Source organism: Hoeflea sp. IMCC20628 (assembly GCF_001011155.1).
Classification (GTDB): Bacteria; Pseudomonadota; Alphaproteobacteria; order Rhizobiales; family Rhizobiaceae; genus Hoeflea.
The window spans coordinates 1,290,477-1,347,239 of the sequence record NZ_CP011479.1; the positions used below are offsets into that span (position 1 = coordinate 1,290,477).

The 56,763-nt window shown below is 60.1% G+C and carries 49 protein-coding genes and 3 pseudogenes (2 of these 52 running past the window's edge); 24 read left to right on the forward strand and 28 right to left on the reverse strand.

What is annotated here, in order from left to right; genetic code table 11:
- A protein-coding gene (gene gndA / locus IMCC20628_RS06030; protein ID WP_047029470.1) for an NADP-dependent phosphogluconate dehydrogenase crosses the window boundary here: on the forward strand, nt 1-330 show its 3' portion. 1,083 nt of this gene lie to the left of the window's left edge; 330 of the gene's 1,413 nt are visible here — the last part of the coding sequence; the start codon falls outside the window, past its left edge; the stop codon is at nt 328-330.
- Between the two features lie 43 nt (nt 331-373).
- Here gndA and IMCC20628_RS06035 read toward each other — a convergent pair whose 3' ends face one another.
- Nucleotides 374-922 (reverse strand): MarR family transcriptional regulator, encoded by a 549-nt coding sequence (locus IMCC20628_RS06035; RefSeq protein WP_343123251.1) that lies wholly within the window; start codon nt 920-922, stop codon nt 374-376.
- A gap of 65 nt (nt 923-987) precedes the next feature.
- Here IMCC20628_RS06035 and IMCC20628_RS06040 point away from each other — a divergent pair, with 65 nt between their 5' ends.
- The gene (locus IMCC20628_RS06040; RefSeq protein WP_047029471.1) at nt 988-1,674 is read left to right on the forward strand and encodes a D-lyxose/D-mannose family sugar isomerase; all 687 of its coding nucleotides are present in this window, start codon (nt 988-990) and stop codon (nt 1,672-1,674) included.
- 430 nt (nt 1,675-2,104) lie between these two features.
- On the opposite strand, the gene IMCC20628_RS25385 is transcribed toward IMCC20628_RS06040, so the two are convergent.
- Both IMCC20628_RS25385 and IMCC20628_RS06050 read right to left on the reverse strand, forming a co-directional pair.
- Nucleotides 2,105-2,338: a helix-turn-helix transcriptional regulator gene (locus IMCC20628_RS25385; RefSeq protein WP_197078395.1), complete on the reverse strand. Its 234-nt coding sequence runs from the start codon at nt 2,336-2,338 to the stop codon at nt 2,105-2,107.
- Between the two features lie 224 nt (nt 2,339-2,562).
- The gene (locus IMCC20628_RS06050) at nt 2,563-3,591 is read right to left on the reverse strand and encodes an AraC family transcriptional regulator (RefSeq protein ID WP_047029473.1); all 1,029 of its coding nucleotides are present in this window, start codon (nt 3,589-3,591) and stop codon (nt 2,563-2,565) included.
- A 218-nt stretch (nt 3,592-3,809) separates the two neighbouring features.
- Between IMCC20628_RS06050 and IMCC20628_RS06055 the strand changes: the two genes are divergently transcribed.
- The 3 genes from IMCC20628_RS06055 to IMCC20628_RS06065 all read left to right on the forward strand — a co-directional run bounded on the left by IMCC20628_RS06055 (nt 3,810) and on the right by IMCC20628_RS06065 (nt 6,766).
- Nucleotides 3,810-4,181, forward strand: coding sequence for a hypothetical protein (locus IMCC20628_RS06055; protein WP_156174423.1), 372 nt, complete (start codon nt 3,810-3,812; stop codon nt 4,179-4,181).
- 248 nt (nt 4,182-4,429) lie between these two features.
- On the forward strand, nt 4,430-5,644 hold the full coding sequence (locus tag IMCC20628_RS06060) for an acyl-CoA dehydrogenase (protein ID WP_047029475.1): 1,215 nt from the start codon (nt 4,430-4,432) through the stop codon (nt 5,642-5,644).
- Between the two features lie 198 nt (nt 5,645-5,842).
- A complete protein-coding gene (locus tag IMCC20628_RS06065; protein WP_047029476.1) occupies nt 5,843-6,766 on the forward strand; it encodes an HD domain-containing phosphohydrolase in 924 nt (307 codons plus the stop codon).
- Nucleotides 6,767-6,790: 24 nt separating this feature from the next.
- Here the strand turns inward: IMCC20628_RS06065 and IMCC20628_RS06070 are convergent, their stop codons facing one another.
- Nucleotides 6,791-7,402: a rhodanese-like domain-containing protein gene (locus IMCC20628_RS06070; protein ID WP_047029477.1), complete on the reverse strand. Its 612-nt coding sequence runs from the start codon at nt 7,400-7,402 to the stop codon at nt 6,791-6,793.
- 258 nt (nt 7,403-7,660) lie between these two features.
- On the opposite strand from IMCC20628_RS06070, the gene IMCC20628_RS06075 reads away from it, so the two are divergent.
- Nucleotides 7,661-8,350, forward strand: a complete 690-nt coding sequence (locus IMCC20628_RS06075) for an NAD(P)H-binding protein (RefSeq protein WP_052766315.1) — start codon at nt 7,661-7,663, stop codon at nt 8,348-8,350.
- 105 nt (nt 8,351-8,455) lie between these two features.
- Here the strand turns inward: IMCC20628_RS06075 and IMCC20628_RS06080 are convergent, their stop codons facing one another.
- Nucleotides 8,456-8,992 (reverse strand): toll/interleukin-1 receptor domain-containing protein, encoded by a 537-nt coding sequence (locus IMCC20628_RS06080; protein ID WP_052766316.1) that lies wholly within the window; start codon nt 8,990-8,992, stop codon nt 8,456-8,458.
- Between the two features lie 545 nt (nt 8,993-9,537).
- On the opposite strand from IMCC20628_RS06080, the gene IMCC20628_RS06085 reads away from it, so the two are divergent.
- The 4 genes and pseudogenes from IMCC20628_RS06085 to IMCC20628_RS06100 form a co-directional block, all read left to right on the forward strand.
- Nucleotides 9,538-10,422: an HNH endonuclease gene (locus IMCC20628_RS06085; protein ID WP_047029478.1), complete on the forward strand. Its 885-nt coding sequence runs from the start codon at nt 9,538-9,540 to the stop codon at nt 10,420-10,422.
- Between the two features lie 103 nt (nt 10,423-10,525).
- Nucleotides 10,526-11,776 carry a sarcosine oxidase subunit beta family protein gene (locus tag IMCC20628_RS06090; protein WP_047029479.1) on the forward strand — a complete coding sequence of 417 codons (1,251 nt, stop codon included), beginning with the start codon at nt 10,526-10,528 and terminating at the stop codon, nt 11,774-11,776.
- Nucleotides 11,777-11,788: 12 nt separating this feature from the next.
- On the forward strand, nt 11,789-12,094 hold the full coding sequence (locus IMCC20628_RS06095; protein WP_047029480.1) for a sarcosine oxidase subunit delta: 306 nt from the start codon (nt 11,789-11,791) through the stop codon (nt 12,092-12,094).
- Nucleotides 12,091-15,024 (forward strand): annotated as a pseudogene (locus IMCC20628_RS06100) (sarcosine oxidase subunit alpha family protein); the annotation flags it as partial. The gene IMCC20628_RS06095 and the pseudogene IMCC20628_RS06100, both read left to right, overlap by 4 nt.
- 742 nt (nt 15,025-15,766) lie before the next feature.
- Here the strand turns inward: IMCC20628_RS06100 and IMCC20628_RS06105 are convergent.
- Nucleotides 15,767-16,516 carry a hypothetical protein gene (locus IMCC20628_RS06105; protein ID WP_156174425.1) on the reverse strand — a complete coding sequence of 250 codons (750 nt, stop codon included), beginning with the start codon at nt 16,514-16,516 and terminating at the stop codon, nt 15,767-15,769.
- A 14-nt stretch (nt 16,517-16,530) separates the two neighbouring features.
- The gene (locus IMCC20628_RS06110) at nt 16,531-17,541 is read right to left on the reverse strand and encodes a YHYH protein (RefSeq protein WP_052766317.1); all 1,011 of its coding nucleotides are present in this window, start codon (nt 17,539-17,541) and stop codon (nt 16,531-16,533) included.
- A gap of 132 nt (nt 17,542-17,673) precedes the next feature.
- Here IMCC20628_RS06110 and IMCC20628_RS24185 point away from each other — a divergent pair, with 132 nt between their 5' ends.
- The 3 genes from IMCC20628_RS24185 to IMCC20628_RS06125 all read left to right on the forward strand — a co-directional run bounded on the left by IMCC20628_RS24185 (nt 17,674) and on the right by IMCC20628_RS06125 (nt 20,082).
- On the forward strand, nt 17,674-18,102 hold the full coding sequence (locus IMCC20628_RS24185) for a MarR family transcriptional regulator (RefSeq protein WP_197078397.1): 429 nt from the start codon (nt 17,674-17,676) through the stop codon (nt 18,100-18,102).
- A gap of 33 nt (nt 18,103-18,135) precedes the next feature.
- The gene (locus IMCC20628_RS06120) at nt 18,136-19,308 is read left to right on the forward strand and encodes a YHYH protein (RefSeq protein ID WP_052766319.1); all 1,173 of its coding nucleotides are present in this window, start codon (nt 18,136-18,138) and stop codon (nt 19,306-19,308) included.
- A gap of 171 nt (nt 19,309-19,479) precedes the next feature.
- Entirely contained in the window at nt 19,480-20,082 is a 603-nt protein-coding gene (locus IMCC20628_RS06125) for a GNAT family N-acetyltransferase (RefSeq protein WP_047029482.1), read from the forward strand.
- A 155-nt stretch (nt 20,083-20,237) separates the two neighbouring features.
- On the opposite strand, the gene IMCC20628_RS06130 is transcribed toward IMCC20628_RS06125, so the two are convergent.
- On the reverse strand, nt 20,238-20,771 hold the full coding sequence (locus IMCC20628_RS06130; RefSeq protein WP_047029483.1) for a phasin family protein: 534 nt from the start codon (nt 20,769-20,771) through the stop codon (nt 20,238-20,240).
- A 259-nt stretch (nt 20,772-21,030) separates the two neighbouring features.
- Here IMCC20628_RS06130 and phaP point away from each other — a divergent pair, with 259 nt between their 5' ends.
- The 5 genes and pseudogenes from phaP to IMCC20628_RS06155 all read left to right on the forward strand — a co-directional run.
- Nucleotides 21,031-21,471 carry a TIGR01841 family phasin gene (gene phaP / locus IMCC20628_RS06135; protein ID WP_047029484.1) on the forward strand — a complete coding sequence of 147 codons (441 nt, stop codon included), beginning with the start codon at nt 21,031-21,033 and terminating at the stop codon, nt 21,469-21,471.
- Nucleotides 21,472-21,624: 153 nt separating this feature from the next.
- Nucleotides 21,625-22,560 carry an ornithine cyclodeaminase gene (locus IMCC20628_RS06140; RefSeq protein ID WP_047029485.1) on the forward strand — a complete coding sequence of 312 codons (936 nt, stop codon included), beginning with the start codon at nt 21,625-21,627 and terminating at the stop codon, nt 22,558-22,560.
- A gap of 203 nt (nt 22,561-22,763) precedes the next feature.
- The gene (locus tag IMCC20628_RS06145; protein WP_052766320.1) at nt 22,764-23,207 is read left to right on the forward strand and encodes an AAA family ATPase; all 444 of its coding nucleotides are present in this window, start codon (nt 22,764-22,766) and stop codon (nt 23,205-23,207) included.
- Between the two features lie 274 nt (nt 23,208-23,481).
- Entirely contained in the window at nt 23,482-24,759 is a 1,278-nt protein-coding gene (locus IMCC20628_RS06150) for an IS66 family transposase (protein WP_047029486.1), read from the forward strand.
- Between the two features lie 30 nt (nt 24,760-24,789).
- Nucleotides 24,790-25,551 (forward strand): annotated as a pseudogene (locus IMCC20628_RS06155) (transposase); the annotation flags it as partial.
- 1,653 nt (nt 25,552-27,204) lie between these two features.
- Here the strand turns inward: IMCC20628_RS06155 and IMCC20628_RS06165 are convergent.
- From IMCC20628_RS06165 to IMCC20628_RS06190, 4 genes and pseudogenes are all read right to left on the reverse strand, one after another.
- Entirely contained in the window at nt 27,205-28,482 is a 1,278-nt protein-coding gene (locus IMCC20628_RS06165) for an IS66 family transposase (protein ID WP_047029489.1), read from the reverse strand.
- 408 nt (nt 28,483-28,890) lie between these two features.
- Nucleotides 28,891-30,168, reverse strand: a complete 1,278-nt coding sequence (locus tag IMCC20628_RS06175; protein ID WP_047029491.1) for an IS66 family transposase — start codon at nt 30,166-30,168, stop codon at nt 28,891-28,893.
- Between the two features lie 408 nt (nt 30,169-30,576).
- Nucleotides 30,577-31,332: pseudogene (locus tag IMCC20628_RS06185) on the reverse strand (transposase); the annotation flags it as partial.
- 36 nt (nt 31,333-31,368) lie between these two features.
- Nucleotides 31,369-32,646 (reverse strand): IS66 family transposase, encoded by a 1,278-nt coding sequence (locus tag IMCC20628_RS06190; protein ID WP_047029493.1) that lies wholly within the window; start codon nt 32,644-32,646, stop codon nt 31,369-31,371.
- 111 nt (nt 32,647-32,757) lie between these two features.
- Here IMCC20628_RS06190 and IMCC20628_RS06195 point away from each other — a divergent pair, with 111 nt between their 5' ends.
- Entirely contained in the window at nt 32,758-33,576 is an 819-nt protein-coding gene (locus tag IMCC20628_RS06195) for an SDR family oxidoreductase (RefSeq protein ID WP_197078398.1), read from the forward strand.
- A gap of 1,107 nt (nt 33,577-34,683) precedes the next feature.
- On the opposite strand, the gene IMCC20628_RS06200 is transcribed toward IMCC20628_RS06195, so the two are convergent.
- The 7 genes from IMCC20628_RS06200 to IMCC20628_RS06230 form a co-directional block, all read right to left on the reverse strand.
- Complete coding sequence (locus IMCC20628_RS06200) at nt 34,684-35,778, reverse strand: 2Fe-2S iron-sulfur cluster-binding protein (protein WP_047029494.1); 1,095 nt, start codon at nt 35,776-35,778, stop codon at nt 34,684-34,686.
- Nucleotides 35,779-35,788: 10 nt separating this feature from the next.
- Nucleotides 35,789-36,319, reverse strand: a complete 531-nt coding sequence (paaD, locus tag IMCC20628_RS06205; protein WP_082128037.1) for a 1,2-phenylacetyl-CoA epoxidase subunit PaaD — start codon at nt 36,317-36,319, stop codon at nt 35,789-35,791.
- A 5-nt stretch (nt 36,320-36,324) separates the two neighbouring features.
- The gene (gene paaC, locus IMCC20628_RS06210; protein ID WP_047029495.1) at nt 36,325-37,101 is read right to left on the reverse strand and encodes a 1,2-phenylacetyl-CoA epoxidase subunit PaaC; all 777 of its coding nucleotides are present in this window, start codon (nt 37,099-37,101) and stop codon (nt 36,325-36,327) included.
- Nucleotides 37,101-37,388 carry a 1,2-phenylacetyl-CoA epoxidase subunit PaaB gene (gene paaB, locus IMCC20628_RS06215; RefSeq protein ID WP_047029496.1) on the reverse strand — a complete coding sequence of 96 codons (288 nt, stop codon included), beginning with the start codon at nt 37,386-37,388 and terminating at the stop codon, nt 37,101-37,103. Before paaB ends, paaC begins: the two co-directional genes overlap by 1 nt.
- The gene (gene paaA, locus IMCC20628_RS06220) at nt 37,385-38,380 is read right to left on the reverse strand and encodes a 1,2-phenylacetyl-CoA epoxidase subunit PaaA (RefSeq protein WP_047029497.1); all 996 of its coding nucleotides are present in this window, start codon (nt 38,378-38,380) and stop codon (nt 37,385-37,387) included. The genes paaB and paaA overlap by 4 nt, the downstream gene beginning before the upstream one ends.
- A gap of 96 nt (nt 38,381-38,476) precedes the next feature.
- Nucleotides 38,477-39,370, reverse strand: a complete 894-nt coding sequence (locus IMCC20628_RS06225; protein WP_052766321.1) for a PaaX family transcriptional regulator C-terminal domain-containing protein — start codon at nt 39,368-39,370, stop codon at nt 38,477-38,479.
- A 117-nt stretch (nt 39,371-39,487) separates the two neighbouring features.
- The gene (locus tag IMCC20628_RS06230; protein ID WP_052766322.1) at nt 39,488-41,092 is read right to left on the reverse strand and encodes a hypothetical protein; all 1,605 of its coding nucleotides are present in this window, start codon (nt 41,090-41,092) and stop codon (nt 39,488-39,490) included.
- 182 nt (nt 41,093-41,274) lie between these two features.
- Between IMCC20628_RS06230 and IMCC20628_RS06235 the strand changes: the two genes are divergently transcribed.
- The gene (locus IMCC20628_RS06235) at nt 41,275-41,487 is read left to right on the forward strand and encodes a hypothetical protein (RefSeq protein WP_047029498.1); all 213 of its coding nucleotides are present in this window, start codon (nt 41,275-41,277) and stop codon (nt 41,485-41,487) included.
- A gap of 57 nt (nt 41,488-41,544) precedes the next feature.
- On the opposite strand, the gene IMCC20628_RS06240 is transcribed toward IMCC20628_RS06235, so the two are convergent.
- Both IMCC20628_RS06240 and IMCC20628_RS06245 read right to left on the reverse strand, forming a co-directional pair.
- Nucleotides 41,545-42,153, reverse strand: a complete 609-nt coding sequence (locus IMCC20628_RS06240; RefSeq protein ID WP_047032314.1) for a DUF938 domain-containing protein — start codon at nt 42,151-42,153, stop codon at nt 41,545-41,547.
- A gap of 307 nt (nt 42,154-42,460) precedes the next feature.
- The gene (locus IMCC20628_RS06245) at nt 42,461-43,240 is read right to left on the reverse strand and encodes a 2OG-Fe(II) oxygenase (protein WP_047029499.1); all 780 of its coding nucleotides are present in this window, start codon (nt 43,238-43,240) and stop codon (nt 42,461-42,463) included.
- A gap of 119 nt (nt 43,241-43,359) precedes the next feature.
- Between IMCC20628_RS06245 and IMCC20628_RS06250 the strand changes: the two genes are divergently transcribed.
- The 3 genes from IMCC20628_RS06250 (at nt 43,360) to IMCC20628_RS06260 (ending at nt 46,160) form a co-directional block, all read left to right on the forward strand.
- Nucleotides 43,360-44,265, forward strand: coding sequence for a LysR family transcriptional regulator (locus IMCC20628_RS06250; protein WP_052766323.1), 906 nt, complete (start codon nt 43,360-43,362; stop codon nt 44,263-44,265).
- 110 nt (nt 44,266-44,375) lie between these two features.
- The gene (locus IMCC20628_RS06255; protein WP_047029500.1) at nt 44,376-45,632 is read left to right on the forward strand and encodes a D-amino acid dehydrogenase; all 1,257 of its coding nucleotides are present in this window, start codon (nt 44,376-44,378) and stop codon (nt 45,630-45,632) included.
- A gap of 168 nt (nt 45,633-45,800) precedes the next feature.
- Nucleotides 45,801-46,160 (forward strand): hypothetical protein, encoded by a 360-nt coding sequence (locus IMCC20628_RS06260; RefSeq protein ID WP_047029501.1) that lies wholly within the window; start codon nt 45,801-45,803, stop codon nt 46,158-46,160.
- Nucleotides 46,161-46,269: 109 nt separating this feature from the next.
- Here the strand turns inward: IMCC20628_RS06260 and IMCC20628_RS06265 are convergent, their stop codons facing one another.
- From IMCC20628_RS06265 to IMCC20628_RS06285, 5 genes are all read right to left on the reverse strand, one after another.
- Entirely contained in the window at nt 46,270-46,872 is a 603-nt protein-coding gene (locus tag IMCC20628_RS06265; RefSeq protein ID WP_197078399.1) for an SDR family oxidoreductase, read from the reverse strand.
- A gap of 21 nt (nt 46,873-46,893) precedes the next feature.
- Entirely contained in the window at nt 46,894-47,508 is a 615-nt protein-coding gene (locus tag IMCC20628_RS06270; RefSeq protein ID WP_047029502.1) for a glutathione S-transferase, read from the reverse strand.
- The gene (locus IMCC20628_RS06275) at nt 47,505-48,881 is read right to left on the reverse strand and encodes an NAD-dependent succinate-semialdehyde dehydrogenase (RefSeq protein WP_047029503.1); all 1,377 of its coding nucleotides are present in this window, start codon (nt 48,879-48,881) and stop codon (nt 47,505-47,507) included. Before IMCC20628_RS06275 ends, IMCC20628_RS06270 begins: the two co-directional genes overlap by 4 nt.
- 124 nt (nt 48,882-49,005) lie before the next feature.
- On the reverse strand, nt 49,006-49,896 hold the full coding sequence (locus IMCC20628_RS06280; RefSeq protein WP_343123252.1) for a DMT family transporter: 891 nt from the start codon (nt 49,894-49,896) through the stop codon (nt 49,006-49,008).
- A gap of 124 nt (nt 49,897-50,020) precedes the next feature.
- Entirely contained in the window at nt 50,021-51,907 is a 1,887-nt protein-coding gene (locus tag IMCC20628_RS06285; protein WP_047029504.1) for a PAS domain-containing protein, read from the reverse strand.
- 330 nt (nt 51,908-52,237) lie between these two features.
- Here IMCC20628_RS06285 and IMCC20628_RS24190 point away from each other — a divergent pair, with 330 nt between their 5' ends.
- On the forward strand, nt 52,238-53,290 hold the full coding sequence (locus IMCC20628_RS24190; RefSeq protein ID WP_052766324.1) for an alpha/beta hydrolase: 1,053 nt from the start codon (nt 52,238-52,240) through the stop codon (nt 53,288-53,290).
- Nucleotides 53,291-53,299: 9 nt separating this feature from the next.
- Here the strand turns inward: IMCC20628_RS24190 and paaZ are convergent, their stop codons facing one another.
- A complete protein-coding gene (paaZ, locus tag IMCC20628_RS06295) occupies nt 53,300-55,333 on the reverse strand; it encodes a phenylacetic acid degradation bifunctional protein PaaZ (RefSeq protein WP_047029505.1) in 2,034 nt (677 codons plus the stop codon).
- A 57-nt stretch (nt 55,334-55,390) separates the two neighbouring features.
- Nucleotides 55,391-56,763, reverse strand: partial view of an FAD-dependent oxidoreductase gene (locus tag IMCC20628_RS25770; protein ID WP_052766325.1) — the 3' portion only. Its footprint extends 691 nt past the window's final position; 1,373 of the gene's 2,064 nt are visible here — the last part of the coding sequence; its start codon lies off the right edge, out of view; its stop codon occupies nt 55,391-55,393.

Genomic DNA, 56,763 nt, shown 5'->3' on the forward strand with positions numbered 1-56,763 from the left:
TGGCGTGCCGGATGCATCATCCGGTCGCGGTTTCTTGACGAAATTGCCACCGCGTTTACCACCGACCCGGACGTTTCGAATCTGGCGCTGACACCGCCGTTCTCTGCCATGATCAATGACACCGATGGAAGCCTGCGGCGCATTGTGGCCGAAGCGGCATTGAACGGCATGCCGGTGCCGGCACTGGCCAGCGCGCTTGGCTATTTCGACACCTATCGTCGGGCGCGGGGCACCGCCAACATGATTCAGGCGCAGCGCGATTTCTTCGGCGCGCATGGGTTTGCGCGGCTCGACATGGATGGCGAATACCACGGGCCGTGGGGCGGATGACCGGCGACACCGCTGGGCAGCGCTTCGGTTGATTGCAAGCTTGTCAGGGGCGGTCGAACTTGTTCTCGATGGCGGTGATGCCTGCCTCGAGTGGGGTCGCTCCAGACTCTCCGAGCATGCCTGTAAGCCTGGCCTCATAGGTTCGGGCAAGCGCAACAAGATCACGATAACGGTTGCGGCCTTCGCGCGTCAGTTCGATGTGCTCGACCCGGCGATCAGTGTCGTCAACCTGTCGGGAGATCCATTTGCGCTGTTCCAGCGCACGGATTGCCCGGCTGACCTTGGTCTTGTGCATGGATGAGTGGGCGCCGATTTCAGTCGCGGTAATGCGGTTGAACTGGCCGATCGTAGCCAATGTTCGCCATTCCGGCCGGGTCATGCCGTGGCGTTCCCGATACAGCGCAGCGAACTGGCGGCTGACGATTTCTGCGGCGCGCGCCAACCGGTAAGGCAGGAAGCTTTCCAGCGCCAGCACGTCGTCTGCCGGTTCATCGGCGTGGTGTTTGCGATGCGGGTTCATCATTGCATCCATGATCGTTGCGTTTGTAACTGTGCCGACATAGGGCCAAACCGCCATGCATTCAATTGCCATGACCGGATCAAGGCTCTAAATCTCGAGCCAATCTTTATTAAACCGGCTTCGGCCCGGAGGACGCCATGGAACGCAGCCAGATCAACGAGATCCTCGAGGAAAGTAACGCCTTCATCCGATCCTTTGGATATGTGATGCCGCCCTTCGCCTATTGGAGCCCGCAAGAGATGCGCGCCCGCACGGCAACGGATGCCGGCAGTATCCGCGAGAACCGGCTGGGTTGGGACATTACCGATTACGGGCAGGGAAATTTCGAGGATCTGGGCCTGTTCCTGTTTACCGTGCGCAACGGCTCCGCCGCTGATCTGGAACAGGGCAGGGGCATGTTGTACGCCGAGAAAATCATGATCTCGCGCAAGGATCAGATCTCGCCGATGCACCGGCACAACTTCAAGGCCGAGGACATCATCAATCGCGGTGGCGGCAAGCTGGTGCTGGAGCTGTTCGGCTCGACCCCGGATGGATCGGTCGATCCCGATGCGGCGGTCTCGGTGCACACCGATGGCGTGGTCCGGACATTGGCCGCCGGTGGTTTGCTCAAACTTGATCCGGGCGAGAGTGTCACGCTGCTGCCGGGCGTCTGGCATGCGTTCTGGGGTGAAGGCAGTGATGTGCTGATCGGCGAGGTTTCGACCGTCAATGACGATCTGACCGACAATGTCTTCCGCGAGCCAATTGGCCGGTTCTCGACAATCATCGAGGATGAGAAGCCGAAGCATCTTCTGGTGTCGGATTACGACAGCTGGCTTTGATGCATGTCACGTTCAAATGGATTCATTTGAACGATAACGAACATGCAACAATTCAAAGAGTTGCAGCGCTGTAGGTCATTTCAGGGTCGGACAATGATGTCTTGTGTGTCGACGTCAGCCGGAACCCCGCATGGCTCCGGCTGACGTCTAGGAAAAACTGCGCCTCAAGCCCGGTCCCCGCCCCGAGGAGGCTGGGCTGCAGTTCTTCGTCCGGACGGCAGGGTCTGAGTCTGTCCTAAACACAGGTTGCTGCCAAGCCAGGAATGTCTTGTGTACGGTGGCGTTCAAATGGATCACTCGAACGCAAGTAGTCAGCCTAATGCATGTCGCGTTCGAATGTATTCAGCGGAAAGATAATGTATATTCATCAATTCAAGGAGTTACAGCGTGCTTTGCGCATCCAGTCGGATGCGCGTCAACGTAGGCGGCTTTAGCTCTGCTGCATTTCGAGAAGTCCCAGTCTGGCCGCTTTGGCCAATCCGGCCATGCGGTTGGGAACGCGCAGTTTCATCATGATGACGGAGAGAACCGATTTCACCTCACCGGCCGTCAGTTCCATCTCTTTACCGATCTGAATATCGGTGTGACCTTCTGCACAACGGCGCAGGCAATTCATCTCTGTTCGCGTCAATGGGTGAAACCCTCTCTCTTTTCCGAGATCCATTATTATTAAGCCCCTTTTTCGGATCGCTCGGTCCTCATTTTGGAGCGAGAAAATGCGGCGAGCTGAAGCCCGCCACGAATACCACCAGTTGTGTTTCATAATGCTGGGAAGCTTATGCACTGAGTTGCGCACGACCGCATTCACGCGGCGCGCCAATAAAGCGACACTAAATCAGTTTTCTTGATTTATATTGATGGAGTGCCGGCGACCGTCCGGCCCAGCGGTCACGCAGATTTGCTTTGATCTTGACGATACTGGCTGGGAGTCATGTCAAACCAGCGGATTGCCGATCGGGTAAAGGCGGCGGGTGCTGAAAATCCGAGTTTGTAACCAATGCTTGAGAGGGAGTGTGTCGTCTCCAGAAGCAGACGCCTGGCCATTTCCCTGCGGCATTCATCAATGATCGACTGCATGCTGGTTCCGGCGTCGGTCAGTCGCCGCTGCAAGGTGCGCGAGCTCATGCCGAGTCTCTCGGATTCGCTGGCCAGAGTGGGGGTGTTGAAGGACAGATTTTCCGCCACGTGAAGCCGGATGGCGACCAGGGGATCGCTGACATCGGAGCGACGAAGTGGTATCGCATCCATCTGCTGGCTCATCATGGCAAACAGCTTGGGGTCAGCATCGGGATTGATCCGCTCAAGAAACTCCGCGGGCAGGATCATGGCATTTATAGGTGCGTTGAAACTCACGTTCTGAGTTAGTAACTGTTTGTGTAAACTTGTATTTATCGGTTTCTTGCGCTCAAGTTCCAGCCGCACCTTGTTGATGTCGTCCCCAAGCAAAGCGCGCAGATGAATGAATGTTTGAGCAGCGCCGAGATCAACATATTGGTCGCGGCGAAGTATCAGCGGTGAGTAAGTCCATTCAAAATGGGCAGAACGGGCGCTGACTTCCAGAGTGCAGATGCGGGTTTCACTAATCTTCTGCATGTTGCGGCCAAAGAACATCAGGAATTCGCGCACCGTAGCCGCGTTCATCAGTCCGTATCCGAACGGCCCGGACGAGCCTTTTTCGAAGGATGAGATCGATTTCAACCCGAAGGTGTCATCGCCCGAGATCAGGGCCAGGGCCTCCAGATAACGGCACATCCGGTCCAGGCTTATCCGTTCATTGATGAGCGTGAAGCGGTCGGGATCGAGGCCGCAAGCCCGGGCTATCGGATCAACCTCCATCCCGAGATTTGCAGCATAACGGCTGATCCCGGAGGCGAGACCGGCAGCAACTTCAATCTGGTCAGCAAGCGTCGTAATCATTCAGTTGGCGTCCAGGGTTAAAGAATTGGCATGTAAAGTAAACGTCAAAGAGATGTAGTTGTCGAGTTCAAAGCTATCCTAGATACGAGATAGGCAACCAATTGGATCCGTTTTCCGTGAACCACCACATTTCGTCCGCAGGATTTGAGTTGCCGCACAGCGCGCCTCAGCGCATCCGTGACTTTCATGCACTTTGGCACCGTGTGGCGGATGGTGATTTGCCGCAGTCCACGGACTTCGATGTGGTGGAGTTGAGTCGCGACTATCCGCTGCTGATTCGCGTCCGCCTTGAAGGGCCGAAAAACACTCTGGTGTTGCATGACATTTCCGCCACCGACCGCTGGCCGTTCAAGACACCGGTCAAGGGCAAGCCCTTGGCGGACTTTGTTCCCGAGCATAGCAAGAAGCGGGTCCTCGGTGCCTTTGAGGAGACATTGGCAAGCGGAATTCCCAATTACTATGAGACAACATCGTGGTTGCATGGCGGGAAAATTGTCAGCCTGGCGCGGCTGGTGGCGCCATTGGCAGCTGGCGAGGGGCGGGAACTGATCGCGCTTTGGGACTTGATGGAGCCGGCAGTCGCTGGCTGAGCAAGTGCTACAGGGCCACGTGGCGGGCTGAAAAATATTTTAAGCCTATAGTATCTCGGAAAATCCGTGATAAAGAGAGCGCAAGGCGGCCTCGCGCCGCACGTGCGTGTCGCGTTCGCACGGATTTTTCTGACCGCGACAGGCACTGGTTCGCCATGATGCTGCGTCGTTTGCGCATTCGATTGAATGTGGCGCTCGCTGCAGACAAAGGGTAATGCTACCTTTCTGGATCAAACTGGAGTTTTGCGATGTCCGTGTCCCCCGCCGTTTCGACCAAGTCCTCGAAATCCTCGTTTCAATGGGACGACCCGTTCCTGATCACTGATCAATTGACCGAAGAAGAGCGAATGATCGCCGATGCGGCAGCCGCATTTGCAGCCGACAAGCTCGCCCCGCGGGTGACCGACGCCTATCTCAACGAGACCACTGATCGCGACATCTTTTCCGAAATGGGTGCAGCCGGACTGCTCGGCGTCACCGTTCCGGAACAATATGGCGGCGCGGAAGCCGGCTACGTGTCCTACGGGCTGGTGGCGCGCGAAGTCGAGCGGGTCGATTCAGGCTACCGTTCGATGATGAGCGTGCAGTCGTCGCTGGTGATGTACCCGATCCAGGCTTACGGCAGCGAGGAGCAGCGGATGAAATATCTGCCGAAACTCGCAAGCGGCGAATGGGTTGGCTGTTTCGGCCTGACCGAGCCGGATGCCGGTTCCGATCCCGGCGGCATGAAAACCCGCGCCAAGAAGGTTGACGGCGGCTATGTGCTCAATGGCGCCAAAATGTGGATCTCGAATTCGCCGATCGCCGATGTGTTCGTGGTCTGGGCCAAGTCCGAAGCGCATGACAACGAGATCCGCGGCTTTGTGCTGGAAAAGGGCATGAAGGGCCTCTCGGCGCCGAAGATCGGCGGCAAGCTTTCGCTTCGCGCCTCGATCACCGGTGAAATCGTCATGGAAAATGTCGAAGTCAGCGAAGATGCGATCCTGCCGAATGTCTCGGGCCTCAAGGGTCCATTCGGCTGTCTCAACCGGGCGCGCTACGGCATTTCCTGGGGCGTTATGGGCGCGGCCGAGGATTGCTGGCACCGGGCGCGGCAATATGGTCTTGACCGGCACCAGTTCGGCAAGCCGCTGGCCGGCACGCAGCTGTTCCAGAAGAAGCTCGCCGACATGCAGACCGAAATCGCACTCGGCCTGCAGGGCTCGCTTCGCGTAGGCCGGCTGATGGACGAGGGCCGCTTTGCGCCGGAGATGATCTCGATCATGAAGCGCAACAATTGCGGCAAGGCGCTCGATATCGCGCGGATGTCGCGCGACATGCATGGCGGCAACGGCATCCAGGCCGAGTATCACGTCATGCGCCATGCGCAGAACCTTGAAACCGTCAACACCTATGAGGGCACGCATGATGTGCATGCGCTGATCCTGGGCCGGGCGCAGACCGGCATTCAGGCGTTTTTCTGAGGGCTTTGTTGCCACCACGATGATTTTCAAGGCGGGCCATTCGGTCCGCCTTTTTCGTGTGCAGCTCATCCGATCGGACTGCCAGAAAAACGGCGCGGTTGAGGAAAAACGTCGTCCGGAAAAATTTACGCTTTCGCAATCACATCTATTTATATTCCAATTCCATAATGTATTTGATTGCCACTCTCAGGTCCTCTGATGCTCACACGCATTCCCAAGGCTGACATAGAAAAAGGCATGTTCGTCGAGGCGGTTGAGTGCTCCGAGACGATGTTCGGCAAGCGCCGCTTCGTGCTCGAATCCGACAGCGATATGAGCGCCATTCTGACTTGCCCGGCGGCGTTCGTGTTGATCAACACCGCATTCGGCGCTGACCGCTTGAAAGCCAGGTCTGCACTCAAGACCCGCACCAGGGCGCCGCTTTCGCCTGCCGAAGCGCAGGTGGAAGCCGCCGCGATCGTCGGGCGTTCGGTCAGGGTTCTCAAGTCAGAGCTGATCACCATGGTGACCGGTGGCGACTTCGATATGGCCGGGATCGCACCGGTGGTGGATGAAATCACCCAGGCAGACCCGACGACGTCGTCTTTGTTTTTCCAGGTGACCCGGCTCAAGCACAAGGACGAAACCACCTTCCAGCATTCGCTGGCCGTCGGCATCCTGATGGGCAAACTCGGTGAAGCGCTGGATCTGGACACTGGCACCATCGAGATGCTGATCCTTTCCGGCCTGCTGCACGATGTCGGCAAGTTGACGATTTCAAAGGATATCCTGCAAAAACAGGGGCCGCTGACACCGGTGGAACGCAAGCTGATCCAGTCCCATCCGCGACGCGGCCACCAGATCCTGCAAAAACATGCCGGCATCCCCGCCGAGGTGTTGGAAATCTGCCTGCATCATCATGAAGCTCTTGACGGCAGCGGCTATCCATCCCGGCTGTCAGGACCGCAAATCGGGCCTCTGGTGCGGATTTCGACCGTCTGTGATGTCTTTGACGCGCTGACATCGGCGCGCCCTTACAAGCGGGGCTGGACCGTAGCCGATGCGCTGACCTGGATGTACGAGCGGAATACTATTTTCGACAGGAAACTTGTCCTGCGGCTCGGCGCCCTGATCGACTCCTGACATTCCTGGCGCTGAAGGCGAGCCTTACAGCCCGCCTTCGACCGTGGTCAGGCCGAGGATCTTCCAGGCCTGCATGCCGCCGCGATAGTAAAAGATGCGATCGGCAGGATAGGTTTCGCGCAGCATGGCGCGGATGGCGGTGGGGGACTGGCCGCACCACAGGCCGTTGCAGTAAAGCGCCACATTCCTGGCATTCGTGCAGTCCCAGGCACCGCTGCTACCCACGCAACCGAGTTCATCCAGACGGCCGGCGATTTCGGTGTAGGGAATGTTGAGCGCGCCCGGAATGGTTTCCTCGGCATGCCAGTCGACCGTGCGGGCGTCGACCACTGTTGCCGTCTCGTCAGCCAGCATGTCGAGCAGTTCCAGCTCACCAATGGCGACGACGCCCTCGGCGACCTGTGCCGGCTGGATGCAGAACGGCGGACAGGCGCGCGAGGTCTTGGCAAAATAGCCGCTGATTTCGTGCTCGGTGTCCTGAATGCGCTCGATGGTCACCGGGCCGTCAGGAGTCTGAACCTCGACACTGGCGATGTCGGGGCGGATATTGACCTCCTTCTTGTCGTCTGCGGCAAAGGCAGTATTTGAGCCAAGCAGCAGACATAAAGCTGAGATGAGAGCAATCATGCGGGGCATTGGTTTCTCCTCACTGGCCCGGTTGTCTCGCGAGCAAGCCTGCGCGGGGGCCGGGTAAAATATTCAGATACGCCTATGTAATGGTCTGACTTCCGTCGGGTCAATGCCGGGATTTGCGCATGCGGCAGCTCCGCGCGCAACGTCAGGCTCTTTGCGGCAGTGGTCTTGGCAGGGTGCAGCAAGCAAAGTACTGACTGTTCAAGACCAGTTGCCGGGCGACGGTGAATGGCTCAACCCGAAAATCGACAGGAGTGCAAAATGGCGGATGACAGCCAGGTGGTGATGATCGGGGCAACCGGCGCCGTGGGTGGCGAGGTGGTCAAGGCGCTGATCGGCATGAACAGCGTTGCCGGCATCACCTTGCTCGGACGCAAGCGCTATGAGGGACCGGACGACGCCAGGATCAGCCAGCATGTGGTTGATGTCTCCGACGCTGAGAGCTACCGGCATCTGTTGCCGGGTCACAGCCATGCGATCTGCACGCTTGGTGTCGGCCAGCCATCAAAGGCAGAGCGGGCGCAATTTCTCAGGATCGACCGCGATCTGCCGCTGGCGTTCGGTGGCGCCTGCCGCGATGCCGGGGTCGGGCATTTCGAATTGCTGAGTTCGGTCGGCGCCGATTCCGCCTCGAAATCCTTCTATCTGCGCAGCAAGGGCGAACTGGAAGACGGGCTTTCCGCACTTGGTTTTGCGCGGCTGAGCCTGTTTCACCCGAGCATGATCCTGACGCCCACCAACCGCTACGGGGTGAGCCAGGCGCTGACGCTGGCGGTCTGGCCCTGGCTCACACCGCTGCTTGCCGGGCCAATGCGCAAGCTGCGCGGCGTCAAAGTGGCGCGGCTGGGGCAGGCCATTGCGCTCAATCTCGACCGCACCGCGCTTGCGCGCACGGGAGCTGCCAGCGAGATGCTCGAATGGGATGATTTCAACCGGATTGTTGAAGGTTAGGCGACAGTCCTGGCTTGGTGACGGGGCAGGGCTGCTGTTGGGGTTTTGGCAAAGATTTCCCTCACCCACCAAGGAAGAGGCAGACTGCCAGCGCTTGCCGAGCCCCTAGCCAACAGGTCCCGGCTTGCCCGGCTTCAGTCTCTGCAGGAGCGGCCCGCGCCGGGTGACGGGATCGAAAACGCCGTAGCCGCCCTGCGCCGCCACACTGATGTGCCGGTACAGATCCATAAACTCCCTGCCATGCAGTTTTCCGTCGCTGTCATAGGTCGGAATGATCAGGATGCGGTCGACAGGCTTGACCGCGTCGGCGTAGCCCATCTCCCAGCCGCACCAGCGACTGGCGGACGCATTTGCAGTGGCGAGGTAGACAAACCAGTCAAGCCGCTTGATCCGCTCCCTGGAGTTCTGGGCGGTCAGCGGATTGGGCGTTGGCTGCATCGACGAGCCTTCCCAGTCGATATAGACCATCCAGCCTTCCGATTGCAGGAAGCCCTGGAGTCCCTTGGCCAGATTGGCATCCTTGCGGCTGTGGCACAGGAACGCCGTCTGCTTTCCGCCGCGCAACGCATCGTTGACAATTTTCCCCGATTTTTCGAAATCCGCACTTGCCGTGAAAGCACGGATCAATGTTTCCTGGATCATCGCCGGTTTTCCTCGGGGCCGGTTCGAGGGGGCCGACTTGCAATCTGGTCCTGGCTTTGTCTCATCACGAAGCTTCCTGCGCGTTGGTCCGGTGGTCAGGCGGGAAAGCTGCTGCGGGGTGCGGTCCACCGCGGTCCTTGTCCTGACTGTTGCCTTTGGACTGCATTTTTGCACGGCAGGTTTACGGGGACGTTAAGGCGGGGTTTTGGTGGGTTATCCGTTAATCTCTGTTTGGAGGGTTGGACATCGCAACCGCTGCGGTCAACGCGCGATTCTTGACCAACTGCGTTGAGCCAATCTCCCTCTTGCGGGGGAGATGTCGGCATCGCCGACAGAGGGGGACGTGTTTCGGCCTGGTTTGATGGGGCGGTGTGTGGCGCGGTTTGCCCCCCTCTGTCACTTCGTGACATCTCCTCTGCAAGGGGGAGATTGGGGGCATGTACCACTTCGGATTCCAAAAAGCAGATACTATTAAAAGCTTGTTATTTTCCAAAGCTTTGTCAAAGATGCAACATGACAAGATGTGGCGTTTTGGATAAATTCTTATGGCGGCGGCAGTTTTCTATCACAAGGCGGACAGTGCCTATGACGACCTGCCGTCTCTCTATTATCATTTTCCCAAGCAATATCTTTCGCGTGTAGAGCAAGTCATTGGACAGTCGATTGTCTATTACGGTCCCTTGGGCAGCCAAAAGGGGCGGTTCTATTGGGCGACGGCAATTGTCACGGGTGTCCGCCAAGATCCCTTGAGACCTGACCATTTCTATGCAGATCTAGACAAGTACATCGATTTTGATCGATTGGTTGGCTACCAGGAAAATGGCGGCTTTGAGCGCAAATTGATCCTCGCGGATGGCAAGGTAAGCGGAGGACGCGCTGTTCAAGCGGTTCGTGTGATCAGTGATGAAGAATATGATTCTATCCTGAATGCGGGAATGAGTGAGCAGAGCCCTTGGCCAGAACGCTATGATCTGCCCGTTGGCATTGACGATGGATTTGACGACCAGCCGCAAGTCCCCTTGGAACGTCCGTTCATTGAACAACTGGTTAATCGTCGTTTCCGCGATGTCAAATTTCGCCAGCATGTTCGCATTGCCTATGATCGCCGCTGCGCCTTCACTGGATTGCGGTTGATCAATGGCAAAGGCCGCCCGGAAGTGGAAGCGGCGCATATTATGCCGGTTGAAAAGAACGGGCCCGACTCAGTGCAAAATGGAATTGCGCTTTCAGGGACAGTGCACTGGATGTTTGATCGCGGACTGCTGTCGATGGAGGATGATTTCACCATTTTGAAATCCCGTCAGCTTAACCATGATGTTTCGCATCTGCTAAGGCCGGATATGAAAGCGATTGTGCCTGACAATCCTCGATTGCGGCCGCATCCCTATTATCTCGATTGGCATCGAACCAATTGTTTCAAGGCCGCCTGACTGCACACCCCGCAAACAATCCCGTCTTCCGACGCTCCGCACCATTGACTCAACGCCTCCTCGGGCTTTCCTATGCGGATGATTTCGGGGCAGGGCGTAGCGCATGAAATATTCCGCATATTCGATTTTCAAGCAGGCGCTTTCGGGCAACAAAAACTGGCAGCCGGCGTGGCGGGAGCCGGAGCCGAAAAGCCATTATGATGTGATTATTGTCGGCGGCGGCGGGCATGGGTTGGCGACGGCGCATTATCTGGCGAAAAATCACGGCATCACCAATGTGGCGGTGGTCGAGAAGGGTTATCTCGGGTCGGGCAATGTCGGGCGCAACACCACCATTGTGCGGGCCAATTATCTGCTTGAGGGCAATGAGCCGTTTTTCGCACATTCGCTCAAGCTGTGGGAGGGGCTCGAGCAGGAGCTGAATTTCAACGCGATGATGTCGCAGCGCGGGGTGATCAATCTCTATCACTCCGACGGCCAGCGCGACGCCTATGCGCGGCGCGGCAATGCGATGCGGCTGGCAGGCGAGGATGCGGAGCTTTTGGGGCGCGAAGAGGTGCGCGAGATGGTGCCGTATCTGGATTTCGACAATGCGCGGTTCCCGATCCACGGCGGGTTGTTGCAGCAGCGCGGTGGCACGGCGCGGCATGACGGCGTGGCCTGGGGTTACGCGCGCGCCGCCGACAGCCGCGGCGTGGATCTGATCCAGAATTGTGAGGTGACCGGCATTCGCCGCGAGGGCGGACGGGTGGTTGGCGTAGAAACCTCGCGCGGTTTTATCGGCTGCAACAAGCTGGGATTGGCTGCGGCGGGCAATTCGGGCCGGGTAGCGGAAATGGCCGGGATGCGGCTGCCGATCGAGAGCCAGGTTCTGCAGGCGTTCGTGTCTGAAGGTATCAAGCCATTCATCGACCAGGTGGTGACCTTTGGCGCGGCGCTGTTTTACATGTCGCAGTCGGACAAGGGCGGGCTGGTGTTTGGCGGCAGTCTGGATCTGTACAATTCCTACGCTCAGCGCGGCAATCTGGCGACGGTGGAAAGCGTGATGGAGGCGGCCTGCGCCATGGTGCCCGCCGTGAGCCGCGTGAAAGTGCTGCGTGCCTGGGGCGGGGTGATGGATATGTCGATGGATGGCTCGCCGATCATCGACAAGACGCCGGTCGACGACCTCTATCTCAATTGCGGCTGGTGCTATGGCGGCTTCAAGGCAACGCCGGCCTCGGGCTGGTGCTTTGCCCATCTGCTGGCAACCGGCGAGACGCATGAGCTAGCCAAAGCGTTCCGACTCGACCGGTTTTCGCGCGGTTACCAGATTGATGAAACCGGGCACGGCGCCCAGGCAAACCTGCACTAGGGGGCGGAACCAATGGCCAGTCTGATCACCTGTCCCCATTGCGGGGTTCGTCCGAAAGAGGAATTCACCATTCGCGGTGACGCCAAGCCGATGCGGCCCGCGCCAGAGGCGAAGTTTGCCGCCTGGGATGAGTTCGTGCATTTGCGCGACAATGTGCGCGGCGTGATGGCCGAGCACTGGCAGCATTCGGGTGGTTGCCGGCGCTGGCTGGTGGTGGAGCGGGATACGTTTACCCATGATGTGCATGGGGTGACGGATGCAGCGGAATTTACCCGGGCGCGTGTGGCGAACGCCACCAAGGGGAGGGCGAAATCATGAGCTTTTCCCGGTTTGACAATGGCGGGCTGATCGACCGCTCCGAACGCATCGGATTCAGCTTCGATGGAAAACAGCTTGAGGGCTTTGCCGGCGATACGCTGGCCTCGGGACTGCTCGCCAACGGCATCAGCCTGATGGGGCGGTCGTTCAAATATCACCGGCCGCGCGGGTTGTTGAGCGGCGGGGCGTCGGAACCCAATGCGCTGGTGACGCTGGGCGATGGCGCGACGCGGGAGCCGAATCTGCGCGCTTCGATGGTGACGTTGCGTGACGGGCTGGTGGCGGAAAGCCAGAACCGCTGGCCGTCGCTGGGCTTTGACGTCGGCGCAGTCAACCAGACTCTGTCGCCGTTTCTCGGCGCCGGCTTTTACTACAAGACCTTCATGTGGCCGGCCGCACTTTGGGAAAAGCTCTATGAGCCGCTGATCCGCAGGGCGGCGGGATTGGGCCGCGCCAGTCATGCGCCGGACGCGCAAGAGTACGAGAAGCGCTGGGCGCATTGCGACCTGCTGGTGATTGGTTCCGGGCCCACCGGGCTGATGGCGGCGCTGGCGGCGGCGCGATCAGGGGCGCGGGTGGTGCTGTGTGACGAGAATGCGGGCTTTGGCGGGCGGCTGCTCAAGGACCGGGTCGAAATCGGCGATGCCGACGGGCCGGGTTTTGTCGCGGGCGTGATCGCGGAACTGGCAGGCAATGCGAATGTGCGGCTGCTGAGCAACACCACGGTGTTCGGCGCCTATGACAGCGGCGTCTATGGCGCAGTCGAGCGGCGCGATGGCGTAGGTTCAGGACCGGCACAGCGGGTCTGGCGGATCGTGGCCAAGCGCGCCGTGCTGGCTGCTGGCGCCGAAGAGCGGCCGCTGGTGTTTGGCGGCAATGACCGCCCCGGCGTGATGACGGCCTCGAGCTTGCGCGGGCTGGTCAATGGCCAGGCAATCCGGCCGGGCGATCATGTGGCGGTGTTTGCCACCGGCGGGTCCGGCCACGAGACAGCGCGGGATCTTTTGGCGCGCGGCCTTGAGGTAACGCTTGTTGATGTGCGGGCGGATGTTCCCGCTGCCGAGCTTGCAGCGTCGCAAGGTGCGCGGTTGCTCAACGGTCACGTGGTGGCGGATGCGCTGGGCGGCAAGGTTGTTTCGGGCGTTGAGGTGATCGACCGGACGTCGGGCAAGCGGCAGAAAATCAAGGCAAATGCACTGGCGATGTCGGGCGGCTGGAACCCGGTGGTGGGGCTCGCGTGTCATCGCGGCGACAAGCCGGTGTGGGACGAGGGTACAGGCATGTTCCTGCCGCCAGCTGAACGGGACGGTTTGAGCGCTGCGGGCAGTGCGGCGGGGGGTCTCGATCTGGCCGGATGCCTCAAGAGTGGCGCCGAAGCCGGGGCGCGGGCTGCATCCGATCTGGGCTTCAAGCCACGCAAGGCAGATGTGCCGGCGGTGCGAGAAGCCTGTGGCGGGTCAACCGGTTTCACGACGCTGTGGCATGTGGCGGAAGCCAAAGGCAAAGCCTTTGTCGATTTCCAGAACGATGTCACCGTGTCCGACCTGGGGCTGGCAGTGCGTGAGGGTTATGGTCATGTCGAGCTCGCCAAGCGCTACACCACCACCGGCATGGCCACCGACCAGGGCAAGCTGTCGAACGTCAACGCCATCGGCATTCTGGCGGAAAGCCGGGGGCTGACGCCGGATCAGGTCGGGACGACGACATTCCGACCGTTTTATACACCTGTGAGCATCGGGGCATTAGCGGGCGAGCTCAGAGGCGCACACTATCGCCCGGTGCGGCGCTCTCCGCTGCACGGCTGGGCCGAGAAACAGGGTGCTGTGTTTATCGAGGCCGGTGCCTGGATGCGGGCGTCGCATTTTCCGCGTGACGGCGAGGCGGGATGGAAACAGGCCTGCGACCGCGAGACATTGGCCGTGCGTGCGAGTGTGGGTATTTCCGATGCCTCGACACTGGGCAAGATCGATCTGTCGGGCAAGGATGCTGCGAAGTTCCTCGACCTGATCTACACCGGCAAGATGTCGACGCTGGCGATCGGCAAGGCGCGTTACGGCCTGATGCTGCGCGAAGACGGGTTGTTGATGGATGACGGCACGGTGAGCCGCTTGGGCGAGAGCCATTATCTCATCACCACCACGACGGCAGCGGCCGGCGAAGTCATGGCGCATCTGGAGTTCTGTGCCCAGGCGCTGTGGCCGGAACTCGATGTGCGGCTGACTTCGGTCACCGACCAATGGGCGCAGATCACCGTTGCCGGGCCGCTCTCACGCTATGTGCTGGCGCGGATCGTCGATGCGGACCTCAGCGAAGAGGCGATGCCGTTTCTGGCGGTGCGCGAAGTGAAGCTGCATTCGGGGCTGGCCGCGCGGCTGTTCCGGATTTCGTTTTCGGGCGAACTGGCGTTCGAGCTGGCGGTGCCGGCGCGCCAGGGTGAGGCAGTGGCTGATGCGATTGTCGAAGCAGGCAAACCGTTCGGGATTACACCTTACGGGCTGGAGGCGCTGAATGTTCTCAGGATCGAGAAGGGCTTTATCACCCACGCCGAAATCGATGGCCGCACCACGCCGGGCGATCTTGGGCTCGCTAAGATGGTCAGCACCAAGAAGGATGATTTCATCGGCCGGGTGATGCTTTCGCGCGAGGGATTGCAGCGCGACGACCGCGAACAACTGGTGGGGCTGAGGCCGGTCCATCCTGCGCATCGGGTGCTGGCCGGCGGACATGTACTTGAGCCCGATACGGCGCCGACGATGGCCAATGACCAGGGACATGTGACCTCGGCCTGCTGGTCGCCGCATCTGAACTCGACCATCGCGCTGGCGATGCTCACGCGCGGCCGCGAGCGGCATGGTGAGACACTGGTGGTGTGGGACGGGCTGCGCGGCATCGAGACAGACGTGAGCGTCTGCGCGGCGGTGTTTGTCGATGCGGCAGAAGGTGATGTGGTGCGTCCGGGGCGTGCGGATCAATCGGTGCTTGCCGCGCAAGCTGTTCCGCTGGACCTGCTTGATGGCTTGTCGGCCAGCGCCTCGGACAGGGTTTGGCTTACGCAATTGCCCGATGCGCCGGTCTGTCTGGTCGCCGGGCCTGCAGGCAAGGATGCTGCGGTGCGCCGCGTAGCCAAGAAGGGTGATGGCCTGCTTCGTCCGGTCCAGCCTGGTCAGGCGCTGGCTGTCGGCAATGATGGCGAGAGTTTTGCGGATCTGGCGGTGCGTCTGGTTGCACCTGCCGGGCTGAGCCTGTGCGACCTGTCGGATGCCCGGGTGCGGTTCTCGATTTCGGGGCCAGAGGCGAGCGAGATCATCGCCACCCAGTCGGGCCTTGATACCAATGCCCCCGCGTTCAAGACCGGGGCCAGCGCGCCAACCCTGTTTGGTCATGTGCCGGTGCAGCTCACGCGCACCGCGGCCGACAGTTTCGAGATCATGGCGTTTTCGACTTATGCGCGGGATCTGGCGGAAAGCCTCACGCGGGCGATTGTTTTGGCGGACTGACCTGCGTCTTCTTTGCGCATGTTCGCAACTGGCTCCGCACACCCGTCAGCTTTTTCGGAACTCGTGACCGGTCATGTTCGGCGCTATTAAAATCAGTTCGGGTTGGTTTGTCGTCTGTATCCAGCGTTCGCAGGCAAGGCGCCACATCTGAATGGGCGTCGATCCGGCAATGATCTCAGTTGATGGCCCAGGGCGGGACCGCCAGAATCAGATGGGTCACCGCCGCATCGAAGGCGTAAAACGACCAGTGCAACCCATAGGCCCAGCGAAAGCCGTGCTTCAGGCGCAAATAGAGATAGGGAACGACAAGCCCGAACAGGGTCGCGGCAATGGTGAAGCGTGTCACATAGAGCGGTGAAAAGCCGTCGAGCGCCAGCAGCAGATGGAATCCGCCGAACATCAGTCCCATGCCGATTGCGATGGTCGTCAGGCGCAATTTCAACTCGGCGGCGGTGTAGATCAGTGACGCCACGAGAACCTGCTGGAACAGGATGTCGGCCGATTTGGGCAGGTAATACCAGCCGGACGCGAACATGAATTCCGGCGGGTCACTGGGCGCCCGCCACATTGAGACCGGCGGCAGGCTGGGCAGGATGACCGCGACGAAAATGGCAAACACCGCCATGACGGGAACCATCGCCTTGGCGTGGGCCAGGATCTTCCGGCGCACCAGGCTGCCAGCCAGAACCCGGCGGAACCAAAGCACCGCCAGTCCGGTCCATATCAGGTAATAGGCGGCAAACAGACCCGGCGCGTCGTTGTAGCCGCTCTCCAGACCGAAAGCCTCGACCAGAACGTAGTAACCGTAGCTCGAGACCGACCACAGGCCAGCCACGCTGAGCAGGGTGAGCACCAAAGTGACGGCGGGATACTCCACGCCGTCTTTTTGAAAGAAACGGAACCAGCCCGGCCGCATATTGCCCATGATCACCTCATCGTTCATGGGCGCGGCGGGCGTACCGAAGCGTCGCAAATTGCAGTGTCATCCTCGAATACGCAGCCTGCCTGGGCGGTGAGGCAGCCGAGAATCGCGTTCGAGCCCGCCGTTCCGGCGTGGTAATGATAGGCCAGCCCCTCGCTCTGATGGCCGTTGCAGCTGTCGAGATCGTCAGGGTCGGTACCTGCTGCCGTCTGGTGCGAGAGGATCTGGAAGCCATCCATCGCAATGCCGATCTGGGTGCCATGCTCTGCTGTGACGGGACCGTAGGTTGCCGGTGACTGCTGCAGGCAGTCGGTCACGGCATGATAGTGATACCCGACATGGGGGTTTACGTGGCCGCCGCAATCATCAAAAGGAGCGATGGTATGGGCGGCGAGAATCGCGTCGAGCGGCGCCGGGCCATCCAGCCTGATGCCGTTATAGGCGACGCCGGATCCGGAAAAATTCGTCGGCTGCGACTGGCTTGCGGCCTGTGGCTCAACCGGGATCACATAGGTCATGGTTGCATCCTCAGGCATGTATTCAGGCAGGCACTGGACGCAGTAATTCTGGTAGGCCGGATCGACATCCGGACGGGCGGCTGCCTGACAGGCCTGCAATGTCCCGGTGAAACGGACATTGCCGGTGTCGGGGTCATAGAGCTGCCACTTGGCGTCGCCATAGAGTTCCGCAAGATTCTTGATGAAACTTCCGTCGACATCGTGAACCTCGCCATCCTTCAGCCAGATGCCGCCAGCCTCTGCACCGTCGGCAATGTTGCTCGGGCACCAGGGGCCGGGTGTGTAGCTCTGCGGGTCAGCTTTGACCGTGATCGAGAGGCATTTTGTCTGAGCCCCTTGTGACAGCGTGCAATCGACAATTTTCGGTTCTCCAACCAGATCCGCGCTAGCAAAGAAGGCGGACGCCTGAGTGATGCTGTCGTTCGATGTCTGGGCGACGGCTGCGGTTCCGCAGACAACCAGGCCTGCGATAAGGGCGGTCTTGAGCCCAAGGGCATTGAATGATGTCATGAGTCTTCTGCGCCTTCCGTGAAGTGGTGCGGCAGCTTTTTGGCTTGCCATATGCAGATAGGTAGCATACTAACTGTTAGCATGCAAATCGAACCATACATTTTTCATCTCCTGCTTCACTCGGCGGCTCTTGTGGAAGAACGGCTTCGGCTCCGGCTGGCCGATCTGGATATTCCACCGCGTCAGGCGCGGATCCTTGATGCGCTGGGCCGGATGCAAAAGGCCTCCCAGGCAGAACTTGCACGCGAGTTTGATCTGACGCCTGCCAGCATGAGCACTATGACGGGAAGGTTGTTGCAAGCCGGCTACATCTTGCGCACGCCGCATCCCGATGAGGCCCGAAGCAATGTCTTGCAACTCTCCGACAAGGGGCGTGGCTTGCTGGCGGAGGTGCACAGGGCCTGGTCTGAAATTGACCGGATGATTGTGGACACGATGGGGCAGGAGCATGCGGCGCACCTTGCCGGGCTGACACTTGAACTGCGCGACACGCTTGGCGGGCGTGGCCCCGGCCGTGCCCGGACGCCGGACCCTGCTGGCGACCAGCAACCCCAGCGCTGACTGTAAACGCTACAAATTGGAGAAGAGAACATCATGGCAAGTTTGAACCATGCGCTGCGCGCCCTGCTGCTCGGCGGCGTATTAATGGCGCCCGGCGCGGCGATTGCCCATCCCGATCTGGCGACATTTGTTGCAGCTGCCTTTTCGAAGGAGCCGGTCACCGTCGATTGCACGCTCGAAAATGGTGTTGGCGCAAAATGCTACGAGATCACGGTCAATTATCTTCCCGAGGGGCTGAAGATCGGACCGTTCTGCCCTGCAACGCTCGATGACGCCGGTGGTATCTGGCACTGGACCGGCGAGAATGGCGGGCTCTACCGTGTCGATGCGGAATTCCTGAAGATGCTTGACGGTCTGGGCTATCGCTTCTTTGACGATGACGGGACCGTCCATGTTGTCGACAACGCCACCGAGCGGCCAACCGTGGATCACGCCTGCATCAACGTCTCGGCAGACGAGACGGTCAAGATCACCATGCGGCTGCCGGTGACCCCGGTCATGGCTGAAACCCCGACGGTGCTCGGTGTGGTAGGCAAGGTTGGCGTTGCGCTTGACGGCGTGCCGATCTTTTCCGATGCGCCCAGCATCCAGCAAACCGGCCATATGCCGGCCCTCGACACCTGTGGCGGCCATATCGATCCCGGCGGCTGGTATCATTGGCATGCGACGTCAACCGACATCGACACGGTGTTCGATCAGGCCAAGGTTGGGGCCCATTGTGCGCTAGAGCAGGACAGCAGGGCTCTCTTCGGCTATGCGTTTGATGGCTACCCTATGGTTGGCAGTACCGAAATGGACGGCACAGCTGCAGCCGGTCTTGATCAGTGCAATGGCCATGTCGGTGAAACGGCGTTGGGCGTAACCTATCACTATCACGCCTCCGAAGAGTTCCCGAACCTGCCTGGTTGCCTTGTCGGAGTTCAGGCGCAGAACAATTTTTCAACAACTGCGACAGCCGGTATTGGGGCAACACGGGCCGGTGAAGGTGGCCGCAACGAGCCGCCACGTCCAGATGACGGCGGTCCCGGTCATGTGCCTCCGGGCTTCGACGAGGCTGCAGCAAGTCTGGGTGTGACCACCGATGTGCTGATGCAGGCGCTCGGAAATCCGCAAGGCGGCCGTCCTGATCTGGCTGCGGCAGCGGAGAACCTTGGCACCACCGAGGCCAAGTTGCGTGCCGTCCTGCCGCCACCTCCGGGGCGGTAAGTCCGCGCAGGATCTTGGCTCAAAAGAAAGCCTGACCCGGGCCGCCTGGAATATGCTCGCAACATGACATACATATCCATGACGTCACATAATTGTGTCTTGATTTTGCTGCAATGCACCATTAGATGACGGTCAGGAGATTTCGGGAGGAATGACCTTTGGAAGTCGACCATGTTTTTGAAGTTTCTGTTCAAGCCGCGTGAGCCGCAATTTGCCCTTGGCGATGACGTCAAGCTGAGATATCTCGGCCCGGCGGACGCTGTGGCTTTCCGCGACCATATCCACGAACTGCATTTTGAAGATTTCCGGGATCGTTTCAACGGTCTGGTGTCGGACTTCTGGCTCGACAAATATATCGCCCGCTCGCTCAACGAGGCGCTCGTCATCGGCGCCTTTGACGACGACCATCTGGTCGCGGTTGCGGAGCTGCACACCGGCGGCAAGATCGAGCCGGGGCAGGGCGAATCGGCATTCTCCGTGGCATCGGACTGGCGCCACAAGGGGCTGGGCACGATCCTGCTCAAGGCTTTGCTGCGGGCCGCATCGGAAAATGACATCTCCACCATCATCGTCGAGACCGGTGCGCAGAACCATGCGATGAAAGCACTGGCGCGCCGGTTTGGCGCCCGGATGCAGTTTGCCGTCGATCAATCGATCGGGCGCATCAATGTCGCCGAAGGCTTGCGGCTGGCGGGCAGGCATGTGGCGAAACAGAATTATCCGGTGCCGCTGCCAGTGGGCGAAGCCCCGTCAGTTCCGACTTCGCTGATCTGAGGAACGGATTCAACTGCCTGGCAGATTGAATCCGGTGTTTCCCTCAAGTCATTCAAAACAATAGAAAATCATTCTCTCGTGCGAGCGGACAACAAAAGGCCCGGGAGGCGATCAACGCATCCCGGGCCATATTTATGTGCCGGTCCTGAAACGGATCAGGCGGCCTTGTTGCCGTGGTTCATGGCCTTGGCAGCGGCTTCGCGCGCGGTGGCTGCGGCCTGTTCCATCGATGCCTTGGCGGTCTCGGAGACATCCTTGAGGCGGTCGAAATTGGCTTTCGAGCTGTCGCGCAGAAAGTCGGCCTGGTGCTTGAGAGCGTCGGGCAGCGACTTGGCGCCAGCAACCTTCTCGACTGTCTCGAAGGCGTGGCGGACATTGGCGGCGGTCATGTCGATCAGGCTCTTGGTGAAATTGGCGTAGTGGCCGACAAACGACACCGCGGCTTTTTCCGCTTCGGCGTTCAGCTTGGCAGCGCCTTCGTGGGCTGCTTCGGTGCGGGCCTGCACGGTGGCTGCCTGCTGGGCAACGAACTCGCGGGCGGCTTCCGGAGCAACCATCTTTTCCTGCAGGTTTTCGACCGCATCCATGATCATGGTCTTGGCGTCATTGGTGGAAGCTGCGCCTGTGTGGGCGGCGCTTGTGTCGGCTGCAGTGGTCTTGGCGTTTGATGTCTTGGTGGTCTTTGTCATGTCAGTCATCCTCGAGTGTGAGCAATGTCATGCCCCGTTCATTGTGACCCGGGGCGAATTGTTGTTGTGCACTGCAACATATATTGCGCCGCAACATAAGCTTCAAGGGGCGTCGGACACTTTTTCACGGCTTTGGCGGCGCGGTGGCGATGTGGCCGGAAGGTCCTGGAAAATTGGCATTGGGACAACACGGCCGGGCCTGTATAGTCGGCCTCAGTGCAACTGGCGGCCTCCTGCCGCCGTAACCGGGAGAGTTTCCATGGCCGAGAAGAAGAACAGCACCGAAGACATGGTTTCCATGTTCATGAATTTCGGCAAGGACATGAAGCTGCCGTCGCCGGATCTGGAAGCGCTGGTCGAGCGGCACAAGAAGAACCTGCAGGCGCTGGACACGGCCGCCAAAAAGGCAGGCTCGGGGGCGACGTCGATTCTCGAGCGCCAGCGCGAAATGGTTCAGGAGGCGCTCGATGAAATCTCCGCCATGGCCGAAAATCTCAAGGGCGGCAGCGATCCGCAATCGATGATGAAGGCGCAGGCGGATTTCGCCAAGCGCTCGTTTGAAACCGCGATCAAGAACACCAGCGAGATTGCCGGCATGGCGCAGAAATCCAGCGCCGACGCCTTCAAGATGATGCAGGACAACATGCAGGAAACGCTGGAAGAAGTGCGCAAGGCGATGACCCAGCACACCAGAAAATAGGCATTTGCCGCACCAGGCCTGTTTGGGACTGGAAGCGTCCCGTTCTGCCGCAGGGCAGGACGGGATTTTTGCAGCTGATGCGCCCTTGCGACAGGGTGCGGGCGAGGGTTAGATGCGCCTGGAAACTGCTGACTGACTGATAAAGGACTAATCATGCGCATTGTTACCGGAGACGATATCCGTTCGGTCTGTTCCTGGCCATTTGCCGTGGAGGCGCTGCGCGCCGGCCACCTGATGCCGCCGGCGGACTTGCGCGATTCGCTGGTGGAAAATGCCGGCCGCAAGATGCTGGTGCGCACCGCCTGGATTCCGGGCCTTGCCTCGGGCGTCAAGGCGGTGACGATCTATCCCGACAATCCCTCGGCCGAGCCGGCGCGGCCATCGGTGCAGGGCCAGGTGCTGCTGTTTGACGAGGCGCGCGGCGATGTCGTTGCCGTGCTCGAAGGCGTTGACCTCACCGCCTGGAAGACGGCGGGGGATTCAGCGCTTGGCTCGTCGTGCCTGTCGCGGCTTGATGTGCGCACCATGCTGATGGTCGGCGCCGGCTCGATGGCGCGGCCGTTGATTGACGCGCACCGTACCGTGCGGCCAACGCTCGACCGGGTGCTGGTCTGGAACCGCAGCCAGGGCCGGGCCGAGGATCTGGTGCAATCGCTCGCCGACGACGGAATTTCCGCCGAAGTGGTAAGCGATCTGGATGCGGCAGTGGCGCGCGCCGACCTGATCTGCTCGGCCACCATGTCGACCGAGCCGCTGATCCGTGGCGCGGCGCTCAAGCCCGGCACCCATGTCGATCTGGTCGGCGCCTATACGCCGTCGATGCGCGAGGCCGACGATGCGGTGCTGACCCGCGGCCGGCTGTTTGTCGACAGCTTTGCCACCACCGTCGGCCATATCGGCGAAGTGATGATCCCGATGGCCTCCGGCGTGATAACCAAAGCCGATATCCAGGGCGATCTGCATGATCTGGTTCAGGCCAGGGCCGGACGCGGCGCGACCGACGAGATCACCATCTTCAAGAACGGCGGCGGCGCCCATCTCGACGTGATGATCGCCCACGCGGTGTATCTGGCGCTTGAGGGGCGGTGAGGGGAGGGTGGATCGACTGTTTGTGGTGTGAGGCTGGATTGGGAGGGGATCGGAATTCGGTTCGCCAGCTAAATGACAGGGCCAGCTAGCAAAACCCGGATTAACGCATACAGCCCGACGGTCCGGTGTGGATGTTATAGAGGAGGCTTGTGGGAAATTGTCTCGGTGCTTAATCTCTCCAGATATCAATTCTAGGAATCCCAATGCACATTAGCCGTTTGAAACTCAAGAATTGGCGGAACTTTAAGTCTGGCGAGATTCAGAACCTTCCTGAATCTGTCTACATTTTGGGACCTAATGCTGCGGGCAAGTCAAATCTCTTGGATGCTATACGCTTCTTGAGGGACGTGTCGAAGCATCGTGGCGGCGGACTTCAGGATGCAATCGAGCGTCGCGGTGGGGTCGGAAAAATCCGATGTTTACATGCACGAAACGACACTGAAATACTAATTGAAGCTGACGTAGTAGACGATAATGATACTCTAATTTGGAGATACGAACTTGGCTTCAACATTCCACCGAAAGGCAAGCGTGATCCGCAGGTCACGAAGGAACGAGTGACATTATTTAAGCCGGATGGAAAGTCTACCGTTCTGATAGAGAGACCAGGACAGCCCGAGATAAGTGATGAACTTCTCCTTCGCTAAACGCATATCGAGCAGATCAGTGCAAATGCGAAATTTCGCGAACTGGCAGATTTCTTTTCTGGTTCTACCTACGTCCATCTCGTTCCTCAGTTACTGAAATTCGGTGACCAAATTGGCGGGCGGGTCATAGATGATGACCCATTTGGTCAAGAATTCATGTTGAGAATCGCGCGGACTACACCGCGTACGAGAGAGGCTCGCCTGAAGCGCATAGAAACAGCGTGTAATTACCCACCCCCTTGCCATGCACCACAATGTCTGAATCCATGATGATATGGATCGGACTGATTTGCAGCAGCTGAGCAAGGACGAATTGATCGAGATGGTGCTTCGGCTCCAACGGCCTGCCAAGGATTCTCGGACGTCTTCCAAGCCGCCCTCTACGGACAAGAAAGAGAAACGCGTCAACTCACGACCGGGTGGAGCCAAGCCCGGGCATGAACCCCACAATAGGGTGCTGGCGGATTTTGCCGACATGTTTCGCGATCATGAACCGACCGCCTGCAAGAGATGCGGCCATGCGTTTTCCGGTGATGATACGATGGTGCTGGCCGGGGCCTATGACGAGATCGATATTCCTGCGATCCGTCCTCATGTCACCCGGCATCGGCGTTTTTCCTGTCATTGCCCGCAATGCGGCACGACGACAAAAGCCACCGCACCTGCCGTGGCAACCGCAACGCCGTTCGGGCCAGGCATTCACGCGCTGGCGATCTACCTCAAGAGTTTCCATGCATTGTCTTACGAACGCCTGAGCGATGTGTTCATGGATATCTTCGGCCTCCATGCGAGCGAGGGCGCGATCATGAACATGTTTGCCCGCTCCCGTCCGAGCTTCCAGGCCACAGCACAGGCCGCCAAGGCCAGCCTTCGAGCCGCCCGCGTTGTCGCCAGCGACGAAACCGGTGTGCGTATTGAGGGCACAAATGCCCAACACTGGGTTTTTCATTGCAAGGATGCCGTTGTCCACCAGCCCGATTACTCCCGTGCAGCACGGGTCGTTCACGAGACCATGGGCGGCCATGTCCCCGAGGTATGGATATCTGATCGGTATTCAGCCCAGCAATCTCACGGCCATCGACATCAAACCTGCCTTGCACATTTGGCGCGTGATACAGCCTTTGCGCTGGAACATGGCGAGGATGATCTCCCTCTTCGCTTCCAGCTTTGGTTTGGCCGTGTGTTTGATTTCGCCAGAGCCATAAGCACATTCGCTGCGTCTACCGTCGCAAGCAAGAAGCGCAAATTCGATAAACAGCTTGCCGGGCTTCTATGCGCCCCGACTTCATGCGACCTGGCCCAGAAGCTCCAGGCCAAGGTCGGGCGGGCCCGCGATCAGCTGCTGACGTTTTGCGACTATCCCGGAGAAGTCGATGTCACCAACAACACATCTGAGCGAAAGCTCCGTCCATGGGTCATTCAGCGAAAGGTGACAAACGGATATCGCGCCATGTGGGCCGCCCAAGCCGAAGCGAACATACGCACGACAGTCGATACCGCACGCCTCAAAGGCGCAAACCCCTTCCAGGTCATCGCATCCGTCCTGGCATAGGCCGGTAGAAGAACCGGAAATCACGAATTCAGGGGTGGGTAATTACTGAACATGTTTGCCCGCTCCCGTCCGAGCTTCCAGGCCACAGCACAGGCCGCCAAGGCCAGCCTTCGAGCCGCCCGCGTTGTCGCCAGCGACGAAACCGGTGTGCGCATCGAGGGCACGAATGCTCAGCACTGGGTTTTTCATTGCAAGGATGCCGTTGTCCACCAGCCCGATTACTCCCGTGCAGCACGGGTCGTTCACGAGACCATGGGCGGCCATGTCCCCGAGGTATGGATATCTGATCGGTATTCAGCCCAGCAATCTCACGGCCACCGACATCAAACCTGCCTTGCACATTTGGCGCGTGATACAGCCTTTGCGCTGGAACATGGCGAGGATGATCTCCCTCTTCGCTTCCAGCTTTGGTTTGGCCGTGTGTTTGATTTCGCCAGAGCCATAAGCACATTCGCTGCGTCTACCGTCGCAAGCAAGAAGCGCAAATTCGATAAACAGCTTGCGGGGCTTCTATGCGCCCCGACTTCATGCGACCTGGCCCAAAAGCTCCAGGCCAAGATCGGGCGGGCCCGCGATCAGCTGCTGACGTTTTGCGACTATCCCGGAGAAGTCGATGTCACCAACAACACATCTGAGCGAAAGCTCCGTCCATGGGTCATTCAGAGAAAGGTGACAAACGGATATCGCGCCATGTGGGCCACCCAAGCCGAGGCGGATGTACGCACAACCGTCGATACCGCCCGCCTTAAAGGCGCAAATCCCTTCCAGGTTATCGCATCCGTCTTGGCGTAGGCCGACATCAAGGCCCGAAATCATAAATTCAGGGGTGGGTAATTACCGTTATGGCACTAAATTCGGAGCAAGCAAAAACACTATCGCGGCCGCGCGGCAGAACAGAGTTCACTGTTTTGTCGCAAGACCCTGCCTTGTGGAACAGTCTGCCCCGGTCGAGGCGTCAAAAGCCAGCGACCCTGAACAGATGACGCCAGATGCTGATCCGGAAGCGAAAGCCTGCTACCCGCCGTCACGCGCTGCCGCAGTCTACGGCGTCATGCTCTCCACTTGCTTTGTCGTCACGCGTGCCCCTCTGGGGCGTCGCGCACGTCCCTCTCCGTCGTCATCCTCGGCCTCCGAGCCGAGGATCCATGCCGTGCCCCATCCACGAGCAAACCACTGGGAAACATCACGGAATGGATCCTCGGGTCGGGGCCCGAGGATGAAGAAACGAGAGATCGGTGTTTGATGACGACGCGCAGCAAAGGGCGGCATGTGATGTACCTGCCGCTGCAAGACCATCGAATGCACCGCCATAATGGATGAGAATTATTCGCTCGAACACCGGGAAATCAAAGCTGGGTTTACGCTGAGTTGTCAGGCCCGACCGAATACCGAGAAGCTGGCGCTGGATTTGGATGCGCAAGAGGGGGTGAGCATAGGCGGAAGAAAACTATCGGCTGGTCCTTATCGTGGCATTTTCGGCCCGTAACTGTTGTTTACTAACGGACAAACCGCTGCAGCGCGGCTTACGTTTCGCATAGCGGTCATTACGAGCTCGAGAACGGCAAAATGCCGAAGCGGTCTTTTACACATTCAATAAAGATAGCTTAGCAATGGCACGGCGAAGGCTAAAACTATTTATTGCCGCTTCTTGAGGATTCCAATCATTGCAGACAAACTGAGACAATCTAAAATTGTAACTGAGGCCGGTTGGCGCAGTACTTTTTGGAGCAGGTGTCAGGTCACGCCGAATGTCGGCGCTCGAAGACCCCGTCGCCAATCGGACAAGATACTCCTTCGAGTCAACGATAGTCGACTCAATGTTACCCGCCAGCCTGCCGGGGCTGACTTCTAAAAACGCGGCGATGCCAATTGTATCGGCCAACAACCAAGATTCAATTTCTGTCTGGGCTATACAAAACAACATATTTCCCGGCAAAGGCTCAGGAATATTCGCGGACTGGAGCCATCTACTTCTAAGCGAAGGTGCGCACGCTCCGCGATCCAAATCCGTTATAATAAGAACGGGCGATCTTTGCGCGAGATTATGAAATTACTGCAAATTGTTCCTTATATAACCAAATCCGCCATAGGTTTTCCCAAGTTCTTGCATTCCCGTACCGATTGGACAGCACTCACGGATCAACCTTTCAGCTACCGCTCGACTCAATTCGTCCTCTATACAATAAAATACGTTCATAGTAAGAAATCTAGTTGACCAGTCTTTCTGGCGTTCGGCAAAACCGCTTCCGCAGCAGAAAGACCTGCCCCCAAGCGCCAATTTCTCATCCACGGAAACTCCACGAATGATTGAACCATCATCCGAAGGTGTTATTATTACTATTCCACGAGGATCTATACCTGAATTTGACAGGAGCGCCTGACTATGCGTTGTAATAATGGTAATTACCCACCCCTGAATTTATGATTTCGGGCCTTGATGTCGGCCTACGCCAAGACGGATGCGATAACCTGGAAGGGATTTGCGCCTTTAAGGCGGGCGGTATCGACGGTTGTGCGTACATCCGCCTCGGCTTGGGCGGCCCACATGGCGCGATATCCGTTTGTCACCTTTCTCTGAATGACCCATGGACGGAGCTTTCGCTCAGATGTGTTGTTGGTGACATCGACTTCTCCGGGATAGTCGCAAAACGTCAGCAGCTGATCGCGGGCCCGCCCGATCTTGGCCTGGAGCTTTTGGGCCAGGTCGCATGAAGTCGGGGCGCATAGAAGCCCGGCAAGCTGTTTATCGAATTTGCGCTTCTTGCTTGCGACGGTAGACGCAGCGAATGTGCTTATGGCTCTGGCGAAATCAAACACACGGCCAAACCAAAGCTGGAAGCGAAGAGGGAGATCATCCTCGCCATGTTCCAGCGCAAAGGCTGTATCACGCGCCAAATGTGCAAGGCAGGTTTGATGTCGATGGCCGTGAGATTGCTGGGCTGAATACCGATCAGATATCCATACCTCGGGGACATGGCCGCCCATGGTCTCGTGAACGACCCGTGCTGCACGGGAGTAATCGGGCTGGTGGACAACGGCATCCTTGCAATGAAAAACCCAGTGTTGGGCATTTGTGCCCTCAATACGCACACCGGTTTCGTCGCTGGCGACAACGCGGGCGGCTCGAAGGCTGGCCTTGGCGGCCTGTGCTGTGGCCTGGAAGCTCGGACGGGAGCGGGCAAACATGTTCATGATCGCGCCCTCGCTCGCATGGAGGCCGAAGATATCCATGAACACACCGCTCAGGCGTTCGTAAGACAATGCATGGAAACTCTTGAGGTAGATCGCCAGCGCGTGAATGCCTGGCCCGAACGGCGTTGCGGTTGCCACGGCAGGTGCGGTGGCTTTTGTCGTCGTGCCGCATTGCGAGCAATGACAGGAAAAACGCCGATGCCGGGTGACATGAGGACGGATCGCAGGAATATCGATCTCGTCATAGGCCCCGGCCAGCACCATCGTATCATCACCGGAAAACGCATGGCCGCATCTCTTGCAGGCGGTCGGTTCATGATCGCGAAACATGTCGGCAAAATCCGCCAGCACCCTATTGTGGGGTTCATGCCCGGGCTTGGCTCCACCCGGTCGTGAGTTGACGCGTTTCTCTTTCTTGTCCGTAGAGGGCGGCTTGGAAGACGTCCGAGAATCCTTGGCAGGCCGTTGGAGCCGAAGCACCATCTCGATCAATTCGTCCTTGCTCAGCTGCTGCAAATCAGTCCGATCCATATCATCATGGATTCAGACATTGTGGTGCATGGCAAGGGGGTGGGTAATTACCAATAATGTATTGCCTGCCGCTTCGTGATTTTGATTTGACTGATGCCATTATTCTAGGAAGTTGCGCCACAATCTCTTCGTTCAGCGACAGTTCAGGCTCCTCCAGAAGCAAAGGCGAGGTACCGCGCTCCTGCAAAAGCCAAAGGATCGACATTATTCTCAACGTTCCATCGGAAAATTGATCTTCTCGCTGTCTGGCTCCTCGCGGGCGGTGGTGCTTAAACTTGATCTCCAAATGCGGATGGCCAGTAATGTCATCGTTCAGAAACTTCAGGTCTTCCAGATGCGGGACAATTGTCCTTAACGCTGTTGTAATTACCCACCCCTGAATTTATGATTTCGGGCCTTGATGTCGGCCTACGCCAAGACGGATGCGATAACCTGGAAGGGATTTGCGCCTTTAAGGCGGGCGGTATCGACGGTTGTGCGTACATCCGCCTCGGCTTGGGTGGCCCACATGGCGCGATATCCGTTTGTCACCTTTCTCTGAATGACCCATGGACGGAGCTTTCGCTCAGATGTGTTGTTGGTGACATCGACTTCTCCGGGATAGTCGCAAAACGTCAGCAGCTGATCGCGGGCCCGCCCGATCTTGGCCTGGAGCTTTTGGGCCAGGTCGCATGAAGTCGGGGCGCATAGAAGCCCCGCAAGCTGTTTATCGAATTTGCGCTTCTTGCTTGCGACGGTAGACGCAGCGAATGTGCTTATGGCTCTGGCGAAATCAAACACACGGCCAAACCAAAGCTGGAAGCGAAGAGGGAGATCATCCTCGCCATGTTCCAGCGCAAAGGCTGTATCACGCGCCAAATGTGCAAGGTAGGTTTGATGTCGGTGGCCGTGAGATTGCTGGGCTGAATACCGATCAGATATCCATACCTCGGGGACATGGCCGCCCATGGTCTCGTGAACGACCCGTGCTGCACGGGAGTAATCGGGCTGGTGGACAACGGCATCCTTGCAATGAAAAACCCAGTGCTGAGCATTCGTGCCCTCGATGCGCACACCGGTTTCGTCGCTGGCGACAACGCGGGCGGCTCGAAGGCTGGCCTTGGCGGCCTGTGCTGTGGCCTGGAAGCTCGGACGGGAGCGGGCAAACATGTTCATGATCGCGCCCTCGCTCGCATGGAGGCCGAAGATATCCATGAACACATCGCTCAGGCGTTCGTAAGACAATGCATGGAAACTCTTGAGGTAGATCGCCAGCGCGTGAATGCCTGGCCCGAACGGCGTTGCGGTTGCCACGGCAGGTGCGGTGGCTTTTGTCGTCGTGCCGCATTGCGGGCAATGACAGGAAAAACGCCGATGCCGGGTGACATGAGGACGGATCGCAGGAATATCGATCTCGTCATAGGCCCCGGCCAGCACCATCGTATCATCACCGGAAAACGCATGGCCGCATCTCTTGCAGGCGGTCGGTTCATGATCGCGAAACATGTCGGCAAAATCCGCCAGCACCCTATTGTGGGGTTCATGCCCGGGCTTGGCTCCACCCGGTCGTGAGTTGACGCGTTTCTCTTTCTTGTCCGTAGAGGGCGGCTTGGAAGACGTCCGAGAATCCTTGGCAGGCCGTTGGAGCCGAAGCACCATCTCGATCAATTCGTCCTTGCTCAGCTGCTGCAAATCAGTCCGATCCATATCATCATGGATTCAGACATTGTGGTGCATGGCAAGGGGGTGGGTAATTACCAATAATGTATTGCCTGCCGCTTCGTGATTTTGATTTGACTGATGCCATTATTCTAGGAAGTTGCGCCACAATCTCTTCGTTCAGCGACAGTTCAGGCTCCTCCAGAAGCAAAGGCGAGGTACCGCGCTCCTGCAAAAGCCAAAGGATCGACATTATTCTCAACGTTCCATCGGAAAATTGATCTTCTCGCTGTCTGGCTCCTCGCGGGCGGTGGTGCTTAAACTTGATCTCCAAATGCGGATGGCCAGTAATGTCATCGTTCAGAAACTTCAGGTCTTCCAGATGCGGGACAATTGTCCTTAACGCTGTTGTAATTACCCACCCCTGAATTTATGATTTCGGGCCTTGATGTCGGCCTACGCCAAGACGGATGCGATAACCTGGAAGGGATTTGCGCCTTTAAGGCGGGCGGTATCGACGGTTGTGCGTACATCCGCCTCGGCTTGGGTGGCCCACATGGCGCGATATCCGTTTGTCACCTTTCTCTGAATGACCCATGGACGGAGCTTTCGCTCAGATGTGTTGTTGGTGACATCGACTTCTCCGGGATAGTCGCAAAACGTCAGCAGCTGATCGCGGGCCCGCCCGATCTTGGCCTGGAGCTTTTGGGCCAGGTCGCATGAAGTCGGGGCGCATAGAAGCCCCGCAAGCTGTTTATCGAATTTGCGCTTCTTGCTTGCGACGGTAGACGCAGCGAATGTGCTTATGGCTCTGGCGAAATCAAACACACGGCCAAACCAAAGCTGGAAGCGAAGAGGGAGATCATCCTCGCCATGTTCCAGCGCAAAGGCTGTATCACGCGCCAAATGTGCAAGGTAGGTTTGATGTCGGTGGCCGTGAGATTGCTGGGCTGAATACCGATCAGATATCCATACCTCGGGGACATGGCCGCCCATGGTCTCGTGAACGACCCGTGCTGCACGGGAGTAATCGGGCTGGTGGACAACGGCATCCTTGCAATGAAAAACCCAGTGCTGAGCATTCGTGCCCTCGATGCGCACACCGGTTTCGTCGCTGGCGACAACGCGGGCGGCTCGAAGGCTGGCCTTGGCGGCCTGTGCTGTGGCCTGGAAGCTCGGACGGGAGCGGGCAAACATGTTCAGTAATTACCCACCCCTGAATTTATGATTTCGGGCCTTGATGTCGGCCTACGCCAAGACGGATGCGATAACCTGGAAGGGATTTGCGCCTTTAAGGCGGGCGGTATCGACGGTTGTGCGTACATCCGCCTCGGCTTGGGTGGCCCACATGGCGCGATATCCGTTTGTCACCTTTCTCTGAATGACCCATGGACGGAGCTTTCGCTCAGATGTGTTGTTGGTGACATCGACTTCTCCGGGATAGTCGCAAAACGTCAGCAGCTGATCGCGGGCCCGCCCGACCTTGGCCTGGAGCTTCTGGGCCAGGTCGCATGAAGTCGGGGCGCATAGAAGCCCGGCAAGCTGTTTATCGAATTTGCGCTTCTTGCTTGCGACGGTAGACGCAGCGAATGTGCTTATGGCTCTGGCGAAATCAAACACACGGCCAAACCAAAGCTGGAAGCGAAGAGGGAGATCATCCTCGCCATGTTCCAGCGCAAAGGCTGTATCACGCGCCAAATGTGCAAGGCAGGTTTGATGTCGATGGCCGTGAGATTGCTGGGCTGAATACCGATCAGATATCCATACCTCGGGGACATGGCCGCCCATGGTCTCGTGAACGACCCGTGCTGCACGGGAGTAATCGGGCTGGTGGACAACGGCATCCTTGCAATGAAAAACCCAGTGTTGGGCATTTGTGCCCTCAATACGCACACCGGTTTCGTCGCTGGCGACAACGCGGGCGGCTCGAAGGCTGGCCTTGGCGGCCTGTGCTGTGGCCTGGAAGCTCGGACGGGAGCGGGCAAACATGTTCATGATCGCGCCCTCGCTCGCATGGAGGCCGAAGATATCCATGAACACATCGCTCAGGCGTTCGTAAGACAATGCATGGAAACTCTTGAGGTAGATCGCCAGCGCGTGAATGCCTGGCCCGAACGGCGTTGCGGTTGCCACGGCAGGTGCGGTGGCTTTTGTCGTCGTGCCGCATTGCGGGCAATGACAGGAAAAACGCCGATGCCGGGTGACATGAGGACGGATCGCAGGAATATCGATCTCGTCATAGGCCCCGGCCAGCACCATCGTATCATCACCGGAAAACGCATGGCCGCATCTCTTGCAGGCGGTCGGTTCATGATCGCGAAACATGTCGGCAAAATCCGCCAGCACCCTATTGTGGGGTTCATGCCCGGGCTTGGCTCCACCCGGTCGTGAGTTGACGCGTTTCTCTTTCTTGTCCGTAGAGGGCGGCTTGGAAGACGTCCGAGAATCCTTGGCAGGCCGTTGGAGCCGAAGCACCATCTCGATCAATTCGTCCTTGCTCAGCTGCTGCAAATCAGTCCGATCCATATCATCATGGATTCAGACATTGTGGTGCATGGCAAGGGGGTGGGTAATTACCCATAACGTGCATGAGCGCGCCGCGCCGCCTTGTCCCCGAAGAAAAAAAGGAATTTTCCAGTGACACCAGCTGACCTGTTGGCCCCTTTCGATCTGAGCGGCCGGATTGTTCTTGTGACCGGCGGCACCGGCGGCATTGGCCGGGCCTGTGTGGAACGGTTGGCGCAATACGGCGCGACGGTTGCCTTCACCTATGTCGAAAACGTCGAAGACCGCGCAGTGGCGCTGGACAGCTTTGACCTGCCGAATGTGACGGCCCACCCGCTGGATCTGCGCAGCCACGCATCGATCCGCCGCTGTTTTGCCAGCGTGATCGCCGAGCACGGCAGAATCGATATTCTGCTGAACAATGCCGCCGTCGGGTCGGCCACAGTCGCCGCCTTGTCGGATGACGCTGCCGAACAGGACAGTCTGATGATGACCATCAATGCGGATGGCACCCTGAAAATGTGTCAGGAATTCCTGTCGCTGCCGGAAGGCACGAACCGCAAGCTGATCAACATCAGCTCTGTCGGCGGCGGCATTACCGCGTTTCCGGGGTTCCGGCTGTCCGATGGCATGAGCAAGGCAGCCGTGGCCTTCTTGACCCGTCAATTGGCGGCCGAGACCACGCACAAGGATGTCGATGTCTTTGCGATCTGCCCGGGGGCGACCGACACGCCGATGTTCCAGGCCAGCACGCTGAACAAGCTTACGCCCGAGGAACGCGCACGGTTTTGCGAAAACCTGCCCAGGAGCCGCCTGATCCAGCCCGCCGACATCGCCGCCGTGGTGCATTTTCTGGCGACACCTGCATCGCGCGTCATGCACGGAGCAATCCTGGATGCCTCCATGGGCCTGGGGTCGCGACCGGGGCTGCAGACCGAATTTCAGGGTTGAACGAGACGTAGATGAAGACGCACATTTTCATCTCCCTGGGGGTTTGCTGACACGTGAGCATCGCAGCAACCGAGTCGTCATCAAACACGCATCTAACGTTTCGTCATCCTCGGCCTCCGAGCCGAGGATCCATTCCGTGATGCTTCCCAGTGGTTTGCTCGTGGATGGGGCACGGAATGGATCCTCGGGTCGGGGCCCGAGGATGACGACGGAGAGGGAGGTGCGCGACGAAACAGAGGGGCACGCGTGACGACCAAAAGAGTGGAGAGCGTGACGACGGAGATGGACGTGCAGACGCCGGAGAATGCGGCGGGCACGTGACGGCGGGCGGTTCGCGTCAACGGGTGGGCAACGCGCAAACACGCTCTCATGGGCCCAAAACGGGGACAATCCCGCGCCCAAACCCCGGCAAATCCAAGCCCCCTTGGCAAAATCCCTGCCGTTTTGTCCCCATCTTCCATCCCCATGCCATGCTTGGCCTGCTCCCGCTGCCGGATGGATCGCGAACGTTTCGATGCAGGTGGGAGGGAATGCCTCCCTGTCAGGCGCGCAAACGTCAGCGTGACCTTACGGGAGGAGGCGAGGGCCAACGCGGTTCCGCTGGCGGCGTGCTTTCCTTAGGGATTGCTGCGCCAGCCAGCCACCGGGCCGGGTTCTGCTTTCCTGCCTGCGGGCGGGGGCGGGGCACCGGTCCGGGCCTGTGGCGGACATGGCGTATTTTGCGTCAAGGTCCGTGCCGGAATGCGCGCCCAAAGCATCTCCCGCGGTTCGTCCGAACTGCGGCCGGGGCAACCCGGACGGAGGGCCCTGAAGAGGGGCAGGTGAAGTAGCCAACCTCCGTGTGCATTGCGAGGCTGATGCCTGTCGGATGGGGACGCCATCCGGCGAGTTCCGGGCCGCGCGCGCGTAGCGCCACCCAACTACTCCTTTACCAGAGGCACTGCCCGCGTGCGGCCCTCCGGATTCACTTCTCCTCACACCCCGGCGGCACAGTCGCGCGGGAGTAATTGCGGTTGCAGTGCGGGGACAGTTTACTTTCGGGCGATCAGCCGGCAGCCTGGCCATGAACGGACATCAGCCCGAAAGTAAACTGTCCCCGACCTTGGCTCACTGCGCGTCGAAATCCAGCACCAGCCGGTCTGTGTCCGGCCGCGCCTGGCAGCTCAGCGTAAACCCGGCTTCGATCTCCCAGGGTTCGAGCGAGAAATTTTCATCCATGGTGGCGGTGCCTTCAACGATCTTGCAGCGGCAGGTGCAGCACATGCCGCCGGCGCAGGAAAAAGGCAGGTCCATGCCGGCCTTCATCGCCGCGCTGAGCACCGTGTCGGTGGCAGCGTCGACCTCTATGGTGCGGCGGGCGCCGTCGAGGATGATGTCGACCGAGGCGCCGGGACCATTCGGCCCTATGCCGTTGGCGGCTTTCGGTTTCGGCGCAGGGGCGGGCGCCGAGCCGGGGGCCGGGGTGAACAGCTCGAACTTGATCCGGTCTTCATTCACACCCATGGCCGCCATCGCGGTGGAGGCCGAGCGGATCATCGGCTCGGGGCCGCAGATATAGATGGCGTCGGCCCTGGCCGGATCGATCAGACCGTGGCTGGCCAAGGTCTCGAGCTTGGCGGCATCGAGCCGGCCATTCATGATCTCGACGTCCTGGACTTCCTCGTCCATCACATGCAGCAGCGTGAAGCGGGTGGTGTAGCGGTCTTTGAGATCATTGAGATCATCAAGGAACATGACGCTGGAGGAGTTGCGGTTGGCGTAGAGCAGCGTGACCGAGGAATTGGGTTCGCCGGCAAGCACCGACTTTGCGATCGACAGGCAGGGCGTGATGCCGGAGCCGGCGGCCAGCAGCAGATAGTTATGGTCGTCGCCACTGACCTCCACCGTAAACCGGCCCTGCGGCGGCATCACCTGAATGCGGTCGCCTGCTTTCAGCGTCTGGGCGAAGCCGGAAAAGCGGCCGTTCTCGATGTGCTTGACGCCGACGGTGCGGCGGTCGGTTTCACTGAGCGGCGAGCAGATCGAATAGGAACGGCGCATGTCCTCGCCACCAATGTCGGCGCGCAGCGTCAGGTATTGGCCCGGCAGGAAAGCGAAGGCGTCGCGTCTCTCCTCGGGGATGGCAAAGGTGATGGCCACGGCGTCCGGCGTTTCGTTGCGGACAGCGGAAATTTCGAGTTCATGAAAGCGCGGAGCGGCCATTGTCAGTTCCTCAGATGCACTTGAAATAGTCAAACGGTTCGGCGCAGTCGTCGCAGCGGTAATGCGCCTTGCAGGCGGTGGAGCCGAATTCGGAGACCTTGGTGGTATGGCTCGAGCCGCAGCGCGGGCAGGCGATCACGTCTTCTGCGAAGAAAGCCCGCCTGCCTCCGGACACGCCCACCGGCGGGGCGATGCCATAGGCGCGCAGCTTCTCGCGGCCTTCGTCCGTTATCCAGTCGGTGGTCCAGGCCGGCGACATGACGCGCTCGATCCGCGAGTCAATTCTGGCGCTTAGCAGCGCTGTTTCAACCGCCATCTCAATGGCGATCACCGCCGGGCAGCCGGAATAGGTCGGCGTCAGTCTGACGACGATTTGGCCGCTCTCGTCACGGCTGACCGAGCGCAAAATGCCGAGATCGGCAACGGTGACGCAAGGCACTTCCGGATCGGGCACGGCGCTCGCCACTTCGAGCGCGCGGGCGAGCTCGAAGTCGGTCACATTCGTGACGGGGCCTTCTGCGGTGGTCGGCGTCTGGCTCACAGCGCTTACCAGGTCTGGCCGGGATAGGCGCGCTGCATGAACTGCAGCTCGGCCAGCAGATGGCCCATGTCCTCGCCATGAATACCGTCGCGGCCGCCCTTTTGCGGAACACGCACTTCCGGCAGCTCGAGCTTGGCCGCAGCGAACACGGTGGCGATGGTGTCGTCCCATGTGGCGCGGATCGGTTCCGGGTCGGGCAGCAGACCATTGGCAATGGCCTGGGCGCGGGCGGGCGAGGCCATGAACAGCTCGCCGGTGTAGCGGTGCAGTTCGGTGACCGCGTCGGCCATGCGGCGAGCGCTCTCGTCGGTACCGTCGCCCATGCGGATCACCCATTCGCCGGCATGGCGCAGATGATAGGTCATTTCCTTGTTGGTCTTGGCAGCGATGCCGCGCAACGTCTCGTCGCTCGATGTGGCGGCGATGGCCTGCCACATGGGCTGCATGAAGGCTGCGAAGTAAAGCTGGCGCAACATGGTGTGGGCGAAATCGCGGTTCTCGCGCTCGACCAGCAGGCAATTGCGATACTCGCGCTCGCGGCGCAGGAAGGCGAAATCGTCCTCGCTTCTGCCCTTGCCTTCGAGCTCTCCGGCATAGGCATAGAGCGCGCGGGCCTGGCCGATCAGATCGAGCCCCATATTGGCCAGCGCCAGCTCTTCCTCGAGGATCGGTGCATGGCCGCACCATTCCGACAGGCGATGGCCGAGGATCAGGCAATCATCGGCGATTTCGACGATGGCGCGGACCGCGGTTTCCTCAGCGCTTGCAACGGGCGCGCTCATCACATGTGCCCCACTTCATCGGGGATCTCGTAGAAGGAGGGGTGACGGTAGATCTTGTCGTCGGCGGGCTCGAAATTCGGCTCGGCGAAGGACGGATCGGAAGCGGCAATGTCGGACGAGCGGACCACCCAGATCGAGTTGCCTTCGCCGCGGCGGGTGTAGACGTCGCGGGCGGACTCTAGGGCAAGTGCTGAATCAGCTGCATGCAACGAGCCGACATGGCGGTGGTGCAGACCGTTGCGCGGGCGGATGAAGACTTCCCAGAGCGGCGTGAGTTCGGTTGTCATTCGGCGGCCTCCTGGGCACTCGGTTTCATGTCAGCGCGTTTCTTGGCGTGGGCAAGCGCTGCTTCGCGCACCCAGGCGCCATCGTCCCAGGCCTTGTTGCGGTCGCGCAGGCGGTCGCGGTTCATCGCGCCGTCGCCCCTGACCACGGCCTTGAACTCGGCCCAGTCGATCTCGCCATGGTCGTAGAGTTTGGTGTCTTCGTTCCACTTGAGGTCGGGATCGGGTACACTTAGGCCAAGATATTCAGCCTGCGGCACGGTGGCGGTGATGAATTTCTGCCGCAGCTCGTCATTGGAGAAGCGCTTGATCTTCCACTTCATCGACTGGTCGGAATTGGTGCTGTCAGTGTCGGAGGGGCCGAACATCATCAGCGATGGCCACCACCAGCGATTGAGCGCGTCCTGCGCCATTTCCTTCTGCTCGTCGGAGCCCTTGGCCAGCGTCATCATGATTTCATAGCCCTGACGCTGGTGGAAGCTTTCTTCCTTGCAGACGCGGATCATGGCGCGGGCATAGGGACCGTAGGAGCAGCGGCAGAGCGGGATCTGGTTCATGATCGCAGCACCATCGACCAGCCAGCCGATCGCGCCGATGTCGGCCCAGGTGGGCGTCGGGTAATTGAAGATCGAGGAGTATTTGGCTTTGCCCGACAAGAGCTCTTCAGTCATCTGCTCGCGGGAGACGCCTAGCGTTTCGGCGGCGGAATAGAGATAGAGGCCGTGGCCGCCCTCATCCTGCACCTTTGCCAGAAGCGCGATCTTGCGACGCAGCGACGGCGCGCGGGTGATCCAGTTGCCCTCAGGCAGCATGCCGACGATTTCCGAATGCGCGTGCTGGCCGATCTGGCGCACCAGCGTGCGGCGATAGCCTTCGGGCATCGGATCGTTGGGTTCGATTTTTTCCTCGCGGTCAACGCGTGCCTGGAAGGCGGCGAGAAACTCTTCCGATTCCGTGGTGCTTGAGTCCGCGCCGATTAAGCCCTGGCTGTACATATCGAGATCCTCCGCTATGGAGAATACTATATGTTACAGGCTTAAAGAAAGTCAAGCGCATCGTGTAACACGTTGCCGGAGAGCCTGATTTGAGGATCAGGTGTTGCCAAAGCGCTGCGCGAGTCGTGCATCAGGCGGCGGTAGCGGGCCGGAGGGCGTGGTGGCATTGGCATCAAGCCAGGCTTCGGACGGTGCAAGCACGCGGGCATAGATCGAGGCGACAAGCGCGCGGGTCTCGGGTTCGGGATCGTTCGGTTGTACCAGGTCAGCGGGGATGGCGAGCACGCGCAATGCCAGACGCCGCCATTCGTGGATCATCAGGCATCTGAGCGCCATGGCGGCTTCGGGCTGAGGGGCGGGGGCCTGTTCCTGCGCTGCACGGACCGGCAGATAGGCCTGCCGCAAGTCCCCGATCTCGATGCTATGCCGTGCCTCGGCCATGGTTTCGAGCATGGCAGCACCCGGGATCAGTGATGGCGCATCGGTGAGGGTTGCGCCGGGCAGGCGCAGGGCCGCGGGAAGGTCGGCGGCCCCGGCAAAGCAGATGAAGACTTGCGGCGTGAGCTGCAGTGCGCCAGCCGTTTCAACGGTGCGCAGGGTGGCGTCCGACAACGGTTCGGGAGCGATGATCAGGGAGCGCGGGGTGCCGGGCGGTAACAGCGACGAGGCAGCGTAGATCCGGCGCTCGGCGCTCAGCACCGTCTCCGCCACATCAGCTGACAAGCGGTAAAAACTGTTTCGGCCCTCGCGCGAGCGTTCGATCCAGCCGTCGGCGGCCAGCCGCGAGAGTGCGGTGCGCACCGCGCCGTGGCCGATTCCGAGCCGCTGCATCAGGCTCTGCAAGGTGCTGGCCGAGACCTCGCCGCCGCGCGGAACAATGGCGTCGCCCAGAAAAGTGACGATCAGCGACCATGCCGACAGCCGCTGCGAGGCTTGCAGCGCGGTCAGGCGGGCGGTGATGGTTTTGGCTATCGGATCGGGTTCAAGCATGGCGGAGAGGGAATAGCCGGATTTCGGCGGAGCGGGAAGCCCTGCTCGGAATCAGCGTTTGCCGCTGGGGATCCCCGGTTTGAAGCCTGGCGTGCAATTATATGCATGGCGCTGTCGTCAGCGTTCGGGCACCTCGAACATCTTCATCATGAGTTCAACATGTGCGGGCTCATTGTCCCATTTGGGCAACAGGGCTTGCATCAATTCGGGCGTCAGGTCCGAATTGCTCTCCCGCCATTTCCGCCCCGCTTCCAGCGCCTCTTGCTTGCGCCCCGCCATCCAGAATGCGCTGAACAGCATTCGGTAAGCCCAGACCACACCGGGCCCGGCGCGCATTCCGCGCTGGATGAGCTCTATGGCTTCGTCATAGCGTTTGAGGATCCGGTATGTTGCCGCCCTGCCAAACAGCACGTTGAAATGGAAAGGGTCGAGCGGGCTGAGAGCTTCCGCCCGGTCGAAATAGACCAGCGCCTCGTTCGGACAGCCGCGGTAATTCGCATTCCAGCCCTTGCGCAGCCAGCCCCAGGCATTGTTCGGATCAAGCGTTAGCGCCCTGTCGGCAAAAAGGTCGGCCTGGACGAAATCATCTGCGGCCAGCGCACTGGCCGCCGACAAAGCGACAAGCGATGCGGGATCGTCACCCGCCAGGGGGGCTGCCCGGGCCACCAGATCGACCGCTGCCAAACGGTCGGTAACCGCATCCTTGCTCCATAGATAGCAGCACTCATGGCTGTGGCACCACGCCTTGTAGGCGAGCGCCGGTGCATAGTCGGGCGCATGGTCGAGCGCGGTGTCGAGCAAAGCGATGGCCTTGAGGTTTTCTTCCCGCCGGTGCGCCCAGAAATGAGGAAGCGCGGTCAGCACCAGCTCATAGGCGGTCCTGTCCGCCGCCGGCCGCTGCCTGGCGCGGGCAATCTCGGCGGCACGCAAATTGGGGGCGATCTGGCCTGCAACCTGGGCTGCGATCCGGTCCTGAAGGTCGAAGAGGTCATCGATCCGGTCATCGAACCGCTCGGCCCAGAGCGCGCGTCCGTCGCCGGCCGACACCAGCTCCACCGATATGCGGATCCGCTCGCCGGATCGGCGCACCGTTCCTTCGACCACGTAATCAGCGCCAAGCCGGTCGCCAATGGTCTGGATGTCAAGCGGCTGACCGCGCAAGGCAAAGGCCGACTGGCGGGCGATCACATGAAAATCATGCACCCGCGACAGCGCGCCGGTGATTTCGGAGACCACTCCGTCAGCAAACATGTCGGCATCCGCAGCACCGAGTTCGTCAAAGGCGAGGACAGCCAGCCGTGGCCGGTTGTGCTGGAACTGCGGTTGCGGCAGGCCGGATTCGGGGGCGTCGTCGGCTGCCGTACGCATCATCCGCAACCAATCCTCAAATCCTTCCGAGGCGAGGTCAAAACCATCGAGAAAAACCCCGTCCTCTTCGCTATCAACGGTGATTTCACTGCCGTGCAACCAGACATATTGCCGGTCGGCCAACAGCGCGCCCGCAAGGTCGCGGCGCATCACCGAGAGTTCCTGGCGCAGAGACGCCCGCGCCTGATCGCCCGACCGGTCCGACCACAGCAGGTCAGCCAGCCGTCCGCGCTCGGCCCGCATGTCAGGTTGCCGGGCAAGGAATGCCAGCATCGCCTGGCCGCGCCGCGACAGGGCCTTGGGCGCAGCCGGACCGGTCAAGCGGAATGGACCTTTGAGATGCAATGTCAGCACGGATACACCAGCAACCGGAGGGAAGATTCAAAGCGGAACGGCGCTTTTTACGCGCCAAGCTAACATTTTTACGGAAATCTTGCGATGGGGCCGGAGTTTTTGTGCCGAGGCTTGCGAGGGTTTTGCGCGGGCGATGCAGTGTGAGGCATCGACATTCGCCAATCCAACCGCAGGAGAAGACCATGGCCATTTCCATTGCCACCAGCACTGCTCCAGTGGCCTCGCTGGCCCGCAGCATCACCCGGCCCACCGTGGCGGTTCTGAATTGGTTGATCGCCTGGGATGCCAGATGGTGTCAAGCCCAGCGCATGAAGCAGCTCACCAATGAGGAGCGCCGCGATATGGGGTTGCCGCTCCGCATCGAGCGGCCACGTCTGCCCGATTACGGGTGGTGACCCCTGTGGTGAACGCCTGCGGCACAGGACAGGGCGCAATTACGGCCCCCCAACGCCTTACTGCCGCGTGAACACCACGCCGAGATTGTTGGCGGGCATTTCGGTGACGGATGTCAGGGCCATTCCGGATTGCCCGGCAACGCTTTCCACATCCTCAAGCAGGCGAATGCCCCAAGCGGGGTTTCGGGCGCGCAGGCTTGCGTCGAACTCGACATTGCTTGGAACAAGCGGCTGGCCTTGGCGCCGGTAGGGGCCGTAAAGCACCAGTACGCCACCGACGGGCAGAAGCTGGCCCGCGGATGTGAGCAGGCCTTGTGTGGCTGGCCAAGGGCTGATGTGGACCATGTTGATGGCGATCATCGCGTCGGCGCGTTCGACCGGCCAGATCTCGGCCGCAGCGTCGATGTCGAGTGGTGTCAGCACGTTGGGCATGACGTCGGTTTTGGCCCAGTGCTCAATTGAGGCACGGGCTTCCGGTGAGGGATCGGATGGCTGCCAGATCAGGTTTGGAAACAGGCGCGCGAAATGGATGACGTGCTCGCCGGAGCCGCTGGCAAGTTCGAGCACGGTTCCGCTGTCGGGCAGGACATGGCGCAACAGATCGGCGATCGGGTCACGATTGCGAAGCGCGGACGGGCTGGAAAGTCTCGGGTCCTGGTCGGGCATTTCGGGTCCTTGGCGGCTGTGCAGAGAGAGGATGCTGCTGGAGACAGCACGGATATCAACAGCCAGCCTACAATGGACGAGCTGACCATGGATCACAAATGCGAGGCACTCGATTTCACTCATACCCACCGAAAACTCCGGCCAGCCCCGCAGCACTCTCTCTTGCTGCTTGAACATTATCTGTTTCGTACCCCGGATGCGTTTTTTGGCGATGAACACACCAACCGTTAACGCCAGCCCAGCCATTTGCTGTTCTCACAGGAATGGCCCGCCTTGCGATGTCATTTCGATGTCTGGTGGGCTGCAATCAGCCGGTTCGGCCGTAAAAGGTCATGCGGGCCGCCTCGGACAGGGAGACGCCTGGCTCGGTGTTGTAGGCAAGTACCGCGAGCATGCGGGTTCGATCGCCTTCGTTTGGCGCGACGCGGTGCATCGAATTGCGTCCGCGGAAAAACACCAGCGTGCCGGCTTCCGCATTCAGTTGCTCGACTTCTGTCCGGCCATCGAGAATGTCGGCGACAGCGTCGAAATTCATTTCGCCGGCATCGGCATCGCGAACGGCGTTGACATATTCAAACTCGCCGCCGCGTTCGGGCGGCTGAACCATCAGCGTGATGGCAAAGGACGAGTTGTCAAAATGCCAGCCCAGTTCCTGGCCGGTCCTGGCAAAGTGGAGATTGATCGACGACAAGGGATCGGCGTATTCATAGAGCGCGGTCTCGCCCAGCACCTTGCAGAGGAAGTCGCGAAATTCCGGTGCGTTGTAGAGCGTTCTGAGAGCAGATTGCTGCGGCATCAGATCATCGGTGATGCAGCCTTTTGAAGACACGACAAGCCGGTTGCGCGGGTGGTCGGCGTCAAAGTCCGGGTCCTGCGGGCTGAGATAGACCGTGTGTTTGGCGGTGCTGGCGAAAACCTTGTCCTCGTTCTCGCGCCCCTCGGCCTGAATTTCCTCAATCGCTGGCTGCGTCACGAATTGCGGCATCACCAGAATGCCGTGGTCTTCGTATGTCTTGCGGCAGGCGGCGCGAAAGGCAGAAATTTCAATGGGATAGGTGGTCAAGTCAACAATCTGATTCAGGTCCATGATCTGTCCTCAGCAACAGGTTCGAGTGATGGCCTGACAAGCATTACACGGCGCGGAAGAATTGAAATAATTGTATTATCAATGTTTTTAAGAAAGAAAACCTTGGCTTACAAGAGGCGATGAGCAAAATCACGATACGGCAATGCGAGTATTTTCGGGCGGTTGCGCAAACCGGTGGCATCGCGTCCGCGGCGCGGGCAATCGGGATTTCGCAGCCTGCGGTGGCCCAGTCGATCAGCAAGCTGGAGGACATGACCGGGCTTGTGCTGTTCCGGCGCCTTCATGCACGCGGCATGGTGCTGACGGCGCAGGGCACCGAGTTCCTGCGCCATACCGAGGAGTTGCTGGCGTGTGCGGAGCGGGTTGATCAAGCCATCGAAGGCATCGCCGACAATCGGACCGGCACAATCCGGCTTGGCTGCTTTCAATCGATCGCGCCGTTCTGTCTGGCGCGGATCGTGCGCGGCTATCGTGATCTGGCGCCGGGCGTTGTTCTCGAGGTCAAGGAAATGCTGCAGGAGGAGCTGATGGTTGCGATCGGGCAGAACGAACTCGATCTGGCCATCATGTATGATCTCGGGCTGGATCCGGGTCTGTTTGGCTGGCGCGGGCTGTCAGCGGCCAAACCCTATCTCATCGTTCCTGAGGGCCACCGGCTGGCGCACAACACATCGGTGTCGTTGAGCGAGATCGCGTCGGAGGATTACATCCTGTTTGATGCGCCGCGGAGCAGGGAGTATTTCCATTCGATCTTTGCCCATCACGGCATCAGCCCACGCATCGTGTTTCGCTCCGCCTCGATCGAATCTGTGCGGTGCAGTGTTGCCAATGGGCTTGGGGTTTCGTTGCTGGCGATGCGCCCGGTTGCCAATGAGACCTATGACGGTGGCCGGGTGGTGCCGATCGAACTTGAGGAAAACCTGCCGCCAATGCCAATCGTCGCTGCTTACAAAGCGGACCATGCCCCGGGTGCCCTGACGCTGCCGTTTGTCGACTATTGCGAGCAGCTGTTCAAGGAGCTTTAGGCTGCTTGGAACGCGTCCTCCGGCATCGCTTGCAACGCAGGTTATTTACCCTAGGATCGGAATTGATTTGCTTCAGTAAGCGCGTGAAAAGCCGGGAAGGACTGCCAGTCATGAGAGTTGTCGTAATGGGAGCCGGGGTCATTGGCGTCACCACCGCCTATTATCTGGCCAAGGGTGGCGCGGACGTTGTGGTGCTTGACCGGCAGACCGGGCCGGGGCTGGAAACCAGCTATGCCAATGCCGGCGAGCTGAGCTACGGCATGACCTCGCCATGGGCCGCACCCGGCGTGCCGGTGAAGGCGCTCAAATGGCTGTTCATGAAGCGCCGTCCGCTGTTCATCTGGCCGCTAATCAGCCCGACCATGTGGAAGTGGGGGCTGCAGATGCTGCAGAATTGCAACGACGAAAGCTACCGGGTCAACAAGGGACGGATGATGAGAATTTCGAACTATTCGCGCGATGTGATGCCCGAGCTGATCAGCGAGACCGGCATCGACTATGACGGACGTGAGCAGGGCACGCTGCAGCTGTTCCGCAATGCCAAGCAGATGAAGGATTCGCGCGCCGATCAGGAGATCCTCGCGGAATACGACTCGCCCTACGAGGTGCTGGGCCGCGACGCCTGCATCGCGGTTGAACCGGCGCTCAGCGAGGTTCGCAACAAGTTCGTCGGCGGGCTGCGGCTGACGGCCGACCGCACCGGCGATTGCCGCATGTTCACCATGGCGCTGGCGGAAAAATGTGCCGAGATGGGCGTCGAGTTCCAGTATGGCCAGTCGATCAGGGCCATCGCCGTTGAGGACGGCAAGATTGCCGGGGTCGACACCGAGATCGCCGGGCGGATCGAAGGCGACGCCTATGTATGTGCGCTGGGAAGTTTTGGTCCGCGGCTGCTCAAACCCATTGGCGTCAATCTGCCGGTCTATCCGGTCAAAGGCTATTCGGTGACGCTGCCGGTAACTGACGATGCTTTCGCTCCGCAATCGACCATCATGGACGAGACCCACAAGGTGGCGATCACCCGGCTCGGTGACCGCATCCGCGTTGCCGGCACCGCCGAAATCGCCGGGTATTCCAACCGCCTCGGTCCGCATGCCACCGACACGGTCAAACACGTCATCAGCGATCTGTTCCCCAAGGGCGGCGACATCACCAAAGCCGAAGGCTGGACTGGCCTCAGGCCGATGACGCCGGACGGCACGCCGGTGCTCGGGGCCTCGCGCTACGACAATCTCTACCTCAACACCGGTCACGGCACACTGGGCTGGACCATGGCCTGCGGCTCCGGCCGCGCGGTGGCGGATGTGGTGCTGGGCAAGCAGCCGGAGATCTCGTTCGAGGGACTGACGGCGGAGCGGTATGGGTGAGGCACCCATTCGGGTGGATTGCTTGGCCGTCATGTTTGGGGCTCAGTCGAGGCCGATGAAAACGAAACCCTGATTGAGCCTGACGTCGCAATTGACAGTTTTCACAGACAGGTGGATTCTGTTTCGTCAGCCGCAGTGTGCTGATTGGTCTCAACAGAGGTGAATCACATGAAAAGTTTGATTTTGGTCTGTCTTGCGGCAACGCTGGGCATGATGAGTGCGGCACAGGCAGAGGTGACTGCCGGCACCTACACGGTCGAAGGAACCAATCTCGACGGCAGCAGCTATGGCGGCACCGCGACCATCGAGCTCAGCTCCGACACCACCTGCCACATTCACTGGAGCACCGGCACTGAATCTAACGGCATCTGCATGCTTTATGACAATGCATTTGCCGCGGGCTATGTGTTCGAGACTGGCACCGTCGGGCTGGTGGTCTACCAGGTGATGGACGACGGCACGCTTGAAGGCGCCTGGACCATCGACGGTCAGTCCGGCTCGGGTACGGAGAGACTGATCCCGCAGTGATGGACGAGGGCAGGGACCGGCCGGTGCGGTGGCCACGCGTACCACACATTGCATGTCGACACCGGGACCGGAACACTGGGCAGGATCATGGCGTGCGGTTCAAAACCCGCTAAGCCGACTGCATGTTCAGCGCCTTCCCATCATACCGGCCTGTCGTTGCAGCTTGCGCCAGCACATGCGCCACATCGGCGCGGGAGGCCTTGGCGGTCTTGTCAACGTCATCGCCGAGGATCACATCCGTGCTGCGACCGTCATCGGTCAAGGCCACCGGGCGCAGGATGGCATAGGTCAGGCCTGAAGCCTTGAGGTGTTCGTCGGCCTCGTGCTTGGCCTTGAGGTAATGAGCCAGGTCGCCTTCGGGATTGGACTGGTCGGCGCCGACGGAGCTCAGCATCACGAAGCGGCTGACACCGGCTTCAACCGCCAGATCGACCAGACGCTTGGCGCCATCGCGATCGACCTTGTCGGTCATGTCCGGGCCGGTGGATCCGCCGGAACCGGCGGCGAAGATGACGGCGTCCATGCCATCGCAAACGCCCGATTGCAGATCAGTCAGATCACCGTGGCGCAGGCTGACGCCCTTGGGGAGATCGCTGGTGTCGGAGCTTTCGCGCACCAGCGCCGTGGGTGTGTGGCCCTGATCAACGAGGTCCTGGACCAGTTGCAGACCGGTTGTGCCGGTTGCGCCGGCGACAAGAATGTTCATGCTCATGATGTGTTCCTTCAGATTGGGTCAGTTGGGCGGCGCCATCGGGCCTGCGGCCCTGGTTGCCGCGATATAGCCGGGCTGCTCCTGCAGCGTCTTCCAGTAACCAGCGATTTGCGGGTGACCGCCGAGCAGGCCGAGTGTTTCGAGAAGCGCCAGAATGTAGGAGATCTGGATGTCGGACAGCGTCAGCCTGGTGCCGAACAGCAGCGGACCTTCGCCCAGTTCCCCGGTGATATAGTCGAGATGCTTGCCGAGCGCTGCCTTGGCCTTCTCCGGCACGTCCTTGCCTTGAAAGGCAGGCATGATCGCCTGCATGACGACTTCGGCAAAAGACGCCTCGACATAATCAAACAGCGCTTCGTGCCGCCAGAAGGCCCTTGTGCCGCGCGGCGGTTGGTGGCTGTAGTCGCCATATTTGGCGATCAGATAGCGCAGGATCGTCGACGATTCCGCGATCATCTCGCCATTGTCCTCGATCACCGGAGATTTTCCCAAGGGATGAATTTTGGACAAGGCCTCCGGCGCGCGAAACTCGGAATTGCGATCATAGTCGATCCGCTCGCAAGGCTGCTCGAGGTCTTCGAGCAGCCAGAGCACCCGGGTGGCGCGGGAGAATTTCAGAGCGTGGAGCGTGATCATGGCAGGAAGATCGCTTTGGTGTTGACGAATTCCTTCATACCGAAGCCGCCATGTTCGCGGCCATAGCCGGAATCCTTGACGCCGCCAAAGGGCATGTTCGGATCGGCTGCGCCAAAGGTGTTGATGCGGATCATGCCGGTGTCGAAGTGCTCGCGGGCCAGTTTCAGCGCACGCTCTTCGTTCTTGGAAAAAATGCCGCCGCCCAGGCCATAGCGGCTTTCATTGGCCAGCCGCATGGCGTCCTCGTCATCCTTGGCGCGGATGACCGAGGCGACTGGGCCGAAAATCTCGTCGTCATAGGCAGGCATGCCCGGTGCGAGGTCCGCCAGCACCGTGGCCGGATAGTAGGCGCCCGTCCGGTCCGGCGCCTGTCCGCCGCAGAGCACAGTGGCGCCCTTGGCCACACTGTCATCGACTTGGCTTTTGACAGTGTCGAACTGGTCCTGGCTCGACAGCGGGCCGAGCTGGCTGTTCTCGTCTGTGGGATCACCCATAGTGATGTTTTTCATCTGAGCGACGAAGGCGTCGACAAATGCGTCATAGACCTTGTCGGTAACGATGAAGCGCTTGGCAGACACGCAGGTCTCACCATTGTTGTAGAGACGTCCCATGACCGAAAACTTGACGGCCGTCTCAATGTCGGCGTCTTCGAGCACCAGATAGGCGTCGTTCGAGCCGAGCTCGAGCACGGTCTTCTTCAGCGCCTTGGCCGCCACGGAGCCGATGTGGCGTCCGGCACCATCGCTGCCCGTCATCGTGACGCCACGGACCTTCGGGTGCACGATCAGCTTGTCGCTGACATCATGGTCGATCAGGATCACCTGGAACAGATCCTCTGGCAGGCCGGCCTCGATGCACAATTCACGCAGACGCAGGCCGGAGCCGGTGCAGATGCTGGCGTGCTTGAGCATGCAGCCATTGTCGGCCATCAGGTTGGCAGCGAGCACGCGGACTGGCTGGTAAAGCGGAAAATTCCACGGCTGGATCGAATAGATCACGCCGATTGGTTGGTAGCTGACCACACCGCGCTTTTGCTTTGGGCCGTGCGTGCGTTCTTCGTCAGCCAGCAAATCAGGGCCGTTATTGGCGGTGTATTCAAAGATCGCCGCGCAGATTTCGACTTCGGTGAGGCCGTCCCTGATGAGCTTGCCGGTTTCCCGTGTCATCAGGGCTGCCAGCTCATCGGCATTGTCGCGCAGCTTTTGCGCAATCTTGTTCAGATAGGGCGCGCGGTCTGCATGGGACAGCTTGCGCCATTCCAAAAACGCCGCGTGGCATGCCTCTAGCCGATCAGTCGCTTCAGCCTCGCTCATCCGATCGTAGGTCTGGATTTCCTCTTCGGTGGCGGGATTGATTGTGGTGATCGTTGACATGCTTGCTCCTTTAAAAACTTGGGCAATCAACGAACGGCGCTGCGATAAGTTCCTTGCTGAAGCTGTTTCAGAGGCGCTTGACGTCGGCCAGCGTCGTTTCCGCACCAAGTCGCAAGCTCTTCGATCAACTTGCCACCCTGTGCTCCCTCCAGATGATGAAGACGCCGCTGGCGATGATCACTGCTGCACCGACGAAGGTCAGCGCGTCGGGGATCTCGTTCCAGAACAGCCAGCCCAGCAGCGTGGCCCAGATGATGGCCGAGTAGTCCAAGGGGGCGACGACGACGGCGGGGGCTAAGCGGAAGGCCTGGGTGATCATGGTCATGCCGGCGGTGCCGAATATGGCGACGGCGACGAACAGCCAAAGGTCTTCAGGCCTGACCGGGTTCCAGATGAAGGGGACGATGAACAGGCTGATGGCGGCACCGGTTCCGGTCATGTAGAGCAGCAGGGTCCAGACGCTCTCGCGGCTGTCGACCCAGCGAGCCGACAGCATCAGTACCGCGTAGACGAAGGCGGTGGCGATGGGCAGCAGCGAGACGGTCTGGAAGGTTGAGCTGCCGGGCCGGACGGCAATCAGCACACCGGCGAAGCCGACGAGGACGGCGAGCCAGCGCTTCCAACCGACCTGCTCGCGCAGAAACAGCGCCGAAAGCGCGGTGATGAACAGTGGTGCGACAAAGACCAGCGCCGTGGCTTCGGCCAGGCCCATATAGGTGATGGAAGTGAAGAACAGGAAGGTTGCGCCGACCCAGAGCCCACCGCGCAGGAAATGTGCCAGCGGCCGGTGCGAGCGCAAGGCTGCGCCGCCGCCCATCTTCCATGCGATCATAATGGCGAAGGGCAGGGCGATCAGATTGCGCAGAAACTGGATCTGAAACGGCGAGTAGTGCGCTGTGAGGGTTTTGGCCAGCGCGTCGTTGACGCAAAGACAGGCGATGCCGACGGACATCAGGAGGATGCCCGCCGAGGTTTGGGTCGGCGATTGTGTCGGTGCTGGCTGCAAGATTCTCACCCCGGGGCTGGTGGTGCGAGACTAACAGCATCGGTTTGAAAATCGAGCGCGGTTTTGAAGTTCGGGATAATCGGGGACAGTTTGCTCTTGGAGTTTGTCCAAAAGCAAACTGTCCCCGATTGTATCAGCCGGCGGGCAGCGGCAAAGAGAGGCGGCAGTAGAATGTGGGGTCGATTTCGGTGGTGACCTTGCCGCGCCATTTGGCCTCAATCAGCTGATGGATCAGCTTGGTGCCGAAGCCGGTGCTGGGCACCGGAGCGGCCGGCTGGCGTTTGCCGTCGCTCCAGGTCAGCACGAAATGCTGTTTGGCGTCTTTAGTTTCGATCACCCAGCTCAGCGAGACCTGGCCTTCATCGCCGGCAAAGGCGCCATATTTGCTGGAATTGGTCGCCAGTTCGTGCAGCACCAGGCCAAGATCGAAACACAGATCCGCCGGCAGGATGACATCGCGGCCACTGATGTCGACCCGGCCCTGAAACGGTTCCAGCGTCTGCGCCACCAGATCGCGGAGGCTGGATTTGGTCCAGCCGTCATTGGAAATCAGCAGGTTGGATTTCGACATTTGCGCCAGCCGTTGTTCGAACTTGGTCTTGGCATCGGTGAGGCTTTCGGACTTGCGCACGGTCTGATTGAAGATCGAGGTGACGAATTGCAGCATGTTGCCCGACCGGTGGGCGATCTCGCGCACCAGCAGGGTCTGGCGCTTGGCGGATTGGTGCTGACGGTGGCAGCTGGCGATCAGGTTTGCCACAGTCACCAGAAAGGCAATCTGGCCCTCGTCAAAATCGCGCAGCTGAGTGTCGTGCACGCCGATGACGCCAAAGGGCCGCGAGCCGGTGCCGGGGATGGTGACGCTCATGCCGCCGCGCACGCCGTGCTGATGCAGCAGCGGCGGGCCGTCGAACCGTGTCTCGGTCTGCAGGTCGGGGACCACCACAGGACCTTCCACCGACAGGGTGTAACCGGCCTGGGAGGCCAGTTCGACACCGACGGTGGCCTTGCCGACCAGGCCCTCGTTCCAGCCGACACCAGCGGCGAGCCAGAGATGATCCGCCTGATCTGCAAAGGGCAGTATCTTGGCCAGCGGCACTTCCAGCACCTCGGCCACAAGCGCGATTGTGCGGTCCATGAATGCCTGGAACGAGCCTTCCGTCAGCGCCAGCGCACCGATTTGGCTCAGCGCCTCCTGCCGCGCCAGTTGCCGGGTCTTTTCCCAGGCTTCACGCAAACCAGCGGTGATGTCGCGGGAGATCACCAGATAGCCGGTGGGCTTTCCTTCAGCATCGTTGATCAGCGACAGCATCTCGTCCCAAGTGGTCAGCGTGCCGAAGCGGCTGACAAAATCTGCGGAGAAGCGGCCGGAGCCGGTGTTTTGCGCGGATTCGGCCGCCGCCAGCGCGGCCTCGCGGTCGGCCGGCTGCCAGAAGTCAAAATAGTTCATTCCCAGCGCGTCGTCCTGGGAAGCCAGTTCAAGGCTGGAGCAGCCGCAGGGGTTGATCGAACGCAGCGTGCCGTCAAGGTCAAGCAGCTTGATGCAGTCCTTGGAGTTGCGCAGGATCGACTGGGTCAACTGGTTGCTGGTGTCGCGCTCGCGCTCGCTCTGGCGCTGCTCGGTGATGTCATCAATGGTGTTGATGGCGCCGATCATCTGGCCCTTGCCATCTCGGATCGGCCGCGGCGAGATGCGCACATGTTTCCGGCCGCCGTCGGGACGTTCGACAAGGATCTCCTGATCGCCGACCGATGCGCCGGTCTTGACACAGACGGCCATCGGGCAGTCTTCATGAGCCAGCAGTGTTCCATCGAGACGCCGCATCCGCAAGGAGCCGCACCACAGGCTGACCCCGACCTCAGGCTTGCGACCCCATAGCTCGACAGCTGCCGGGTTGAAATAGGTGATGATGCCGTTGCGATCAGTGGTGTAGACCGCGCAGGCCATGGCATCGAGAAGCGGGCGCGAGGTTTCAAGTCCTTCGCGGTCAGACAGGCTGGAGACGGTCGTGATGGACATGGCCGATGATCCCCTAACTGCGTGCAACGCCCCGAGGTACAGGGCCAATCCTTGCAGTAAGTGTAATATGCATCAGTGGATGCCGGATTCAATGGTGTTGTTGAGTTGTCGATGAGGGTTTGTGGAGATTTTGTGACCGGAAGCCATTTACGCAGGCCCTTGCAAGGTCATCTCCCATGCGCATTTATCCCGTGCAGTTTGATATTCGGATGCTGCCTCACCGGCTTGGGCAGGGGGGCAGGCAAACCGGTTGTTTACCCTTTGAATGTACAACAAAGCGACTGTTTGAGTTGGTCTTGAAAGTGTCCGGATTTGCATAAATTTGGCAGAATGGTTTTTCTTACACTGGTCGCGATTATCATTCTGGCCATGCTGGTGTTGGCCGGCTTCAGGATGAGTGCGTGGTGGCGGGAAACGGCTGCCGCCGAAGCGCTTGCTCCGGTCAATGGCCAGTTCGTCGAAACCGGTCTTGGCACCATCCATGTTTCTGTCTGGGGGAATGACAACCCGAAAACGGTGGTGATGACCCACGGTATGGCCGCATGGGGCGGGCTTTGGCAGGAAACGGCTGAAGTGCTTCAGTCTGCCGGATACCGGGTGATCGCAGTGGACATGCCGCCATTCGGTTTTTCGAACAGGGACGACACCGATTTCTCCCGAAGCAGGCAGGCTCAACGGCTGAAGGCCCTGGAAACCGCGCTGGACCTGAAAGACTATTTCCTGGTTGGTCATTCCTATGGCGGCGGCATCGCTCTTGAGATGGCGCTGCTGCATCCGGAGAATGTCAGGGCTCTGGTTCTGGTGGCGCCGGTGATCGGTCTGGAGCCGGAAGATATGTCCGATGTGGTGCCCGCAGAGCCCGGCATGGCGCAGAATCTGCTCGGCAACGACATGATCGCCGAGGCTCTGGTCAGCCTTTCGATCACCAATCCGCTGGCGACGTCGTTTCTGACCAAGCAATTCATGCATCGCAAGGTTGCGCTGACCCAACGGCATATCGACATACTGCAGCAGCCGATGCGGCTTAAGGGCAATACGCCTCACATGGTGGGCTGGCTTCGCCAGTTTCTTTCGGGTGACCCGGATGCTGTCAGCCCGAAGCGGTCGCGCGTTGCCAATGCGCGGCTGCCGATCAGCCTGATCTGGGGCGAAGAAGACGTTGTGACGCCGATTGTCCAGGGCGATGAGCTGAGCCGGGTGCGTCAGCCGGTGCGGTTCACGCGGCTGGCAGATGTCGGCCACATGCCGCAACTGGAAGCGCCGAATGTTTTTGCGAAGGTGCTTGTTGAAACGCTAGTTGATTTCAATGTTGCCGCCGAGCTTGAACTGCGCGGCGCTATGCAAGAAACGGAGCCCGACACCACCGCGGTATCGGGCAACTAAGCCCCGGCGTCAGCCATATTCATTCATCGTGTGCAGCTCGTATTCGGCCACATCGTCACCGTCCTGATTGACCACCGCGACATGCCAGCGGACTTCGCCGTATTCGTCGGTGCGACGGGTCTTGCGCTTGACTGTGAGCGCCACAGAAATAGCGTCGCCGGGTGAGACGGGTTTCATGAATTTGAGGCCGTCGAGCCCGGTGTTGGCCAGAACCGGGCCGGGGTCAGGTGAGACGAACAGGCCGGCGGCGAAGGACAGAAGCAGATAGCCGTGGGCGACGCGACCGGGGAAGAACGGGTTGGCCTTGGCTGCTTCCTCGTCCATGTGGGCGTAGAAGGTGTCGCCGGTGAAGTGGGCGAATTTTTCGATGTCCTCAAGCGTGACCGTGCGCGGGCCGGCCTCAATGGTGTCGCCGATGGCGAGCTCGTCGAATGTTCGGGTGAAGGGGTGAGCCGAGGTTATTGGCTTGGCTGCGCCCTTGACCCAGGTGCTGGTGATACCGGAGATGATGTCGGGGCTGCCCTGGATGGCGGTGCGCTGCATGTAATGCATGACGCCACGGATGCCGCCGAGTTCCTCGCCGCCGCCGGCGCGTCCGGGGCCGCCGTGAACCATGTGCGGCAGCGGCGACCCGTGGCCGGTGGCTTCCTTGGCGCTATCGCGGTTGTTGACATAGATGCGGCCATGGGCGGCACCGGCATCCATCAGCAGAGACCGCGCGACAGCGGGATCATGGGTGATCACCGAGGCGACGAGGCTGCCGCGGCCGCGGTTCATCAGCTGGCCGGCATGGGCGAGATCGCGGTAGGGCATCAGCGTTGCCACCGGGCCGAAAGCCTCGACTGAGTGCACGGCATTGGCGGTGTCGGGATCGTCGCAGGCAAACAGCATTGGCGGGACGAAGGCGCCCTTGGCCTTGTCGGCGCCGTCGACTTCGAAGTTGTCCGGATCGCCGGTCAGCACCCGGCATTCGGCAGCAATCTGGCGGGCCTTGTCGAGTACATCGGCTTTCTGGGCGGCCGACGCCAGCGCACCCATGCGGGTGGTCTCCAGCGCCGGGTCGCCGATGCGGGTCTTGCCGAGCTTTTCGGCAATCGTCTCGCCGACCGGACCCAGCAGCGCCTGAGGCACGATGATGCGGCGGATGGCGGTGCACTTTTGGCCGGCCTTGGCGGTGATCTCGCGGACGGCTTCCTTGACCAGAATATCAAATTCCGGGCTGCCTTCGGTCACGTCCGGACCAAGAACGGAGGCGTTGAGGCTGTCCTGCTCGGCGACGAAACGGACGCTTTTTTTCAGCAGGATCGGATTGGAGCGCAGCATCAGCGCTGTCTTGGCCGAGCCGGTGAAGCCGACCACGTCCTGATAGTCCAGCCGGTCGAGCAGATCGCCCAGACCGCCCGAAACCAGCTGCAGCGCACCTTCGGGCAGAATGCCGCTCTCGATCATGCGGCGGACGGCTTGCTCGGTGACATGGCAGGTGGCGGTGGCCGGTTTGACGATGGCCGGCATGCCGGCCAGCAAAGTGGGGGCAAGCTTTTCGAGCATGCCCCAGACCGGGAAATTGAAGGCATTGATGTGAACCGCGACGCCCTGTAGCGAGGTGGCAACGTGCTGGCCGACGAAGGTGCCATTGCGCGAGAGCGTTTCCAGATCGCCATCGACATAGATGTGGCCATCAGGCATTTCGCGGCGGCCTTTTGAGGCGTAAACCAGCATGGTTCCGATGCCGCCGTCGATGTCGATCATCGAGTCGGGCTTTGTGGCGCCTGTTGTGTAGGACAGCGCGTAAAGCTCATCCTTGAACTTGCCGAGTTCCAGCGCCAGCGCTTTCAGCATGCGGGCGCGGTCGTGAAAGCTCATCGCTCGAAGTGCGGGGCCGCCCTTGGTGTGGGCGAAATCGATCATGGCTTGGGTGTCGAGCGACGACTGGCCGGCAATCGCTAGGGGCTCTCCGGTGACAGCACTTGCAATGGCGCGGGCTCCGTCATCGGCCGGTTTCCAGTGTCCGGCCAGATAGCTGTTCACATTGATCAAACCCATGTCTCTCTCCCTACTGGCGGCGGTCCGCCTGCCGTCTTGCGTGCTGTGTGACGCGCGCTATCGCTTGAAGACGCCGGAGGCTTTCCAGGAGCCGGTGCTTTGCTCCTCGATGGCAGCAAAGGCTTCGCGCATCCGGTCCATGCCGGTCTCCTCGGCCCAGAACATTGGGCCGCCGAGATGTTTGGGGAAACCATAGCCCTCGGTCCAGACAATATCGATGGCGGTGTCGCTGGTGGCGATACCCTCTTCGAGGATCAGATTGGCCTCGTTGACGATGGCAGCCATGATGCGGATGACGATCTCGTCAGCAGTGAAGGTCTGCCTGCCGGAGCCATGCTCTTCGCGCCAGTCGGTAACCAGGGCTTCGACCTCGGGGTCGCGGGCGCCTGCCACCTCGGTATGATCGTACCAGCCCTTCTTTGCCGGGCTGCCACGGCCCTGACGGCCCAATTCGCAGAGCTTGTCGGCGATATCGACATAGCGGCCGGGCCAGGTGCCTGCGGCCAGCTGGCGCTTGCGGTTGGCCCAGCTGATCTGCAGCCCTGTCAGGTCCTGCAATTCGTAAGGCCCCATCGGCATGCCGAGGCCGCGCATGGCGGTATCGACCTCATAGGGCGATGCGCCATCGGCGACCATGTAATCGGCCTGGCGGCGATAGGCGGAGAGAATACGGTTGCCAATAAAGCCGTCGCAGACGCCGGTTTCGACCGGGATCTTGCCGAGGCCGCGGGCGAAGGCAAAGGCGGTCGACATGGTCTGATCAGTTGTGACCGAGGTGCCGACAACTTCGACCAGCTTCATGATGTTGGCGGGCGAGAAGAAATGCAGGCCGAGGAAACGGCCAGGCCCGGGCATGCCTTCGCTGATCATGTTGGGATCGAGATAGGAGGTGTTGGTGGCGATCAGCGCTGTCTCGGACATGACATCCGCCAGCTGCTTGAACACCGCACGCTTGACGTCGGGGTCCTCGAACACGGCTTCGATGGCGATGTCGGCGTCACGGGCCACCGCGTAGTCTGCGCCGGCGGAGAAGGCTGCGCGACGGGCCTCGGCCTTGGCTTCGGTGATGCGGCCCGAGGCCAGATCTTTGGCAATGATGGCCTCGACGCGGCCGCGTCCGGCGTCAGCACTTTCGACATCACGTTCAAGCAGGGTGACGCGGTGGCCAGCGGCGAGGCTGGCGGCTGCGATGCCTGCGCCCATCAGGCCGCCACCGACGATGGCGACGTGATTGATTTCGGCGGGCTGAAACGCTTTCAGACGCTCTGGCCTTGTTACCGAGCGGCTGGCAAAGAACAGGCGGCGCAGTGCGCGGGATTGGGCGCTGGTGCGAAGATCGAGATGGGTCTGGCGTTCGATCCTGCTGCCTTCCGCAAACGACAGGGTAGCGGCCTGCGCGGTGGTTTCGAGCGCGATCATCGGGGCGTTGG

Excerpts from the sequence above, each read along its gene's own strand:
- IMCC20628_RS06035 (WP_343123251.1), bottom strand. The coding sequence starts at position 922 with ATGGCAATTGAATGCATGGCGGTTTGGCCCTATGTCGGCACAGTTACA.
- IMCC20628_RS06040 (WP_047029471.1), top strand. The coding sequence starts at position 988 with ATGGAACGCAGCCAGATCAACGAGATCCTCGAGGAAAGTAACGCCTTC.
- IMCC20628_RS25385 (WP_197078395.1), bottom strand. The coding sequence starts at position 2,338 with ATGGATCTCGGAAAAGAGAGAGGGTTTCACCCATTGACGCGAACAGAG.
- IMCC20628_RS06050 (WP_047029473.1), bottom strand. The coding sequence starts at position 3,591 with ATGATTACGACGCTTGCTGACCAGATTGAAGTTGCTGCCGGTCTCGCC.
- IMCC20628_RS06060 (WP_047029475.1), top strand. The coding sequence starts at position 4,430 with ATGTCCGTGTCCCCCGCCGTTTCGACCAAGTCCTCGAAATCCTCGTTT.
- IMCC20628_RS06065 (WP_047029476.1), top strand. The coding sequence starts at position 5,843 with ATGCTCACACGCATTCCCAAGGCTGACATAGAAAAAGGCATGTTCGTC.
- IMCC20628_RS06070 (WP_047029477.1), bottom strand. The coding sequence starts at position 7,402 with ATGCCCCGCATGATTGCTCTCATCTCAGCTTTATGTCTGCTGCTTGGC.
- IMCC20628_RS06075 (WP_052766315.1), top strand. The coding sequence starts at position 7,661 with ATGGCGGATGACAGCCAGGTGGTGATGATCGGGGCAACCGGCGCCGTG.
- IMCC20628_RS06080 (WP_052766316.1), bottom strand. The coding sequence starts at position 8,992 with ATGATCCAGGAAACATTGATCCGTGCTTTCACGGCAAGTGCGGATTTC.
- IMCC20628_RS06085 (WP_047029478.1), top strand. The coding sequence starts at position 9,538 with ATGGCGGCGGCAGTTTTCTATCACAAGGCGGACAGTGCCTATGACGAC.
- IMCC20628_RS06090 (WP_047029479.1), top strand. The coding sequence starts at position 10,526 with ATGAAATATTCCGCATATTCGATTTTCAAGCAGGCGCTTTCGGGCAAC.
- IMCC20628_RS06095 (WP_047029480.1), top strand. The coding sequence starts at position 11,789 with ATGGCCAGTCTGATCACCTGTCCCCATTGCGGGGTTCGTCCGAAAGAG.
- IMCC20628_RS06105 (WP_156174425.1), bottom strand. The coding sequence starts at position 16,516 with ATGGGCAATATGCGGCCGGGCTGGTTCCGTTTCTTTCAAAAAGACGGC.
- IMCC20628_RS06110 (WP_052766317.1), bottom strand. The coding sequence starts at position 17,541 with ATGACATCATTCAATGCCCTTGGGCTCAAGACCGCCCTTATCGCAGGC.
- IMCC20628_RS06120 (WP_052766319.1), top strand. The coding sequence starts at position 18,136 with ATGGCAAGTTTGAACCATGCGCTGCGCGCCCTGCTGCTCGGCGGCGTA.
- IMCC20628_RS06125 (WP_047029482.1), top strand. The coding sequence starts at position 19,480 with ATGTTTTTGAAGTTTCTGTTCAAGCCGCGTGAGCCGCAATTTGCCCTT.
- IMCC20628_RS06130 (WP_047029483.1), bottom strand. The coding sequence starts at position 20,771 with ATGACAAAGACCACCAAGACATCAAACGCCAAGACCACTGCAGCCGAC.
- phaP (WP_047029484.1), top strand. The coding sequence starts at position 21,031 with ATGGCCGAGAAGAAGAACAGCACCGAAGACATGGTTTCCATGTTCATG.
- IMCC20628_RS06140 (WP_047029485.1), top strand. The coding sequence starts at position 21,625 with ATGCGCATTGTTACCGGAGACGATATCCGTTCGGTCTGTTCCTGGCCA.
- IMCC20628_RS06145 (WP_052766320.1), top strand. The coding sequence starts at position 22,764 with ATGCACATTAGCCGTTTGAAACTCAAGAATTGGCGGAACTTTAAGTCT.
- IMCC20628_RS06150 (WP_047029486.1), top strand. The coding sequence starts at position 23,482 with ATGGATCGGACTGATTTGCAGCAGCTGAGCAAGGACGAATTGATCGAG.
- IMCC20628_RS06165 (WP_047029489.1), bottom strand. The coding sequence starts at position 28,482 with ATGGATCGGACTGATTTGCAGCAGCTGAGCAAGGACGAATTGATCGAG.
- IMCC20628_RS06175 (WP_047029491.1), bottom strand. The coding sequence starts at position 30,168 with ATGGATCGGACTGATTTGCAGCAGCTGAGCAAGGACGAATTGATCGAG.
- IMCC20628_RS06190 (WP_047029493.1), bottom strand. The coding sequence starts at position 32,646 with ATGGATCGGACTGATTTGCAGCAGCTGAGCAAGGACGAATTGATCGAG.
- IMCC20628_RS06200 (WP_047029494.1), bottom strand. The coding sequence starts at position 35,778 with ATGGCCGCTCCGCGCTTTCATGAACTCGAAATTTCCGCTGTCCGCAAC.
- paaC (WP_047029495.1), bottom strand. The coding sequence starts at position 37,101 with ATGAGCGCGCCCGTTGCAAGCGCTGAGGAAACCGCGGTCCGCGCCATC.
- paaB (WP_047029496.1), bottom strand. The coding sequence starts at position 37,388 with ATGACAACCGAACTCACGCCGCTCTGGGAAGTCTTCATCCGCCCGCGC.
- paaA (WP_047029497.1), bottom strand. The coding sequence starts at position 38,380 with ATGTACAGCCAGGGCTTAATCGGCGCGGACTCAAGCACCACGGAATCG.
- IMCC20628_RS06225 (WP_052766321.1), bottom strand. The coding sequence starts at position 39,370 with ATGCTTGAACCCGATCCGATAGCCAAAACCATCACCGCCCGCCTGACC.
- IMCC20628_RS06235 (WP_047029498.1), top strand. The coding sequence starts at position 41,275 with ATGGCCATTTCCATTGCCACCAGCACTGCTCCAGTGGCCTCGCTGGCC.
- IMCC20628_RS06240 (WP_047032314.1), bottom strand. The coding sequence starts at position 42,153 with ATGCCCGACCAGGACCCGAGACTTTCCAGCCCGTCCGCGCTTCGCAAT.
- IMCC20628_RS06245 (WP_047029499.1), bottom strand. The coding sequence starts at position 43,240 with ATGGACCTGAATCAGATTGTTGACTTGACCACCTATCCCATTGAAATT.
- IMCC20628_RS06250 (WP_052766323.1), top strand. The coding sequence starts at position 43,360 with ATGAGCAAAATCACGATACGGCAATGCGAGTATTTTCGGGCGGTTGCG.
- IMCC20628_RS06255 (WP_047029500.1), top strand. The coding sequence starts at position 44,376 with ATGAGAGTTGTCGTAATGGGAGCCGGGGTCATTGGCGTCACCACCGCC.
- IMCC20628_RS06260 (WP_047029501.1), top strand. The coding sequence starts at position 45,801 with ATGAAAAGTTTGATTTTGGTCTGTCTTGCGGCAACGCTGGGCATGATG.
- IMCC20628_RS06265 (WP_197078399.1), bottom strand. The coding sequence starts at position 46,872 with ATGAGCATGAACATTCTTGTCGCCGGCGCAACCGGCACAACCGGTCTG.
- IMCC20628_RS06270 (WP_047029502.1), bottom strand. The coding sequence starts at position 47,508 with ATGATCACGCTCCACGCTCTGAAATTCTCCCGCGCCACCCGGGTGCTC.
- IMCC20628_RS06275 (WP_047029503.1), bottom strand. The coding sequence starts at position 48,881 with ATGTCAACGATCACCACAATCAATCCCGCCACCGAAGAGGAAATCCAG.
- IMCC20628_RS06285 (WP_047029504.1), bottom strand. The coding sequence starts at position 51,907 with ATGTCCATCACGACCGTCTCCAGCCTGTCTGACCGCGAAGGACTTGAA.
- IMCC20628_RS24190 (WP_052766324.1), top strand. The coding sequence starts at position 52,238 with ATGGTTTTTCTTACACTGGTCGCGATTATCATTCTGGCCATGCTGGTG.
- paaZ (WP_047029505.1), bottom strand. The coding sequence starts at position 55,333 with ATGGGTTTGATCAATGTGAACAGCTATCTGGCCGGACACTGGAAACCG.